51 protein-coding genes (1 of these 51 running past the window's edge) are annotated in these 57671 nt (G+C 53.5%); 16 read left to right on the top strand and 35 right to left on the bottom strand.

Translation table 11 applies throughout. The features are described 5' to 3' along the window. Nucleotides 1-535 precede the first annotated feature (535 nt). Together QA596_04415 and QA596_04420 are read left to right on the top strand one after the other, a co-directional pair. Nucleotides 536-1480, top strand: coding sequence for a flagellin (locus QA596_04415; protein MDG5766701.1), 945 nt, complete (start codon nucleotides 536-538; stop codon nucleotides 1478-1480). A gap of 223 nt (nucleotides 1481-1703) precedes the next feature. After that, the gene (locus QA596_04420) at nucleotides 1704-2957 is read left to right on the top strand and encodes a DUF418 domain-containing protein (protein ID MDG5766702.1); all 1254 of its coding nucleotides are present in this window, start codon (nucleotides 1704-1706) and stop codon (nucleotides 2955-2957) included. Nucleotides 2958-3119: 162 nt separating this feature from the next. Here QA596_04420 and QA596_04425 read toward each other — a convergent pair whose 3' ends face one another. Together QA596_04425 and QA596_04430 are read right to left on the bottom strand one after the other, a co-directional pair. Next, complete coding sequence (locus QA596_04425) at nucleotides 3120-4085, bottom strand: hypothetical protein (GenBank protein ID MDG5766703.1); 966 nt, start codon at nucleotides 4083-4085, stop codon at nucleotides 3120-3122. Nucleotides 4086-4298: 213 nt separating this feature from the next. Beyond that, nucleotides 4299-5825, bottom strand: a complete 1527-nt coding sequence (locus QA596_04430) for a PAS domain-containing protein (GenBank protein MDG5766704.1) — start codon at nucleotides 5823-5825, stop codon at nucleotides 4299-4301. A 265-nt stretch (nucleotides 5826-6090) separates the two neighbouring features. Between QA596_04430 and QA596_04435 the strand changes: the two genes are divergently transcribed. After that, nucleotides 6091-6927 carry a carbon-nitrogen hydrolase family protein gene (locus QA596_04435; GenBank protein MDG5766705.1) on the top strand — a complete coding sequence of 279 codons (837 nt, stop codon included), beginning with the start codon at nucleotides 6091-6093 and terminating at the stop codon, nucleotides 6925-6927. A gap of 116 nt (nucleotides 6928-7043) precedes the next feature. Here QA596_04435 and QA596_04440 read toward each other — a convergent pair whose 3' ends face one another. Further along, nucleotides 7044-9281: a PAS domain S-box protein gene (locus QA596_04440; GenBank protein MDG5766706.1), complete on the bottom strand. Its 2238-nt coding sequence runs from the start codon at nucleotides 9279-9281 to the stop codon at nucleotides 7044-7046. 194 nt (nucleotides 9282-9475) lie between these two features. On the opposite strand from QA596_04440, the gene QA596_04445 reads away from it, so the two are divergent. Further along, entirely contained in the window at nucleotides 9476-10603 is a 1128-nt protein-coding gene (locus tag QA596_04445; GenBank protein MDG5766707.1) for a DegT/DnrJ/EryC1/StrS family aminotransferase, read from the top strand. A gap of 13 nt (nucleotides 10604-10616) precedes the next feature. Here QA596_04445 and QA596_04450 read toward each other — a convergent pair whose 3' ends face one another. The 4 genes from QA596_04450 to QA596_04465 are packed head-to-tail and all read right to left on the bottom strand — an operon-like array spanning nucleotide 10617 to nucleotide 18132. Then, nucleotides 10617-11498: a hypothetical protein gene (locus QA596_04450; GenBank protein MDG5766708.1), complete on the bottom strand. Its 882-nt coding sequence runs from the start codon at nucleotides 11496-11498 to the stop codon at nucleotides 10617-10619. Next, nucleotides 11452-12174, bottom strand: coding sequence for a formyltransferase family protein (locus QA596_04455; protein MDG5766709.1), 723 nt, complete (start codon nucleotides 12172-12174; stop codon nucleotides 11452-11454). Before QA596_04455 ends, QA596_04450 begins: the two co-directional genes overlap by 47 nt. Further along, nucleotides 12174-12989 (bottom strand): WbqC family protein, encoded by an 816-nt coding sequence (locus tag QA596_04460; protein MDG5766710.1) that lies wholly within the window; start codon nucleotides 12987-12989, stop codon nucleotides 12174-12176. The genes QA596_04455 and QA596_04460 overlap by 1 nt, the downstream gene beginning before the upstream one ends. A 7-nt stretch (nucleotides 12990-12996) precedes the next feature. Then, complete coding sequence (locus QA596_04465; protein MDG5766711.1) at nucleotides 12997-18132, bottom strand: FkbM family methyltransferase; 5136 nt, start codon at nucleotides 18130-18132, stop codon at nucleotides 12997-12999. Nucleotides 18133-18476: 344 nt separating this feature from the next. Between QA596_04465 and QA596_04470 the strand changes: the two genes are divergently transcribed. The 5 genes from QA596_04470 (at nucleotide 18477) to QA596_04490 (ending at nucleotide 23051) form a co-directional block, all read left to right on the top strand. Continuing rightward, on the top strand, nucleotides 18477-18803 hold the full coding sequence (locus QA596_04470) for a flagellar protein FliS (protein MDG5766712.1): 327 nt from the start codon (nucleotides 18477-18479) through the stop codon (nucleotides 18801-18803). A gap of 118 nt (nucleotides 18804-18921) precedes the next feature. Beyond that, nucleotides 18922-20355, top strand: coding sequence for a flagellar filament capping protein FliD (gene fliD, locus QA596_04475; protein ID MDG5766713.1), 1434 nt, complete (start codon nucleotides 18922-18924; stop codon nucleotides 20353-20355). Between the two features lie 14 nt (nucleotides 20356-20369). Further along, the gene (locus QA596_04480; GenBank protein ID MDG5766714.1) at nucleotides 20370-20741 is read left to right on the top strand and encodes a hypothetical protein; all 372 of its coding nucleotides are present in this window, start codon (nucleotides 20370-20372) and stop codon (nucleotides 20739-20741) included. A 12-nt stretch (nucleotides 20742-20753) separates the two neighbouring features. Beyond that, nucleotides 20754-21101, top strand: a complete 348-nt coding sequence (locus QA596_04485) for a hypothetical protein (GenBank protein MDG5766715.1) — start codon at nucleotides 20754-20756, stop codon at nucleotides 21099-21101. A gap of 477 nt (nucleotides 21102-21578) precedes the next feature. Further along, nucleotides 21579-23051, top strand: a complete 1473-nt coding sequence (locus QA596_04490) for a sigma-54 dependent transcriptional regulator (protein ID MDG5766716.1) — start codon at nucleotides 21579-21581, stop codon at nucleotides 23049-23051. 21 nt (nucleotides 23052-23072) lie between these two features. Here the strand turns inward: QA596_04490 and QA596_04495 are convergent, their stop codons facing one another. The 10 genes from QA596_04495 to QA596_04540 form a co-directional block, all read right to left on the bottom strand. Beyond that, a complete protein-coding gene (locus QA596_04495) occupies nucleotides 23073-24449 on the bottom strand; it encodes a hypothetical protein (GenBank protein MDG5766717.1) in 1377 nt (458 codons plus the stop codon). Between the two features lie 57 nt (nucleotides 24450-24506). After that, nucleotides 24507-25400, bottom strand: coding sequence for a flagellar hook-associated protein FlgL (flgL, locus tag QA596_04500; protein ID MDG5766718.1), 894 nt, complete (start codon nucleotides 25398-25400; stop codon nucleotides 24507-24509). 3 nt (nucleotides 25401-25403) lie between these two features. Next, nucleotides 25404-26762 carry a flagellar hook-associated protein FlgK gene (flgK, locus tag QA596_04505; protein MDG5766719.1) on the bottom strand — a complete coding sequence of 453 codons (1359 nt, stop codon included), beginning with the start codon at nucleotides 26760-26762 and terminating at the stop codon, nucleotides 25404-25406. A gap of 28 nt (nucleotides 26763-26790) precedes the next feature. Then, nucleotides 26791-27306 (bottom strand): flagellar export chaperone FlgN, encoded by a 516-nt coding sequence (gene flgN, locus QA596_04510; GenBank protein MDG5766720.1) that lies wholly within the window; start codon nucleotides 27304-27306, stop codon nucleotides 26791-26793. Nucleotides 27307-27343: 37 nt separating this feature from the next. Then, the gene (locus QA596_04515; GenBank protein ID MDG5766721.1) at nucleotides 27344-27796 is read right to left on the bottom strand and encodes a hypothetical protein; all 453 of its coding nucleotides are present in this window, start codon (nucleotides 27794-27796) and stop codon (nucleotides 27344-27346) included. A gap of 71 nt (nucleotides 27797-27867) precedes the next feature. Further along, complete coding sequence (locus QA596_04520) at nucleotides 27868-29049, bottom strand: flagellar basal body P-ring protein FlgI (GenBank protein ID MDG5766722.1); 1182 nt, start codon at nucleotides 29047-29049, stop codon at nucleotides 27868-27870. 83 nt (nucleotides 29050-29132) lie between these two features. After that, on the bottom strand, nucleotides 29133-29762 hold the full coding sequence (locus QA596_04525) for a flagellar basal body L-ring protein FlgH (protein MDG5766723.1): 630 nt from the start codon (nucleotides 29760-29762) through the stop codon (nucleotides 29133-29135). Nucleotides 29763-29812: 50 nt separating this feature from the next. Continuing rightward, complete coding sequence (gene flgA, locus QA596_04530) at nucleotides 29813-30658, bottom strand: flagellar basal body P-ring formation chaperone FlgA (protein ID MDG5766724.1); 846 nt, start codon at nucleotides 30656-30658, stop codon at nucleotides 29813-29815. Nucleotides 30659-30757: 99 nt separating this feature from the next. Further along, entirely contained in the window at nucleotides 30758-31552 is a 795-nt protein-coding gene (flgG, locus tag QA596_04535) for a flagellar basal-body rod protein FlgG (protein ID MDG5766725.1), read from the bottom strand. Between the two features lie 22 nt (nucleotides 31553-31574). After that, nucleotides 31575-32315, bottom strand: a complete 741-nt coding sequence (locus QA596_04540) for a flagellar hook-basal body protein (GenBank protein ID MDG5766726.1) — start codon at nucleotides 32313-32315, stop codon at nucleotides 31575-31577. 567 nt (nucleotides 32316-32882) lie between these two features. Between QA596_04540 and flhB the strand changes: the two genes are divergently transcribed. The 7 genes from flhB to QA596_04575 are packed head-to-tail and all read left to right on the top strand — an operon-like array spanning nucleotide 32883 to nucleotide 39992. Then, entirely contained in the window at nucleotides 32883-33956 is a 1074-nt protein-coding gene (gene flhB / locus QA596_04545; protein ID MDG5766727.1) for a flagellar biosynthesis protein FlhB, read from the top strand. Nucleotides 33957-33965: 9 nt separating this feature from the next. Then, nucleotides 33966-36074 (top strand): flagellar biosynthesis protein FlhA, encoded by a 2109-nt coding sequence (gene flhA, locus QA596_04550; GenBank protein MDG5766728.1) that lies wholly within the window; start codon nucleotides 33966-33968, stop codon nucleotides 36072-36074. Next, on the top strand, nucleotides 36071-37855 hold the full coding sequence (locus QA596_04555; protein ID MDG5766729.1) for a hypothetical protein: 1785 nt from the start codon (nucleotides 36071-36073) through the stop codon (nucleotides 37853-37855). The genes flhA and QA596_04555 overlap by 4 nt, the downstream gene beginning before the upstream one ends. Nucleotides 37856-37860: 5 nt before the next feature. Next, nucleotides 37861-38664, top strand: a complete 804-nt coding sequence (locus tag QA596_04560; GenBank protein ID MDG5766730.1) for a P-loop NTPase — start codon at nucleotides 37861-37863, stop codon at nucleotides 38662-38664. Between the two features lie 12 nt (nucleotides 38665-38676). Beyond that, nucleotides 38677-38940, top strand: a complete 264-nt coding sequence (locus QA596_04565; GenBank protein MDG5766731.1) for a hypothetical protein — start codon at nucleotides 38677-38679, stop codon at nucleotides 38938-38940. Nucleotides 38941-38943: 3 nt separating this feature from the next. Continuing rightward, entirely contained in the window at nucleotides 38944-39711 is a 768-nt protein-coding gene (locus QA596_04570) for a FliA/WhiG family RNA polymerase sigma factor (GenBank protein MDG5766732.1), read from the top strand. A 2-nt stretch (nucleotides 39712-39713) separates the two neighbouring features. Then, nucleotides 39714-39992 carry a hypothetical protein gene (locus tag QA596_04575; GenBank protein MDG5766733.1) on the top strand — a complete coding sequence of 93 codons (279 nt, stop codon included), beginning with the start codon at nucleotides 39714-39716 and terminating at the stop codon, nucleotides 39990-39992. 51 nt (nucleotides 39993-40043) lie between these two features. Here the strand turns inward: QA596_04575 and fliR are convergent, their stop codons facing one another. From fliR to fliF, 18 genes are all read right to left on the bottom strand, one after another. Then, nucleotides 40044-40823, bottom strand: a complete 780-nt coding sequence (gene fliR / locus QA596_04580) for a flagellar biosynthetic protein FliR (protein MDG5766734.1) — start codon at nucleotides 40821-40823, stop codon at nucleotides 40044-40046. An 83-nt stretch (nucleotides 40824-40906) separates the two neighbouring features. Then, complete coding sequence (gene fliQ / locus QA596_04585; protein ID MDG5766735.1) at nucleotides 40907-41176, bottom strand: flagellar biosynthesis protein FliQ; 270 nt, start codon at nucleotides 41174-41176, stop codon at nucleotides 40907-40909. Between the two features lie 54 nt (nucleotides 41177-41230). After that, nucleotides 41231-41920 (bottom strand): flagellar type III secretion system pore protein FliP, encoded by a 690-nt coding sequence (gene fliP / locus QA596_04590; protein ID MDG5766736.1) that lies wholly within the window; start codon nucleotides 41918-41920, stop codon nucleotides 41231-41233. After that, entirely contained in the window at nucleotides 41917-42468 is a 552-nt protein-coding gene (locus tag QA596_04595; GenBank protein ID MDG5766737.1) for a flagellar biosynthetic protein FliO, read from the bottom strand. The genes fliP and QA596_04595 overlap by 4 nt, the downstream gene beginning before the upstream one ends. Next, nucleotides 42468-43550, bottom strand: coding sequence for a flagellar motor switch protein FliN (fliN, locus tag QA596_04600; protein ID MDG5766738.1), 1083 nt, complete (start codon nucleotides 43548-43550; stop codon nucleotides 42468-42470). The genes QA596_04595 and fliN overlap by 1 nt, the downstream gene beginning before the upstream one ends. After that, nucleotides 43547-44482, bottom strand: coding sequence for a FliM/FliN family flagellar motor switch protein (locus tag QA596_04605; protein MDG5766739.1), 936 nt, complete (start codon nucleotides 44480-44482; stop codon nucleotides 43547-43549). The genes fliN and QA596_04605 overlap by 4 nt, the downstream gene beginning before the upstream one ends. A gap of 27 nt (nucleotides 44483-44509) precedes the next feature. Then, the gene (locus QA596_04610; protein MDG5766740.1) at nucleotides 44510-45013 is read right to left on the bottom strand and encodes a flagellar basal body-associated FliL family protein; all 504 of its coding nucleotides are present in this window, start codon (nucleotides 45011-45013) and stop codon (nucleotides 44510-44512) included. A gap of 17 nt (nucleotides 45014-45030) precedes the next feature. Continuing rightward, nucleotides 45031-45738 (bottom strand): flagellar motor protein MotB, encoded by a 708-nt coding sequence (locus QA596_04615; protein ID MDG5766741.1) that lies wholly within the window; start codon nucleotides 45736-45738, stop codon nucleotides 45031-45033. Then, on the bottom strand, nucleotides 45738-46616 hold the full coding sequence (locus QA596_04620) for a MotA/TolQ/ExbB proton channel family protein (GenBank protein ID MDG5766742.1): 879 nt from the start codon (nucleotides 46614-46616) through the stop codon (nucleotides 45738-45740). The genes QA596_04615 and QA596_04620 overlap by 1 nt, the downstream gene beginning before the upstream one ends. Before the next feature lie 200 nt (nucleotides 46617-46816). Next, complete coding sequence (locus QA596_04625; protein ID MDG5766743.1) at nucleotides 46817-48091, bottom strand: flagellar hook protein FlgE; 1275 nt, start codon at nucleotides 48089-48091, stop codon at nucleotides 46817-46819. Between the two features lie 84 nt (nucleotides 48092-48175). Beyond that, nucleotides 48176-48853: a flagellar hook capping FlgD N-terminal domain-containing protein gene (locus QA596_04630; GenBank protein MDG5766744.1), complete on the bottom strand. Its 678-nt coding sequence runs from the start codon at nucleotides 48851-48853 to the stop codon at nucleotides 48176-48178. 11 nt (nucleotides 48854-48864) lie between these two features. Beyond that, nucleotides 48865-51747 carry a hypothetical protein gene (locus QA596_04635; protein ID MDG5766745.1) on the bottom strand — a complete coding sequence of 961 codons (2883 nt, stop codon included), beginning with the start codon at nucleotides 51745-51747 and terminating at the stop codon, nucleotides 48865-48867. Continuing rightward, on the bottom strand, nucleotides 51744-52304 hold the full coding sequence (locus QA596_04640) for a hypothetical protein (protein ID MDG5766746.1): 561 nt from the start codon (nucleotides 52302-52304) through the stop codon (nucleotides 51744-51746). The genes QA596_04635 and QA596_04640 overlap by 4 nt, the downstream gene beginning before the upstream one ends. Nucleotides 52305-52407: 103 nt before the next feature. Further along, on the bottom strand, nucleotides 52408-52836 hold the full coding sequence (fliJ, locus tag QA596_04645) for a flagellar export protein FliJ (protein ID MDG5766747.1): 429 nt from the start codon (nucleotides 52834-52836) through the stop codon (nucleotides 52408-52410). A 147-nt stretch (nucleotides 52837-52983) separates the two neighbouring features. Beyond that, nucleotides 52984-54318, bottom strand: a complete 1335-nt coding sequence (locus tag QA596_04650) for a FliI/YscN family ATPase (GenBank protein ID MDG5766748.1) — start codon at nucleotides 54316-54318, stop codon at nucleotides 52984-52986. Further along, nucleotides 54315-54971 carry a FliH/SctL family protein gene (locus tag QA596_04655; GenBank protein ID MDG5766749.1) on the bottom strand — a complete coding sequence of 219 codons (657 nt, stop codon included), beginning with the start codon at nucleotides 54969-54971 and terminating at the stop codon, nucleotides 54315-54317. Before QA596_04655 ends, QA596_04650 begins: the two co-directional genes overlap by 4 nt. Nucleotides 54972-54978: 7 nt before the next feature. Then, nucleotides 54979-56019 carry a flagellar motor switch protein FliG gene (fliG, locus tag QA596_04660; protein MDG5766750.1) on the bottom strand — a complete coding sequence of 347 codons (1041 nt, stop codon included), beginning with the start codon at nucleotides 56017-56019 and terminating at the stop codon, nucleotides 54979-54981. A 5-nt stretch (nucleotides 56020-56024) separates the two neighbouring features. Next, on the bottom strand, nucleotides 56025-57671 hold the 3' portion of the coding sequence (fliF, locus tag QA596_04665) for a flagellar basal-body MS-ring/collar protein FliF (GenBank protein MDG5766751.1). Its footprint extends 12 nt past the window's final position; only the last 1647 of its 1659 coding nucleotides appear in the window; the start codon falls outside the window, past its right edge; it ends in the stop codon at nucleotides 56025-56027.

A 57671-nucleotide genomic window follows, 5' to 3' on the forward strand; every position in this document is an offset into this window, starting at 1 on the left:
TGGCACAAGCCAATATGGGTCCGCAGTCCGTGCTCGGGTTCCTCGGATAATCCGACGGATCCAGGCAGCAACTCTTTCCTGCTGGCACGATTACCTCCTGCCGGCGGCCTTCAAAAGCCGGGTGTCACTGCGACATCCGGCTTTTTTTTTGACATCCCGCCATCACACAACGGTAGCCGAGGCCGTATGTAGCCGGACACACAAAGTGCGGTAACAGGCAACGCAATACAGGAATGTGCCGAAATTCGGCACACCCATCCGATGCTCATCACACCAGGGAGTATCTGAGTATCAATTGATTCGTCGGTTGGCCGGACCTGCCACGACTCCGGAAACTTCCTCCGAAAAACGATTTTATTTGATGATTAAAAAAACCACCCGCTCAGCTTAAAAAATTTTACCGGCAGCCGATAATGGAGATGGGTAGTTCCCTTTACCAGCATCGGTTGCGCTTTCGCCCGGTCCCTTACACATGATTTTAGTGGTAAATCCGGCAGCAGGCGCTGCCTGACCATTATCCACAGAGGAAATCCATATGTCAAGCTTTGGTGACCTTAACCGGGTGAATACCAATATTCAGTCGTTGATCGCCCAGCTTTCGCTGAACCGCATCAACCGCAGTCTGGCGATCAATCAGCTCCAGCTGTCAACCGGCATGCGCATTAACCGGGCGGAAGACAACGCCGCCGGCTACTCCATCGCCACCAAATTGAACAGTCGTGTCGCGGGACTTGGCCAGGCCCTGCAGAACGTCGGCGATGCAAAGTCTGTGCTGGACATTGCCGAATCCAGTTTCGACACGATCATGGACAACCTGATCGAAATGAAAGCCCTGGCAACCCAGGCCTCGAACGATACCCTGGGCAGCACCGAACGGGACTATCTCGGCAAACAGATTGCCGCTCTGGGCCAGGATATCAATGACATCGCCAACCAGACGGTATTTCAGGATTTCGACCTGCTCAACGGACAGGCGGGACTTACCGGTGCCAGTGCGTTTTCGGGATCACTCACATTGACCTTCCAGGTAGGTGAACGGGCTTCCGATACCATCACAACCAACATCAGCGCGGTCAACGTCAATCAGCTGTTTAATACCTCCAGCATCACGTCGGGCAACATTTCGGTGTCCACGGGCGGCGCTCCCGGTCAGCAGGGGTCCCTGGTCTTCGGCAACGGAGCCACCGGGGCAACCTCAGCGGATTTTCGTTCGTTTCTCTCCGTTATTGACGGAGCCATCGACAGCATGGCACGGCGCGTCAACCAGGTGGGCATCACACAATCGTCCCTGAGTATCCGGGAGGTCACCCTGTCGCGCGGCATCAGTGCCAACCGGTCGGCGGTGAGTCGAATCATGGATACCGACTTTGCCAGGGCGCAAAGCGAATCGATCCGACTACAAATTCTGCAACAAACAGCTATCGCCGCCCTTGCACAGGCAAATATGGGTCCGCAGTCCGTGCTCGGTTTTCTCCGATAACCCATCCATCCTATTACAACACACAACTGCCGGCCGCTAGCTCCTGCCGGCAGCCCCCACAAGCCGGGTGTCTTGACGACATTCGGCTTTTTTTTGGGACAGCCTCCTCCAAAATACTGCCGGCCATTCTTTTATTTGAAAATTCTTTTGGGTAGATTTTGACGATTTTGTGGCATTACCATCCGTTTTTCTTCTCCCGCACATCCTGATCCGGTTCCTGACCATGAGCAAGCTTGCCCCCACCACCGCCACTGACCGTATTGTCGAGCTCGACATTCTGCGCGGTTTCGCCCTGTTCGGTATTGTTATGGTTAATGTGCAATTTATGGGACTCCCCTTTTACAAGGTGCTCACAGACCTCCACCCATTTTCCGACCCCGCCAGTATTGCGGGCCGAACCCTGATCACCATCTTTTTCGAGGGGAAGTTTATCACCCTTTTTTCCTTCCTGTTCGGACTCGGATTCTGGATTTTTGCCTCTCGCGCTCGTGACAAAGGATATAAAGCCGGACCGCTGTTCCTCCGACGCATATTCATCCTGGCCATCATCGGTGCTGCCCACGCCGTTCTGTTCTGGGCAGGAGATATCCTGCTGCCATACGCGGTGCTGGGTCTGTTCCTCATGCTGTTCCTCAACCGGAGCACAAAGACAGTCAAAGTGTGGATGATTCTCTTCCCCGTTTTCCAAATCCTGCTGATGCTCCTGCTGGTGCTGTTATTGCAGATTGGGCTCAGCATCCCCGAAGCAAGGGATGCGATTCTGGCCGATTTCGATGAGACCCGGCAACAAATGGAGCAGATGGCTCTTTCGGCGAACCAGATCTACAGCTCATCCAACTGGATTGCCATGATCCCAATCAGACTTCAGGAGCTGGGTTTTGCCTATCAGGGTTTTATCTTCAGCGGCATGGGCATTTTTTACCTGATGGGCCTGTTTCTGGCCGGAATGCTTGCCGGACGTAACGGATGGTTCTCCAATCTGGAACAAAAGCTCCCTAAAATCCGCAAACGCCTCCCCTGGCTGCTGCTTCTCGGCATCGCATGTGCGATTGCCAAATACTGGCTGTTTCAACAGACCGACCTCATGCTTCCCGATTGGAGCTCTGCCGGCTACATGATTTTTGCCATCATCGGCTCGCCTCTGCTGATCGCAGCGTACGCATCCCTGTTGATTCTCGGCTATTACCGATGGAAAGATGCCGCTTTCTGGAATTACATCACAGCTGCGGGCCGCATGTCACTCACCGTTTACCTTACCCAGACCCTGATTTTGACCACCATATTTTACGGATATGGCCTCGGCCTGTACGGCAGCGTTCCGGTACCGGGCATGCTGCTCATGGCGCTGGGCGTTTATGCATTGCAGCTGGTGGCCGCCCGCTGGTGGATGCAGCATTTTTACATGGGACCTTTCGAGTGGCTGTGGCGCGCCGCCACGTATGGATCGGCCAGCCGATTTCGAAAACGGGAAGAATGACAGACAGCCGGATCTACCGGGAACACTGACGGACCGCCGGTATCGTCCATCGCCGGTTGCATAAGCAATCATGCTCCGCTGCGATCGTTCGCTTCGGCCGTATATCCTAAATAGCCAATCTTACCCTTTTGGAGAGGCAGGTTTCCCGTAAACCGTGCCGGATTACGCAGCGGTCTGCTCCTTCAGGGCCTGCTCCCGCTCCGGATCATCGCCGAACCACGACAACGCCGCGAATAATACCAGGTTTACCAGTTTGTTCAACGCGCTGAAGACCAGGAGCATGGCCGCAATCGAGGCAAGGGTCACATCACCCATTCGAGCGAATTCAATCCCTGCCCACATGAAGACCAGGTCTTTGCTGGGCAGGAACGGAATACGGTTCACCACAACGAAAAGCGCCAGAAAAGTAAACCAGAACGACCATGGGGTTCCGGGAATCGCGACGGCCCACATCAGCATCAGGAGTCCGTGGTGGAGAATAAAGCGTGTCACATAGATCGAGAATACGATCCCCGCCTTGCGGCGAGGCAGCGCGAACAGATACCGGCGAAACCGGTAGAGCACAAGTGCCGCCAGTACCAGCAGCAGCGTGCCGGCGATAATATGCATCGGGCCGGCATCCCCCAGGATTTGTGACATTTCGATCCTGCCGGTATAAAGCAGGCCTGCGAGCAAAAAGACGGTCAGCATATTCGATGTCACCGACGAAAGGATGGAATTGTCCCGAATATTCCGGAAAATCTGGCGGTCGCTCGCGTCGAGCCGTTTGCGTCCCCACAAAAACAGATAAAACTCGCCGGAGTAGCCCATCACCTCATGGTTGTAGACTTTTTTGGTGAGGAACGCAAGGAAACTTTTCCGCTTGGGCAGGGGCCACACCTGGCGGTAGATAAACATTTCGGCAACCGGAAGGGTCAGATAGATGCACAGAAACAGCAGATAGAACAGGGGGTTTCTGGGGAGCGATTGCAGTACTTCCCGCCACCCGATATCGATTAGCTGATAGGCGATAAGTCCGATGATCCCGAGAGCGATCACACGCTGCAACCACCGCAATGCGGTCCTGGTGCGGGGATCATTGCGGATGTGCTTCCACCGCTCTTTCAAATCGGGGCGTATTCTCATCAAGGGGGTAACTCTTTCGGGATCCTGGCGACGACACAGGCCTTATGAACACACCACTTCGGCATAGAAGACCTATTAAAGTCGTGCCCTTAAGGCATCTGTGAATACCCGAAGATATCACCAATTCCGGGGAAGTGCATCCTGCAAGTAACCGGCCGGTACTTCAGGGCCCGGAGAGGATAATTTCAGCATGAACAGTTAGGCAGTCCGACACCTTTAAAAATCATCCGGGTCCTCTTCCAGGGCGACCAGCTCTTCCTGATCTGCCGGCGGGGTTTCATTGCCTTCGTGCCCCTCTTCACGGTAACCCGAATCATCGGATTTTACCGGTACTGCACCCTTGCGGTCCGTTTCCTGTTGATCGGTTTCACTGTCCGATTCTTTTGCATACCGATCTGTAAATTCCTTGGCTGCCGACAGCACTCGTTCGCTCTCCAGAAACGTATTGTTCATCTGTTGATTTCTCTCTACATAGCCGGTCAGTTCTTTCAGTTTGTCATCGGCCGTGTTTACCTCCCGAATCAGTTCGGCAAAAGTGTTGGCAAACGATGTGGCGTCCTGCAATCGCGCCACCTCGATTTTTCCTGCACTATGGATAAAGCGCAGCACATACAGAAAACGTTCAATCTCGTAAACCCGCGTTCTCAGGTCCCGTAGTGAAGAGGGGATGCGGCCGACTTCATCCGCAACAAGCAGCAGTCTGGGAGCAAACGCTTTCTGAAGATTCTTCAACACCCCGGAAACGGGGATGTCCGACCGGTAGCTGTCCTCACCGTTTGAGTGCACTTCATTCATGAAGACGGTCGACATTTCCACCTGTAGTTTGGCGGTGATGATATCAAAATTCATCTTGTCCAGCAACTTGCTGAGCGAGGTGATATGTTTCTGCATATCAGCAAGCATGCGCTCACCACCCATCGACTGTTCGCCCATCTGTCCGGCTACCGCCGAAAGGGAAGCTCCGTCGCCATCCATCCGGGACGAGCCCACCTGTGCGTTCAGGGAGAGCAGCCGGATGGTTCTCGAAAGTTTCAGGATGTATTGAGAATGCTCTGTCAGTTTGCCATGCAATTCTTTCAATGACTTGAGCTGCTCAAACAACCCGGTCAAATGAGATTCAAAGAGCAGGATTTTTTCGGGAACGGCATCCTCACGGTTTTTTCTGCTGAAGTTCTGCCGTTTCAGCCCTTCTTCGCGAAAGCGCATTTCATCCTCCAGCGCCTTCCACATGAAAGTTTCGTAATTTTCAAAACCGTCCTGTTTCAGTTGCCTTGAGAAGAGATCGACGGCCGACATCATCCCCCGTTTGTCATCTTTTTGTTCCGCGTATTCCCTCTCCTCGGATAGCATGCGAAGATACAGCTTGCGGATGTATGCAAAGTTCTTGCTGCCCGGTTTCAGCCGTATTGAAAAGTACCCGCCCGAACAGGGAAACACCAGGGCGATGACCCAATAATAGGCCCCATCTTTTGCCATGTTTTTCACATACCCCACAAACGATTTCCCGGCTTTGAGGTATTCCCACATCAGGTAGAAAACCGCCCTCGGCATGTCAGGATGGCGGATTATATTATGCGGACTCCCTACCAACTCATTCTCTTTCCATCCGCTCAGCCTGGTGAACACCTCATTGGCAAAGGTGATCTTCCCTTTCGAGTCGGTAAGTGAGAAAAACAGTTCATCAATTCGAAATTCCCGTTCGTGATCGACCGGTTGTGGACGGTACCTGGCAGCTTGTGACATTCTGTTATCCTTTTTGAATTGAACTGTTATTCGGGATGTTTCGCATTAAAAAACCGAAACAGTCATGGGATTTCGATACCCGAAACATTGCATCCCATCCGGATTCCCGCCATTTTTCTGTTTCGCAATAATACTTAACCGGCGTACATAAATCATGGAAGCCGCTGCTCTCACAATGGCTTCGATACCGGCTGAAAACCTGCGGTTATATTCGTTATTATCGGCACACGCACACAGACCCTTAACCCGTTTACATTCGTTTTTTATGGATTCCTTCCTTATCGCCGCACTCCAGATGAACAGTCAGCCGGATGCCGGCATGAACCTGGCCCGGGCCGAACGGATGGTTGAAGAAGCCGTCGAAAAAAAGGCCCGTTGTGTGCTTTTACCCGAGAATTTCGCTTTTCTGGGAGACGATACGGAGAAACACCGGCAGGCGGAATCGATTGAGCGCCGGGTTATGCAGGAAGTGCCGCAATGGGCGGCGCGCCACCGGATATATGTGATGGCGGGTGGATTTCCGGCACGGGCCGATTCCGGAAAAGTGTACAACCGCTCGGTGATGTTCGGGCCGGATGGCGCCCTGCTGGCCCAATACGACAAAATTCACCTTTTCGACATTTCGTTGTCGGTGGAAGAGAGCTACCGGGAGTCGGAGCTGGTTGAAGCCGGACGGATTGCTCCGGTGGTCTGCCATACCAGCCTTGGTGAAAGGAAATCGTCGCCATACGGTGGAGCGCGCTTCGGCCTGTCCATCTGCTATGATGTCCGGTTTCCCGAGCTATACCGGGAGCTTGCCGGTCAACATGCCGACGTATTATGTGTCCCATCGGCGTTCACGCGGCCAACCGGAGAGGCCCACTGGGAGGTGCTGTTAAGAGCCCGGGCGATTGAGAACACGGCCTATGTGGCGGCTCCTGCGCAGACCGGGCTGCATGGAGAATCCCGCACGACCCATGGCCATTCCATGATCATCGACCCGTGGGGTAATATCCTGGCGGATGCCGGCACCGACACAGGCGTTATCATGGCGGCCATTGACCTGAACCTGATTCGCGAGACCAGAAAAAAGCTGCCTTCCCTGCAGCACCGCAAGCTTTAGCACTCAGATTCCTTCAGGCCTCCGCCCCGGAGGCGGCAGAGGAATTATGCACCCTCAGGCGACGAAACCGGAATCCGGGTCAAACAGGCAGAGGAAGAGCCGGCGACGCTCAAGTGTCATTTCCGGGCACGTGCAGCACGGCCTCTGCTTCCGTCACTAAAACGAACTTCGACCCGGAGTCCGCTGCCGGATGCGTCCACATGGATGGAACCGCCGAGTTGCTTCACCAGGCCGTGGATGATGGTGTATCCAAAAGAAGACGGATTTTCCAGCATCACTGGATTCGACACGCCTTTGCCGTCATCACTGACCACCAACCGGTATTCCTTTTTATTCTTGTGAAGCTCCACCTCGATGGCACCGGCATCACGCCCTTCGAACGCATGTAGAAAAGCATTGGACAGCAGCTCGTTAGCCAGAAGCGTACAGGGCACCGACAGGTTCAGGTCGAGCATGGCATCCTCGGACGTGACCGTTACGGAAATATTCCTGCGCTCATTGTGATATATCTTTTTCAGGCTGGCAACCAGCCGATGCAGCAGATGATCAAAACGAATCTCCGCGAAATTGCTGGTTTCATAAACCAGTTCATGAACCAGCGCCATCGAATGGATCCGGTTCCGGGTGTTTTCAAGAAAGGCTTGCATTGACCCGGGCCGGTTGAAGTCGGCCTGCAGGGTAAGCAGACTGGAGATGACCGCCAGATTGTTCTTCACCCGGTGGTGGATTTCAGATAGCAGTACGTTTTTTTCGTGAAGGTTTTTTCGGATGATCTGTTCGGCCTGCTTTTGCTCGGTGATATCGATCGCACTGGTTATAACACGGGAATAGTCATCCTCGAAACCCGGCGCAACCGCCCAGTAAAGGTGCACATCCAACAAGCGGCCATCCAGTGTTCTATGCTTTTTGGTCAGGGTGAGCTCTTTCCCCTTTCGTGCGATCAGTACCAGTGCCTCGATAAACGCTGTATAGGATTCATCCGTAAAAACTTTGTGTATCCCTTCCAAAAACTCCTCTTTCGAGTTTGCGTTGTACTGCCGGACGGTCGCCTGGTTGACGTTCAGCACGATAACTTCAGCCGCCAGTTCCCGCACCAGTTTTGGCCTGCTCAGAAAATAAGCGCGCAAGTCGGAAACGGGTCTGCGCGTAATCTTGTCCAGACGTTTTTTTACTTTGGAAAAATCCTGTTCCCAGAGGGATATGGGAGAGTCTTCGAACAGTGACCGGTACTTGGTTTCGCTTTCCCTCAGAGCGTATTCCGCCATTTTCCGTTCGGTCACATCCTCCACTATTCCGATACCGCCCGAAACGGTTTGATGATAGGAGTATACGGGTGCGAAAAAGGCCCGCACGGGAGTCACCTTATCTGCGGTGGTTGAGGCGTATTCGCCTACATAGGAGGTCCGTTCGCCATGTAACGCGCCCTGTATCGCCGTTACGAGTTTCCGGTCAGGTAATCTCTGCATATCAAGCCCGGTCAACGCCTCTTGTGACGACCCGATAATCTCAACAAATTTTTCATTGAAATCCGTAATAACGGCATTGCTGTCAAAATGAAACAGTCCAAGCGGGGTATGTCTGAAAATACTCTGAAACTTCTGCTCACTTTCCGTGACGGCTTCCATCGCCCGCTGCTGTTCGGTCACATCCTCGGCGGAGCAGACGACAAACACGACACTCCCCAGCGCATCCAGCTTTGGCTTTTTGCTGATGCGCAACAGGCGTTTTTCTCCACGGCTGTTCGCCGCCCACTCCTCGGTGACAACCGGCTTCCTCGATTCAAAAACCAGTTTGTTGGCGATCAGGCACTGATCCGCTTCATCCCTGCTGAGCAGTTCGTACAGGCTTTTACCTTCAACCTGTTCCTTGGTCAGGCCCAGGAAGTCGGCATGTGCCTGGTTAACCTTCCCGTAATGTTCCTGGTCGACCAGATACCATATTTGTGTGCTGATGTTGTCAAGCAGCAGAGTCTGTTCTTCCTCAACACGCTTGCTATCGGTAATATTCATCCAAAATGCGGATAGATGGCCTTCAACAGGAGCGCTTAACGCGATCCGGAACCACTTGCCGAGCGGCCGGCTGTACACCTCCGAAACCTGCGGCTTTCGATCTGCTGCAGCTCTTCCAAATAAAGCGAACCAGTCTGTTTCTTCATCCAGGATTTTCGTAAAAACCTCGAAGGCGCTCCGGTCAGTGATTTCAGAAGCTTTCAAGCCGGTCAGTTCTTCAAAAGCGGGATTCGCTTCAAGAACCGAGAGATCGGCCGGAGCCCCGTCATCCCCATAACAGATCTTTTGCCATGTGTAACCCACAGGAGATGATTGAGTAGCAAGTTTGTAAGGGTCCTGACCCATGGGCGGATGCGCTGATTAATAACTATGAGGTAATATATAAGGGATAATTGAGATCAAATCAATGCCGGTCTGCGCTGAACTGTTTAGTTATATCCTCCGGACAGGTCTTTTTAGCCCAATAATAGAACTTCGGGATTTAAGCAGGTACACTTTTTGCTGATAACAATAACAATGTTGCAATAAAGCAAAATGTTATGATACCTGTAACCAAGCCGTTTTTACCGCCAAAAGAAGAGTACCAGGCCTATCTCGACGAGATATGGGAACGTACCTGGCTGACCAACAATGGTCCGCTCGTCAAAAAGTTTGAGCAGAAGATGGCATCGTACCTTGGTTTTAATAGCCTAATCTACGTCAGCAGCGGAACAACGGCACTTCAGTTGGCCATAAGAGCTCTTGATTTGAAAGGAGAGATCATAACCACACCATTTTCTTTTGTTGCTACAACAAACAGTATTCTCTGGGAAGGATGTAAGCCGGTTTTCACAGATATCGACCCGAAAACACTGAACATTGATCCTTCACAAATTGAAGAGTCGATAACTGCAGATACCTCGGCAATACTTGCCACCCATGTTTTTGGTAATCCCTGTGATATCGATGCCATATCCAGGATCGCGGAGAAGCATGACCTGAAAGTGATATATGATGCCGCCCACTGTTTCGGCACAAAATACAAGGGGCAATCTGTCCTGAATTACGGGGACATCAGTACCATAAGTTTTCATGCAACCAAAGTATTTCACTCCATTGAGGGAGGGGGTATTGTATGCCAAAATGAAAAGCTGGCAGAAAGAGTCGCATCACTTCGCAATTTTGGGTACAACACCAATGCTGAACATGCAAACCCTGGGATAAACGGGAAAAACTCCGAGTTTCACGCCGCTATGGGTCTTTGCAATCTGAAATACGCTGATCAGTTGCTCTCAGAGCGGGAGCATCAGTACCTGACGTACGTAAAACTGCTGATGGATCTCGATATTCAGTTGCAAGAGCCTGAATCCGGCACAAAAATAAACTACTCCTACTTTCCGATACTATTTGAAAATGAGGAGACCCTTCTGGAAATGATAAAACGTCTGGAAGCAAACGGGTTTTACCCAAGACGCTATTTCCATCCTTCGCTTTCAGAGTTGCCTTACCTGAAAAAGCAGGATACGCCCGTCAGCCAGTCCGTTTCAAAGCGAATTCTCTGCCTGCCCATGTTTAACGGGCTAAATCTTCAGGATCAAAAAAAGATGTGCCGACTGCTATTGCAGAAGAAGGCGCACTCTCTATATTTCAGGTTTTCGAAGGTTTTGATGAAGGCGGCAAGTTTGTAGAAGGAAAAGAGTGTCAGTCACACACAGCTACCGCTGCAAGCTCCCGTAGTACAAATTGATTCCAACTCTTTGTAATCGGTGGTGATTCAGCCTCAAAAACTCTGTCAAAAAATTCCAGGGCCTGTTCTCTGGTATAATTCCCATTACGCACATGGGGCCAAAAATCTACATGCTCTCTGTCAATAACCAGGTTTACTCTTATGGGAATGCTATCATATCCCAACGCTGAGGCCGCGGCTGCCCGATGATTTCCAGCTGTCAGTAACCAGCGCCACTCACCATTACTTTTAACCAGAGCTGTCGCTCTGGCATCACCGTCACTTTCATCCGACCGGCAGTAGCTTTGATCTTTGATACTTTTTAGCACATTGCCAATACGCCTGGCTTCAACATCCATTTTGGCCTCAGATACGGGCCCACAAAACAACCACCCGTCTTGAATGTCTCTGTCCATAATGCCTACTGAGCGATTCTCTTCTATAGCTGCCTTTTCATAAGCTTGCCTGTATGACTCAATCGAGCGTGCACGCCATGGAAATACAGCTGCCCAAGGTGGATTTTGGCGGAAAACATGACTTTCAGCTACCTGCATCCCCAACCATTCAGCTGCATGTTCCGGAACCACCTTTTCATAATAGACCCTAAGTACATCCCGGATCACATCAAATACATCAGGCTTTTCCAAACCGTGCCTGAAACCAGCCAGTGCGGAAAGATAAAACGGTGACGCACCTTTCAGACTAAATCCGGGTTGTGACCTCCCGTGTTGAAGACGACCAGTCAGTACAGCTGCAGAGTAAATCTCGCTGTAAAGAAGTGAGAGGGGATGTCCACCTCGGTTTCTCAGATCAGTAATGGCTTGTGACTTCATTGTACTTTTCTCCAGAGATTTCATTTTTAGATGTACCAGGAGATACAGGATGCGGAATGGTCATTCTTTGAGCCTCAACGTCATCAATACTTGGTGAATAAGTACCACACTCAAATGTTGCACCATCTATATAAACTCCATCCTCCTGACACCTTACACGTCCGGCATCAAACCACCTGACAACCTGAAGCAACATTCGACACTGATCCAAAAAGATTTTGTGACGGTTCACACTCACCGGGAGATTCGGATCAATGGGGCGCGCTGATTGAATAACCGGAAGTCCGGTATCCATTCCTTCATCAACCAAATGAACAGTAGCTCCCATAAACCTGGCTCCACTCTTCAGTGTATCTTCGAAACCACCAAGACCCGGAAAAGCCGGTAATATTGATGGATGAAAGTTGAGAATCCTGCCCTTCATTTGCTGAAGTAACCTTCCCTTCAGGAGCCTGGTATAAAAAGAAATAATCAGATCCTCTCTGGTCAGTGAAAAAGCCTTGCAGATCGCATCTGAAAACGCTTCACCGGTTTTGCTGTACAATGGAACAAGATCAATCCCGTAAAAACGCGCAATATCCTCGGCACCACATGGCCTGTCTGTGACTATCGCAGATATTTTCTTCCGAAGATACAGACTCTGCTCAAGTGTCTTCGATAATACGCTTCCATTGGTGGAACACAGTATGATTGCTTTCATTATGCCTGCTCCAGGTGATAAGCCTCTAGTAAGTCCGCGGAATTTCTTCTACCATTAAACATCAGGACATCAATAATGGATAACCACGGGATATGCTTATCTCCAAACTGATTATATTCAACCGGCTTAGGTTTGATAAACCTTAGATCAATGCCTTGGTCTCTAAAATCACTTTTATTATAAAGCTTTTTACCTCCGGCAGGGTTTATGTAAACTTGCGCCCCAGCTTTACAGCAGATATCAATAATCCGTTCTTGTGCTTTCAGTTGGCTATTGCCGTTCGTAACGGAATTTCTGTAAAACCGGCACTCAATGCCCAGATACCGGGCACACACCTCTACACTTCTCTCGGCCAGATTCTGGATGTACGGTGAATCTGTATCAAGTACTTGCTCAATTAAAGTCATCACTTCAGTAAAAAAGGGGGCTTTGCCATAGGCATGACGGATGGTTAACAGCAGCTTTCTTTTACCTTTTCCATCCAAACGATGTTCAATTTCATTTATCAATCTGTTTTGTGATGGGTTAAAACAGGGAATAGTGAGGTATTTCCCCTCTCCATTGACCAGAATTCTATTTCTGTTGATCCATCCCCTCTTGATAAAGCTTACATCATCGAGAAAAACAAATTGATCGACTGCATTTGCCAACTGAAAATAACCCAGATAAGGAAAAAAATATGGCTGCATGGCAGCTAGTCGGCTTGTTTCGACTGGCAAATTGTGATCTGTCCCGAGCTCCTCCTTCAAATCGGAACTTCCTCCGGCCAATGAAGCTGGATAATCTATATCATTATCTCTCAGGAAATCAGTCATAGCTATTTTATCCCCGAATATGACGATTTATTTTTTCCACAAGCTGACCGGCATAGTTCTCAAGCGTGAACTTCTCAAGAACCACTTCACGCCCCTGGCTTGCGATACTTTGTAATTTTTTGTCGTCCAGACTCAACAGCTCTTTAAGCTCACCGCTCCTCTGCCCGGTCATTAGTATCCCACTGCCATTCCCAAAGACTTTTTCCAGTTCGGAATTGTGATCGGAAAGAACACAGCTCCCGGAGACCAGAGCGTTACGCACTCTTTCGTGTACCTTGTCAGGAAACCCGGGGTCACAGTTGAGCACAACCTTTGTGCTGCGATACAATTCATCCAGCTTTTGCATCGAGACCTCTCCAATCCAGCGGATATTTCCTGCTTTTTTCAGGGTTGGAATCATATCCGCAGCATCCGGATGGGCCGTTACTACTATCTTCCTTGCAGATTCGACATCTGATAGTTCTCCAAGCATTTCAAACCTTCTTTCCATCCTCACATACCAATCCACCAGACTCAAAACACTCATCCACCGGAAATCATCCTCTGTTGACGGAGTCGAAAACTCGTAGCTTGTGTATCCCGACACCCTCATCGACTCACAGAAATGAGTAAACACCGACGAGGAGTAATCATTCTTTGATCTTCGGTAGGTCTCAATACCCACTTTCTTTGCATCCTGACCAAGCTCTTGCAACTGAGCTTTCAAACTCACTTTTTGAGTCAGAAACTTGTGGATCCCCCACGGCACAAGAATATCAACTTCCCGTTCTGAAATCGGTTTAAGATCTTTTTCTGGTATAACAGGGCTCATGGGAGGCGGATTATTCAACACCTCCGTTTGGGCCTTCCCAGGATATAGCGCCTGATACTCGTCTGCAATCGACCGGCAGGAAGTGAAAAACACCGTTTTCTTTGCACTGCGGCTCAAACGATTCCACATGAACCGGGTGTAGGGATGGTCACCGATAAACCCAAAAACCCTGGAATTCAAAAGATCAAACACATTACCGTTTACATTCATATCGGCATGCACCCACAAGTCATAGCCCATTACCCCTGCAAAGAAAGCGTGACCGGGAGTGTTGGACTGTACAACTACTTTTTCAAAGAAATTTGAATCTGAAGCCGATACTACATCGGTATTTATACCCCTTGATTTCACCTCGTTCGCAAGCTGTTTTGCTCTTTTCAGATGGAGCCCATGAGCTCCTCCCTGAACGCCCGGAACTACAAAATGCAAATGAGTTAGGCGGTTACCCGCCAAACCATTGGTTCGGCGGGTATCCTTCGCACTTATTTCAACGACATCCAAGACTTTGGATTCCTTTCTTACCTGACCAGCCCCTGATACTTTTTTATTCATGCTCCAAAACCAGTCATTTCTCCGTGATGTGAAGTCGGCTGAAAAACTTCCGGACGCATCGGCCTCTCCATTCAAGTCCCCTTTTCTGCTCAACAGGGCATAATTTCTGGCAGTGTTCTCATGGTTGGATTTATCATCTCCCAGAACATCAAGTATCTTTTTATCCTGTTGCCCAATGTGATAACCTGAAACCATCTTGAGCTGCAGCCAAGAGTCAATCAGCTTGATTCTCAGCCAGGTCAAATGGTCGTCACTGCCCCTATCAGCGGAAACATCATGCACAGGAAACAGTAATGGGAGGTCTACCGTGATATTCTCGCCCATCTTACTGGTCTGCATCAGCTTCTTCATGACCTCGACCGCTTGCTGCCTCCTTCCAAGAATGTTTAAGACCCTGGCAAGAGTAAGGGAAAGTTCCGCACCCGTATACCCCTTGTTGTAACGCTCGATTAATATTCCGGCAGCATCAAGCAAAAGCGCTGCACGTTCCGACCCTGAAACCCCAACTGTCTCGGCCGCACAGATATAGCCAATTGCCCGATAATACTCTTTATTTCCCGTTCGTAACGAATTCTCCTTCCACTTTTCCATCAATGGCGAGGTCCACGGATAACGGCTGAAATGTTCTTTCCACAAACCCTCATCCGGAGTATTCGGCTTGACCTGCTCATCATGAATCCACCCTTCCGCCTGCAATACTTCCACCTTGTTTTGCGTCAATGCCACCAAATTTTGCAGATAACCATTCGCCGGCGCCTTAAGATCGTGTGGAATCATCAGTTTCAAATGATTCAGATACTCATAAATCGCATATCCCGAATTCTGCAATGACTCTAAAACCTTATAACGACTCGGAGCATCGCCGTTCAATGCGAGGATAATCACAGGCGAGGCACTCCGTAGTAAACTTTCCGCCCCGGCCAGAACTCCTGCTTCCAATCCATTGATATCCAGTTTGATCACATCCACCTCCGGACGCCCCTCAAACTCCCACCAGGCATCCAGTGTCACAAGACTCACCTCGTCACCCTGCCCATCAGCGACAATCGTGCTCTCCTCCGGAGTCTTGCCCGTTTGCAAAACAGCTTTGCCCGATGTTTCCGAAACCGCCCGGCCGATCACCTCGACCTGATCCAACCCATTCTCCAGCTTGCTCATCTCCAAATGCCTGCGCGCCATTACCCCCGGCTCAAACGCATACACCTTCCCATCCGGACCCACTTTCTTCGCCATCGGCAACGCGTACACCCCGAACCCGGCGCCCACATCCACCACATTCATGCCCGGCTTGAGGTACTCCCGCACAAACTGGAGCTCCGGCTCATACCACTGCTCCTGCTCCAACAGCACATACGGGGTCAGCATATTCAGATCCGCCGGCGTGCAAATGGTCACCTCGTCTTTCGTCTCAATTTTCCAGACCTCCTTCGCGGATTCCTTCACAAAGCCGTTTACACCGCTATCCGGCCCAACACCTTCGCCTTCATGTTCATCAATGCGATCGTGACCGTTCCTGTTTTCAAGCCCATGGCTCGCGTCCGCTTCCGCCACGCTTCCATTTTTTTTCTGTGGATGGGTCTCGTGCCCGTTTGACAGTGCGTCGGCACTCTTCGCCACTTTCGCCGTCTTCGCCACTTTCGCCGTCTCCGTCACTGCCGCTTCTTCCAGCGCCTCTATCGTGATGTGATCCCGCCAGTCATCGCGACCGGACTCCCATCCTGCCACACGCTGCTTCCACATCTCGCGAAACGCCGCCGTCAGGTGCGCACCAAACCGCCCACCATCACACAGCGCCGACAACCGCACACGCTCCCGCAGTCCCGCCCTCAGCTCCGCAAGGGCCTCCTTATCCGAAGCCAGCGCCACCGCCTTCTCCACATAGTCCTCCCAACTGCCCGTAACCATCTCCGGCAAGCCCGCATTAACCAGATGTGTCGCCGAATGGCGGCCCGCAAAAGTCGGTCCCGGCAGCGTCACCACCGGCACACCCATCCACAGAGCCTCGCAGGTACTCAATCCACCCGAATACGGCCAGGGATCCAGCGCGATGTCCACCTCATGGTATTTCCCCAGCAGCTCGTCATGCGGCGACTGACCCTCAAACAGCAGGCGATCCTTCTCGATCCCGAGCGATTCCATCTGCCCGACAATCCGCCGCGTGAAAATTTCCGTATCGTACTGCTTGCTCTTGAGCAGCAGCCGGCTGCCCGGAACACGCTTCATGATTTCCGCCCATTGCTCCAGCAGCACCGAATTTACTTTCGTCGGATTGTTAAAGCAGCCGAACGTTACGGCACCATCCCCCGCGGACGGCAGTTCATTGACTTCAGGGGCATATTCCGGTGGCAAAAAGCAGATGTAGTCGTCCGGCATGCGCACCAGCTTCTCGGTATAAAGTTCCTCTACCCCTTCCGGTGTCTCATGGTGGTCGGTGATCAGATAGTCCATGGCCCGCAGTCCGGTGGTATTGAACAATCCGCCCACCCATTTCACGATGACCGGTGCCGGCTCAAGGGCCACTGTCCTCAGGCGGTTATCTGCCGAATGACCGGAGAGCTCCACCAGTATGTCGATTCCGTCGTCGCGGATCATGTCGGCGATCACCTCATCCCGATACCCCAACACCGACTTCCAGCTGTCCGTCACCGCGTGGATTCTCCGGGTGATGGCATCAGACAGGTTGTTGGTTGTATAGCAATAGATTTCAAACTGCTCCTTCGGCAGGTTCTCCAGGGCCGAGGTAATCATCCAGCCGACCGGGTGCCGCCAAAAACCACCCGACAAAAAGCCGATCCGCAACTTTCTGTCGGGGTTTTGATCAGACGGCACCGGTCTGGCCGGACGCACTTTCGGTGAAAACTGCTCATCCCATCGCAAATGCTGCTCAAAAATTTCTTGCCGGCTCCGCTCGGGGTTGTAGTGCAGCCCCATCAGGTAGTTGGAAAACGACTCTACCGACTCCGGCTGATCTGCAAGCGCCCGGAGGTAATTCCGCTCGGATTCGTTGAAGCGGCCGATCTCCTGCAAAGCCAGCGCATAGTTTACCCGTACTGCCGCAAAGGTCGGGTACTCGGACAAAATCTCCTCATAGCGGGAAATTGCTTCCGCATAGGCACCTTCCACCCGGTCGATTTCGGCCAGGGTGATGCGCGCATCCAGGTCGCCCGACTTTTTCCCGATTAGTCCCTTGAGAACCTCCCGCGCTTCGTCAAACCGCTGCAGTTTCTGAAGCAGCCGCGCCTTCTCGCTGATCGCCTCGAAATACTCCTCGTCAATCCTGGCCGCAATATCGTACAGCTCCAGCGCCTTGGTTATATCGCCCTGATCACGGTAGATCGACGCGATTCTGAAAGCCACCCCCGCACTGCGCGGATCCAGCTGATTGGCTCGCTGAAAGCACCTGAGCGCCTCATCCAGCCGGGCCTGAGCCTGGTAAACCGATCCCAGATTAAGCCACGCCTTGAAGAAATCCGGCCGCCGCTTCAGCGCCTCGCGGCCGCAACGGACCGCCTCGTCCAGGTTGCCCAGTTCCAGATACGCCAGAGAGAGCAAATGCCAGGTTTCCGGTTCATCGGAGCCACGATTCAGTGCCTCCTGCAAATAAGGCACTGCTTTTCCGTATTCCCGCTTGCTGATAAGCGCTACACCCATGTAGTGCCAGACCGGCCAGGGAGACTTCTTCTTTTTCTTCAACAAGGGCCTGAGAGCCTGGATGGCCTTGTCCGTATTCGGTTTTTTGCTGTTTAACAGGGCTATTGCGCGTTCGAGCTGTAATTTCATCGGATCGTTTTTTGATAGCGGGAAAGGGACACAGGATCGCAATCCGGCCCGCCATCATCCCTAATTAACTGTGTGGTATCGCCGGGCAAATCAACTGCCCGCTACCACGGATGAACCATTGTCCGGGGCAGCGGCCTTCGATACCGCGGCCTTCCGCCCCCCCTCTCTCTTTACAAATAATGTGCCACCCTTTATGGCACAAGTTTTGCTCTGATGATCCTGTCCGTGCCGTGAATCGTGCGGGTGTCGTTTTGTTTAAAAGATCCTAACGTTCTGGGCGTTAAGTTTTTTTTCAAAAAATCCGATAAACCGGGTAACCAACCGTTATCCAGATTTTACAACCCATGAGAAATCCACAACTTGAATATCAAAGACAGTCGGTACTCAATGCCTCACCAATCAAACTCATTGTGAAGTTATATGATCTGGCGATACAGGCATCGTACCGGGAGGATCAACAGAAGCTGAGGGACATCCTCTCTACCCTGATCAAGGGACTGAATTTTGAACATGAGCCTGCAGATCAGCTTTTCAACCTGTACCGATACTGTCAGGATCTGGCCCGGCAGCATAAATATGACGAAGTGCGCGAAGTCCTGGAACCCTTGCGGGAAGCCTGGGAAGAAACCGCCACCCAAACCACCATGCAAAGCGCCAACGGCACCTTTTGATGTATAACACCGGCCCTGAAACCGGATCGTCCCCCCATGTCCGCTCCGACAGGTGCGACACCGGGACAACGAGTCAGGGCCATCAGGTTTCATTACACCATAGAAGGTTTTCACTGTTATGAGCTCCGTAGGAAATATTTTCCAGTCAACCAATCCTTACGAAAAATTTGTCCAGCAGCTGGTCGAACTTGAAAGCCAGACCAAGTACAAATTGCAGGCTCAGCAGGGTGTGCACCGTGAGCGGAAAGATGCCCTGGGAGCCGTCAGCTCTTCCATCTCCAAATTCAACAGCAAACTGGAGGAACTGCAGGATAAAGACAACAACGCCTTCCATCCGCTGAAAACCTCTTCCTCCAACGAAAAAGCCATACGGGTGAATTCGGCCAGTGGTATTGACCGGCCATCGGTCTATAATATCGATGTGGAACGCCTGGCAACAAGGGATGTGGCCCTGGCCCAGGTTATGTCCGCCGAAGGAACCGACCTGGCATCCTACGGCAGCGGATCGGTAACCCTCACCATTGGCGACCAGACCGAGACCATCACCCTCGAAACTCAGAAGGACGACGGCGACGGTAATATGGTCGATATGACCAACCACGAAATTCTGGACGCCTTCGCCTCCCAAATTACCGAGCATTTCGGTGATCACGCCCAGGCGAACGTATTCCAGGTAAACAATGACGAAGTTCAGTTTTCCATCCAGAGTCTGAACACCGGCCACGAGAACCGGATTCAGTTCAGTGATGCCGACGGCGTCCTGGATACCATCATCAACGGCAGCGGAGACGACCAGGTACTTGCCATGCATCATCTGGTCGATCAAATGGAGCTGGATGCACGGTTTACGATCGACGGAGTGACGTTTGAACGGGCCGACAACCTGGTGGACGACGCCGTTACCGGTCTTAATTTCGAACTGCTGCGTACCACCACCGAAACCGAACAGATGTCCGTGCAGCGCGACACGGAGAAAGCACGCTCCAACGTCAACAGCTTTGTTTCCGCGTTTAATGAAATGAACAAAACCATCCGCGACCGGACCTTTATCGACGCGGAAGGTGACCGCAGGGGTGCTCTGCAGAATATGCGGGGTATCAGAAACCTGACTCTGAATCTCCGCCAGATCGGACTCCAGTCCATGGATGGCATGGAGCCCGGCCAGGTTGGCAGGCTTGCCGACATGGGGATCAGTTTTGACAAGGACGGCACCATGCGGGTAGACGACTCGGAAAAACTCGATGAGGTTCTTGCGGAGCGCCCCGGAGAAGTTCAGGCATTTTTTACCAGCGAGGAATCTCCCATCAACCTGATGCTGGAGCAAGCCGAATCCTTTACAAAAGCCCGTACCGGCATCATCGCCTCCATGGAAGACGGCATCGACCAGCAGCTCAGCCGGCTCGATAATCGTATCGCCGCACAGGACCGACACCTCGAGCAGTATGAGCAGCGGCAGCGGGCCGAGTTTGCCAAACTTCAGCAGATCATCACCCAGGGTGAAGATCAGTTCAACCAGGTAATGATGTTCCAGCAGCGTCTGGGCATGTTCTGATTCAAAAGTATCCTATGAGCCCCATAATGAACATACTGGATGAACTGAACGCCACCAGCGGCAAACTGCTGGAGCTGGTGGAAGACGAACACTCCTCCATCGATGCGATCGAAGAACTGATGCAGCAGCGAGGCAGCATGATTGCGGAACTCGACCCTCTCACCGACAATGTGGAGCCCTCGGCTTTCACTCCGGAAGAGCAGGATACACTGGTTGAAAAGTTTCGTGTCTACCGCAAACTGCATGAAACCATCCAGCCGGCATTGGAAAAGCTCATGAACGGCAAGGAAGAAGTTATGGGTGATGCCTACAAGCGGCGCAGAGCCGATGACCGATACCACCTTTTGGGAACACCCGATATTTCGTATTATCAGACAAGTAAATAATAGCAGAAGGCTATGGATATAAACAAACTCTCAACCCACCTTAACGGAACACAGGCCGCCGGACAAAAAGCGCAAGCCACCGGTGTGTCCTCAGCCGCAGACGCCAAAGGCAATGCCGCCGATAAGGTTACACTCGATGGTTACAACTTCAAGAAGAATGAGGTGTTGTTTGCCAGATCCGAGTACGACAAACAGGCACAGGCTGCCTTCGAGCGGGTGAAAACCATGAAGGCACAGCTGAACGAATTCGATCAGGCCAAAACGGAGTCTGCTGAAAAAGCGGCATCCACCCCGATCGGAGAAACCCTCAACAGCCCGGATGTCTGGGAGAATATCGCACGGAAAATCCTGGACAGCTGATCTCCCGCTTTTTCCCGAATCCCCCCGGCGCTGCCTGCTTTCAGCACCCCCCCTTCACCACCGTGTCCGGTGTAAAAACGACATTATGAATATGTTGCTCCCGTAACGTATTCACGGGCCCGCGACCAGGCCCCTGACTCTCTTCAATGCGATGAAACCGTTGGAATACGACTGTTTCACTCCTGGCGAATACAACCGCCATGCCGTTCCCCGAAACTGCCCCACTGAGTTTGCCGAAGCCTCTTTCGCAAATGGTATGGAACGACCCCCGGAACTATGACCTGCTCTGGCAGGCGGAACAAATTGCCACCTGCGCATATGGGATGGAATGATCCCCCCCCTTTTGTGGTTGCTCAGCGAACAGAGTGGCGCAAATCGCATAAAAGTCCGTTATATTTGTGTAGTTACTTTGACTTTAATTTTTTTTAATATATAATCCCTCGGTTATATTAACCCTGTTCACAATCATTTCTGCCAATGCAAGGACGTATTTTAGTTGTCGATGACGACAAGCTTCTGCTGGGTTTCATGGAAGAGCATCTATCCATGAACAACTACGATGTCGTCGCGTTCAATTCTCCTGTGGAAGCACTCTCTTACCTGGAAAAGAACCGGGTCGATCTGGTCGTCAGCGATGTCAAAATGAATGAAATGACCGGAGATGAGGTAATGAATCACATCAACCGGAATTACCCGGACACCGGCGTGATTCTCATAACCGGCTTCGGCAGCATCAACCACTCTGTGAATGCCATCCGTAAAGGCGCTTTCGATTACGTGACCAAGCCGTTTACGTCACGCGAGATTCTGTACCGCGTAAACCGGTTTTTTGAAACCGCTCCGGAAGAGCGACGGGCGGAAGCGTCCACGCCGGCACCTTCTACCGGTACCACTACCGGGGAACCGGAATCTGGCGCAGCCCAGTCTTCGAAATCAACCTCCGGCGGACAGAAAAAAGCGGGAGGCGGAAGAGGCGGCCGCAAAGCCGAGATCAAAATGGTAGGGCAGCACCCGCACATCCGGAGGCTGCTCAGCATGTTGCCGCAAATTGCCCGGAACAACGCTCCCATCCTCATCCAGGGCGAAAGCGGAACCGGGAAAGAGGTCTACGCACACCTGATCCACCATGAAAGCGATCGCGCATCCGGCCCTTACCTGAAAATCAACTGCGCCAACCTGCCCTCCGAGCTGGTGGAAAGCACCCTGTTCGGGCATATGAAGGGCTCTTTTACCGGTGCGACCAGCGACCGCAAGGGAGCCTTTGACGAAGCCGACGGTGGCACGCTGCTGCTGGATGAGATCACCGAGATCGACATCAACATTCAGGCAAAGCTGTTGCGGGTTCTGCAGGAAAAAGAGTTCCAGCGCGTCGGCAGCCAGAAGCCGGTGAAGGTGGATGTCCGGGTTATCGCTACCACCAACCGTCAGATGACCGAGGCTATCGCCGAAAACCAGTTCCGCGAAGATCTCTACTACCGCCTGAACGTATTTCCCATCACCATCCCCCCGTTGCGCGAGCGGCGCGATGACATCCCCATGCTGGCCCAGTTCTTCATAGACCGCTATACCTCACAATACGATATGGGGGAAAAGACGCTTTCGAAACAACTGGCCGATTACCTGATGGAACAAGAGTGGAAAGGCAATGTGCGGGAACTTGACAATAAAATCCACCGGGGCGTAATCCTCTCCCAAAAAGAACCCGAAATCTCCATTGAACATGTGGAGGACCACCTCTTTTCGAATGTCGATGAGGAGATCAAAAGCGAGGTTCTGGCCGACATCCCGCTCATCCCCATTGAGGAGATGGAGCTTCAGATGATCAAAAAGGCGCTGGAGAAAACGCGCGGCAATCAGAAGAAGGCGGGGCAGCTGCTGGGTATTTCCGATCGTACCATCCGCAATAAACTGAAGAATAGCGGCTGGACCGAAGAGATGGACTCCGATTAGCCATCAGGACCCCGGCTTCCGTTATCCGGTCTTCTTCCGCAGCTTCATCCCTGCGATTACCCGCTGGGCTTTTTTAAGGTCCTTGCTTTTGGAAAGCGCGACCAGCCAGCGCCGAACATACGTTTCGTTGGATGGCTCCAGTTCCATCATTTTCTGGTACCGTGCTCCCGCGAATTCGTACCAGCCCCGCTCCATGAACAGGGTCAGATAATCAAATACCTGCTCTTCGGTCGCGCTGTCCATCTTCTCGGCAAATGAAGCGCCAAACAGTTTTTTGAACAGCCCTTCCGACTGCTCGAAATCCTCCTGCTCGATGGCGAACAGGAGCAGCCGGTGCAGCAGCCCCTGATCCACATTCCCGCCCCGCAGCATATACAATTTGCTGTAGTGTTCGTACGATGCCTTGCGCATCCCGGCACGAAACGCCATGTCGGCCAGTTGAGCCAGAGTCTCATCTTCCGGCAGCACTTTGTCAAAATTGGCCGCCGAAAGTTCGTCCCTCAGGGAGTAGTAGGTAAGCAGAATGTCGTGCGCCTCTCCCCACCGTTTACCCAGCTGATGAATCCGGTAGAGAATCAGGTAGGGAAGGCGTTGTTTCGGCTCCAGGCGGATCGACTTGACCGCCGTATCCAGCGCCTGGTTCCATTTGTACTGTTCGGCCATGCAGCTGGCCAGCCCGTTGATGGCAGCCAGACGGTCATACGGAAGTACATCGCCCGAGTGCATCACTTTTCGGTACTGCGCGGCGGCGTGCACATATTTTCTCTGGTCGAAGTACCGTGCGCCCATTGTCAGGTAAACCTGGGGGGAGGGACGGGCAACCGACAGCTCATCTTCCGGATCCAGCTCCTCAAACAGCCTGCTCTCCCTGTGTATGTACAGGGGCTCCCCGGTTATGTTGATTCCGTTTCGGGTGATGTGGGAGGTACAGTCGGGCAGGTTCTTTCCGTCAAATAACGGCTCTTTGGAAGCGGCCACAAGCCGTATCTGATAACACTGCCGCAGCATATTGCCGTCGCGCCACTGGATCATCACCGGCGGCCAGTTCTTCAGGCTGTCGGTGTCGAGGGCGCCGAACCCGGAGAGATTCACAATCTCGTCATCCTCCAGAAAAAGAGCCCAACGAGTACTGACTTCGGCAAGCATCCGGTTCCACACCGCCGACCGGTACTCTTTCGGTTCGTAACGCATCCAGCGTACGGTGTCGGGCACATACTCCGGACGGTCGCCCGGCGCCGCTACCTGTACGGCCGGAAACCACGCGAGCCATTGCCTCACAGCATCTGCCTGCAGCATCGTTTCATCCGTCAGAAACAGGACCGGAGTAATGTCGGCCATATTTTCTGTTTCTCCAAAAAGGGTGCTTTCAGAGACCGAAGCGGTTTGTTCTTTTTCCATAATATCTTGTATTGTGAGGATGGTAGCTTAATGTCATTAGTGCCGGATATTCCCTGTTCAGAGATAGTCGAGCAGGGTGTTGTGGATCATTTGGGTATGGACGGCCATGGCCGCCTCAAAGGAGATCTGGGTGCGCTGCATATCGGAAAACGCCTTGGCAAAATCGGTGTCCACCAAATTGCTCACATCCGATTTCATTACAATGTTGGTCGATTCATACTGTTCGAACATGAATTCCAGGCGGTTGATGTTGTTCCCCAGGCGTGACGTGACGATGGAGCTGTGGTCAATCATCTGATCGACATCGCTCATCATGCCGTTCAGCGCCGCAGTATCGTTATCCAGCAGTGCCTGGTGGATATTGTCGATGATTTCAAACATATCGCCCGCGCCACTTTCCCGCAGGTCGGTGCCGGTCACGCTGAACTCGATGAACAGCTCATCGCCGGCCTGCACTTTCAGCGGCGAGCTGTTGCTGTGGTCCGCAACGCCGCCGGGCTCGAGCTCGTCAAACTGAAATGGCCGGACGCCGGAATTGGTACCAGCAAACAGGTAGCGGTCGCCATATGACGTATTGAGCGTCGCCACCATCGAATCGCGAATACCGGCAATCTCCTGCGCCATGCTCTCCCGAACCGTCGCACTGGAGGTATCGGTGGCAGCCTGCGTCAGAATCCGCTTGATGTCGATCATGTTGTCGATGGTTTCATCAAGCGCCTCCTGGGCGAGCCGTCCCTGGCGCAATCCACTGCTGATATTCTTCTGGTACTGCTCCTGCTTCCGGATGTCCTCCTCGATAATGCGGCTGCGCTGAAACGAGGTGGGGTCCTGCGAAGGCAGCCTTACCCGCTTTCCGCTGGAGAGATCCGACTGGATCCCGGCCATTTGGCTGCGGTTCTTGTTGATATCCCGTATGAAGTCATCAAAAATGATTTTCTGTGTGATACGCATGACTTACCTCACCAGGCTGATTAACGTGTCCATCATTTGCTGGGCACTGGCCATTACCCTGGCCGCGCCCTGATAAGCGTTTTGATACTGAATCATCAGACTGAGTTCTTCGTCGATGTTGACACCGGCCTCACGCTCCTGCTGCACCTCGAGCATGCGGATTTCCGACTCGCGTGTCTCCATCGTATTTCGCAGCCGCGAAAGGTCGCTGCCCGCACTGCTGATGGTATCCACGGCATAATCGATCATCTTTCGGCCTTCGATCAGCTGCCGGTTGCGCAGCTCGGCCATGTCGGCGGCAATCTGACCGTTACCGGCCTCGAATTCCACCGAAGAGGCGGCAATATGCTTGTGATTATGTACGATTTCCTCGTTCAAACGCATGGTCGCGGCCGTCACCCCGGCGGGGTCAAAGAAATCCCGATGAACGTTGTCTTCAAGTCCGTATCCCGAAGCGTGCAGGGCATTTACCTCATTGACCATGGTCTCCGCGATCTGGTCCAGGCGACCCTTCATGCCAGGAACCTCCGACTCGTACATCTCGATACCCGCGGCCAGCCCGCCGCCGGACGGTTTGATCTCCGTGCCGTTTTCCAGATGCACGCCATAGGTTTTCAGAACATCGTCGTTGTCCGGCACCAGCTTGCGGTAGGTATCCTCATGCAGTACCTGCACTCCGCCAATATGTATCTGAAGGCTTCCGTTCTCGACCACGCTGGTATCGATATTCACAAGGTTGGAAAGGTCTTCCAGCTTTTTCACCTGCAAATCCAGGCTCGTATGATCGGGCTGCCCCATCGCCTGGGCCGTGGTGATGGATTTGTTCAGCGAGGCGAGATCCTGCAGCAAATCATTGATCTGGCGGATATTGGAGGTGATTGAGTCGCGGGTGATATCGCTTACACGGTCCAGGTTGCGGCTCAGGTCACCCAGTTTTTCGGTAAGCTGCCGCGCCTCTCCGACCAGATTGTTACGGACACTGAGATCCTGCGGATCGTTGGAAAGCTCGGAAAAAGTGTCGAACAACCGTCCCAGCTGGACATCCAGATCACCGCCGGAATCGGTTGCCAGCGACGACTCCAGCTGCTCCAGAATCTTCTCCTTTTCCTGCATGTAGCCCATCTGCTGGCGTTTGTCATTGAGCTGGATATCGGCAAGCTCATTGCGCAGCCGCGTGATACCGGCGACATTGACCCCCAGCCCTGCATGGTAGCCATGCATGTGCTGGCCGACAGGCGCTGTCTCCAGCCGCTGCCTGCTGTACCCCGGTGTATCCGCATTGATCACGTTGTTAGCCGTAACCGACAGTGCCCGCTCCGCGCTGTACAATCCGCTTTTTGATACTTCGAAAATGGTTTTCATATCTGCCTGCTGTTTCTGGTTGCCAAATTCACCCTTTCTGGTTCACGGCGATGCCCGACTGCACATCGGAAGTCCGGCCGTTGTGATGATAGTGGACATTCTTGCCGTTCCGCGCATGGTAAACCGAACGCATCAGATCGGAATTCTGCTGCTGGGCGAACTCGATAAGCTGAACAAGCTGCTCCTGTTGCTTCTGCAGTTTATCCAGGTTTGCGGTGATCTGTTTTTTCCAGTCGTCAATAAACCCGCCGTATCCGGGGTACATCTGCTTGAGCCGCTCCAATGTCACCGGACCCTCATCTTTTGCCGGGCGAAACGCCAGATTCTGCATTTCGTTGATGAAAGCCTGCTCGGCCTCCTGAAAATCCAGCTGTACCTCCGCATTTCTCTCCGTCAGCTGCATGACCCTCTCGGCATCGGAGGTGACTACAGCCTTGAGCTGCTCGGTCATCACCGACGACAGTTCCCGGCAGACTTTATCGAGGGCACGGACTCGGTCCGACATGGTGTGAATGGGGAACCGACCTGATTGCTCTTGTGTCATATTTTATCTGATTATCGTGATTGCTTCTGCTTCTGTGCTAATTGTCGCCTGACTCTTCCTGCTGCTTTTCCCGGGCAGGTTCCGGGTTTCCGGCGCCAGTGACACCCGTATTGAATTCCAGCGGCCGCTGTTCTTCTTCAAGCTTCAGCATGCCGGCGTTTCCGGTTTCATCCGTTTCCCCCTTGCCTGCGGGATGATTCGCTTCCAGCCGCTCCCAATATTTCTCTACCATCTCGGCCATGCCCAGCTTTCGCTGCGCCGCCAGCTCACCGGCAAGGGCATCGGTTATAAATTCGCGGTATAGCGCACTGGATTGCCCGACCCCGGATGCGCCCCCTTCCATGTCGAACGCGCCTTTGGTCATCTGCTGTACCAGATGGCGGGCAAACAGTTCCTCGAATTCTGTTGCGGTTTTTTCACGATGGATCTCATCCCGCCGCTCATCGCCGGGTGTATGCCTGTTTACCGCAATAAAACTCTGTATGTTCATGGTGATTTCTTTTCACTGCAGAGCAGTTTGCCCGATCTGGGGCTACCCGCCTCTGCCGGTATCTTTCAGGATTACATTACAATCAGCTTGCCCCGCAGCGACCCCGCCCGATCCAGTGCCTGGAAGATGGCGATAATGTCCCGCGGACTGAGTCCCAGCGCATTGAGAGAACCGGAAAGCTGTTCGACGGTGGTTTCCGGCTCAAGCAGCATCGTCTGCGCCGCCTGTTCGCTGATCCCCACCTCGTGAATCTCTTCGACAATGGCCTCACCCTGGGTGAAAGGCGGTGGCTGTACAATAAACGGCCTCACCTGCGTGCGGATCTGGATGTTGCCGTGGGCGATCATCACTTCATCGATGATCACATTGCCTCCGGCCACAATGGTGCCGGTTCGCTCATTGATCACCACCCGCGCCGGGGTATCCACCGCAATCTCCTGCTCCATCACAATGCTGGTGAACAGGTTCATGTTGCCGGGATCGCGAAACGCTTCGGGCCACTGCACATAAACCAGCCCGGGATGCTGCATTTCGGCCAGGTCTTCATCAAACACCGAGTTGATCTCCTCTGCAATCCGGCGAGCGTTGGTATGGTTGGGATTCCGGAGTACGAGTCCGAGCGGCGCCTCAACGTTGTGCGAAAACCTGGTGTTTCGCTCCACAATCCCGCCGCCCGGCACTGTCGCGGTGAGGGTCTGGTTTCTTGTAATTCTTGCGCCGGGGGTCTCCGCGGTGATGCCACCCACGATCAGCGGACCCTGGGCCTTGGCAAAGACCTCCTCATTATCGGGATCGAAAAGCGGTGTCTGCAGAAGCACTCCGCCCTGCAGGCTGCTGGCATCGCCCAGGGAGGATACGGTCACATCAATTTCACTGCCGGGGGCGTGATAGGGTCCGATGGAAGCGGTAACCATCACTGCGGCTACGTTGCGGGTGCGGAGCCGGTCGGCATCCACCGTAATACCGAAATTCTCCAGCATGTTGGCAATGGACTGAACCGTGAAAACCGCGCCCCGGCTGCTGAGGGTGCGGTCGCCGGTACGATCCAGGCCTGTAACCAGGCCGTAGCCGATCAGCTCTTTCCGGTTGGCGTGCTGGACTTCAACCAAATCGCTCAGGCGGGTTTGCGCCTGCAGGCCGCCCGGCGTCCATACGGAAAAGGCCACCATCACGACCGCCATCAGAAGGGTGCCGTTGCGGGTCACCCGACCCGACTTGTTCTGTGAAACCGATAAATATGAATTGCGATTCATGGGATTCCTTTCAATGTGTTTATTCGGGCCTGCACCGAATCCGCCCGGCATTATATCTGCTCTGCTGTTGTTGCCGTCGCTCATCAGTTCAGTTCCCGGGCAATGATAGCCGCGCTCATGGCAACTCCTACACCGATGAAGGCAACCCGGCGAATAAAACCGGGCTTGCGGGTCATTTGCTTGAGCCCCTCCTTCTTCTGATAATTGATCTCGGCGTTGGCCACCCGGTACGACAACACCCGGTTGGCGCTGTCCACATCGTTCGGCCTCACCGTACCCCTCAGTGTTATTTCATGCAGCTCCCCGTTGATCTCGGTGACCCGGTTACCACTTACGATCATGTCCCCCCGATCGGTGATTTCGGTGATTTGCACACTCATGTGCCCCTGAAGCAGCTGACGCTGATTGGCCAGGTTGCGGTCATCGGAGTTATAGCCCACCGAAGCGTCGGTTCCGAAATAGGGTTCAAACGGGAGGAAGTTGCTGGAAGTGGACCCTGAAGCCTGACCGGAAGTGCTGGATGTCTGACGTGAGTCTGATGTGGAGCTGCCGGATATGTTCTCCATCAGAACCACCGTGATGATATCACCGATCTGATTGGCCTTCACATCACGGTACAGCGAATGCTGCGCAGACGACGGCAAAGCCGATGCCAGCAAAAGACCCATACTCAGGAGCAGGATGTGCCCGGAAATACTGTTTCTGTTTTTCATTCTATTTATCTGTTAGGATCTGAGGACTGTAGATGGTTTTTCCGGATATTTCAGAGGGTCCGGACCCACTGCACGTACCCCGGGCCTGTCACTCGTCCCAGGTACGTTCTTCTCGTTTCATCACTGTAGAGGCGGATGCTTTCGTCCCGGGAGCCGTTCTGGCGCGCGACGGCCGAAATATCCACCCGGACACCGTCTCTTTGCAGAATCAGCGTGACCGTCTCGCCGGTTTCAACGATATATTCCGTAGAAATATCCGCCTGGCGCACGGGCTCTCCCTGCGTGAGGGTGCGGCGAACCGTCATCCCTTCAATGGCCGCCGGATCGGCTACCAACTGCCCGCGATCGCGCGGCACCGGCACCCATCGCATCGTCATGTTCTCGCTGCCGATCACATCCCCTGCCGATACCCGCTCGCTCATCACCGGAAGCCACCGTTCGATGTCGACCTGAAGCTGCACCTGGGCCCGGCGACGCCGCCCGTCTGTTTCGTAGGTTACTTCAAAACCGGTATAGCGCTCCACGGCTCCGTCCGGCACCACGGCCATAATACTCTCTGCCGGTAATTGAGCCAGGCTTCCGGGAATCCAGCGGGCCGTCACATCAAACCGGTAATTTTGCGGATCATGTGCGGCTTCCAGCGAAGCCCCGGCCAGCTCCAGAATCTTCTCTCTGGCAGGATAACGCCCGGCGGTACTATTTTCAGAATTTCGGGCCACTTGCGCTCCAGAGCGCGAGTCAACGGATCGATCCATGGCGTCAGCCGTTTCGGCCGTGCCTGCCGTTCCACTCATTTCAGCCGCGCTTGCCATGTTTCCGTCACCTTCAGCCCATACCATGCCTTCAGGCCCTGCGGCCATAAATACGAGTACCGATATAAGCGCAATTACTTTCATCTGCCGGTTGAGTTCACATTTTGTGATTATCTGTTCGTTACATCAGAGCGGCGTGCACGACGGTTTCAGCTGCCGGTGCCACCGGGGGTGCCATCAGCGTTAGCGTTTGATGCTGTTGGTGACCTGCATCATGTCTTCGGCAGTCTGGACCACCTTCGAATTTGTTTCGTAGGCCCGCTGTGCTTCGATCAGCTTGACCATCTCGTTCACAATATCCACGTTCGACTGCTCCAGGTATCCCTGGCGCAACAAACCAAAGCCTTCCGATCCTGGGTTGCCGTAAAACGGCATGCCGGACGACTCCGTTTCACCGAACAGGTTGTCGCCCATGGCGTTGAGCCCGGAGGGATTGACAAACTTGGCAAGCTCGATCTGTCCCAGGTCAATCTGGCCGCCGCTTCCTGCCAGCTGGGCGGTAACCACACCACTCTGGGAGATGTCGATACCGACCGCTTCCATGGGGATTTCGATCATATCGGCCAGCGGGAGTCCGGAGTTGTTGACCATCAGTCCGGTCGAATCCCGGCTGAAGTTTCCGTCACGGGTATAGGCAATGCTTCCGTCGGGCATCTCCACCTGGAAAAAGCCGCTGCCGTTAATCGCGATATCCAGGGCACTTCCGCTCTCCTCAACCGGGCCCTGCATGAAATTCCGTATGGTAGCTACCGGCCGGGAACCGTGTCCGATCTGCAGGGATGGTCCGTCGTTGGACGGACGGCTGCCCGAGGCCCCGTGCCTTGAAGAGGCCACATTCTCGTAGAACATGTCCTGGAACGCGATGCTGGTTCGTTTATAGCCGGTTGTATTGACGTTGGCCAGGTTGTTGGCCACATTGTCGACCGATCGTTGCTGGGCACTCATCCCGAGTGCGCCTGTGCTGAGAGCTCTGAACATAGGTTTATTCTGTTATTTCAGGTTAAAATCTTCCCAGTTGGTTGGTTGTCTGCGAAAGCATTTCATCGGTGGTTCGCATGGCGCGCTGCTGTGCCTCGAACATCTGCATGTTGCGCATCAGGTCGGTCATTTCGTGCAGCGTTTGCACATTTCCTTTCTCAAAATGGCCTTGCATCACCGAACTGGACGAGTCCCCGGGAAGCAGCGTAATCCCTTCCGCCGAAAAGCGGGCATTTCCACGGCGTTCCAGCGTAGACGGGTCTTCAACTCGAACGACCCGTATCTGGTCGTACACCTCGTCATTAATGCGAATTGTGCCATCCTTTGCCACCTCGAGTTGCGCCTCCATCTGGCCGTTGTTCATTCCGTGAAAAAACTCCGGTATGTGGATATGTCCGGCGGTTCCCATCACATTGGCTCCGTTCTTCGTGCGCAGGTATCCGTCGGAGTCCAGCTGAAAACGCCCATTTCGGGTGAGTTGCGCTTCGCCGCCGTCATCCACCATAAAAAAACCGGGGCCGTTGATGGCAAAATCAAAGTCGTTGCCCGTGGGTTCGAGCTCGCCCTGGGCAAGAGAGATGTGCTGCATGGGCACTGTTCGGGTAACCGTTTGGCCGTCTACCTGCTCGGTAAGCAGCTTGTGAAACAGTTTGTCACTTTTGAACCCGGGAGTATTGATATTGGCCAGGTTGTTCGCGGTCACCTCCTGGGCTCGCGAAAACATCTGCATGGCCTGCATATGGGCTTGTAGTCGATCCATCATGGGACTGTACCGTGCTTGAAATTTTTTTTACTTCGGGTTTAAGAAACTGACTTACACGGCCGATAACTTCAAAATGCGTGCCATTGTGCTCTTTTGAAAATGGCCACCATGACATATCAGGCTTTCAAGAGCCCTGTGGCGTGTTTTTTGGAGGCGACCTGAAGCCGGGACATCCTCATGTTCTGTACGATGCCTCGGGATTCGGCTCCTGCAGAATATTCCTTTGCCGCTGTCCCGACGGGAAATGTTTTCCGTTGCCGGGCTGCGTGCGTGTCACCGGCCGGGGCTGCCGGTCCGCCCGGATAATACATTATATATACCGTTTGCAAACTATCGGTCACGGCCGCTTCCCGCGACTGCCGCCTGCCGGTAAAAACCGCGCCTGAACTCCGCTTATCGGCACGCATTGCAGGGCCATCTCCTCCCGGATCCCGTTTAACAAGCCGTGCCTCCCGCTCCGGAACGGCCCGGAAGTTCCGCCCACCCGTCATCGCAACCCCTACCCGGTTTCCTCATCACAGAGCCGCAACCCGCCGGGTTTGGTACTGTATTTGAAAGATCCCGGTCATGTCCGACAAAAAAAGTGACCAGGAAAAAACCGAGGAACCATCGGCGCGGAAGCTTGAAAAAGCCCGTGAAGAAGGCAATGTTAGCATCAGCAAGGAAGTTTCTTCCGTGTTGCTGATGTTTGCCGCCATCTTGATGCTGCTCTCCAGCGGCGGGTTCATGTACCGTCGCATTGAAGGCATGTTCGAGACCTTTTTCATGAACGCGGCGATGCCGGTGGACAACGAGGAGCAGGCGCTCGACCATCTTGAGACCGCCCTCAATTTTGGTTTCGAGATGATCATCCCCATACTGATCATGCTGCTGGTGACCGCGCTTCTGGTGAACATGGCTCAGACGGGCGGTGTGTTCTCCACCAAGAAAATCAAACCCAAAGGAAGCAACCTCAACCCGGTCAACGGCATCAAGAAGATCTTCTCAATGAAGGGGTTCGTGGAGCTGGTGAAAGGGTTCGCCAAGCTCTTTATTGTCGGTATCGTCATCTATTTCACCGTGCGCAACGATGTCGAGCATTTTCTGACCTTCAGCGTACTGCCCATGGGGGAAACCCTCTCGGAGGCCGGTTCCTATATACTGATGTTTGTCGGCCGTATCCTGGCGGCACTGTTTCTCCTCTCTATTGTGGATGCGATCTATCAGCGGTTTCAGCACCACAAAGATCTTCGCATGACCAAGCAGGAGGTCAAGGACGAGCACAAGCAAATGGACGGTGATCCTCACATCAAGGCTCAGCGCCGGAAGCGCGCCATGTCCATGCGCCACCGCAAGCGGATGGACCATTCGGTACTCAGTTCGGATGTCGTGGTCACCAACCCCACGCACTATGCCGTCGCCCTTCGGTATGACCCCGAGCGCAACGAGGCGCCGATCGTGGAGGTCAAGGGCCAGCGCAAAAGGGCCCTCCGCATAAAAGAACTTGCAAAGCATTATGGCATACCAATTGTAGAAAACAAACCGGTGGCCCAGGCCCTGTTCGCCTCCGCCAACGAGGATGAGTACATCCCGGCAGACCTCTACCGGGCTGTCGCCGAAATCCTCGCCTACGTCTACAAACTCAAAAACAAAACAGCGTAACACCTTCGCATGGCCGGACTCAACATCACAGGCAGTCAGTTAAAAAACATGTTCTTCCGGACCGATGTGCTGATCTCGTCCAGCATCATCGTGATCCTGATGATCATGATCCTTCCGATTCCGGCGGCGATGATGGATTTCTTCCTGGCCATCAGCGTGTCGCTCTCCCTGGTTGTCCTGCTCGTCGCTTTCTACACCCTCAAGCCGCTCGAATTCGCCGTTTTCCCGGGAATGCTGCTCATTCTCACCCTGTTCCGGCTGTCGCTGAACGTGGCTACCACCCGCCTGATCCTCAACGACGCCTACGCCGGCGAACTAATTCAGTCGTTCGGCGGGTTCATGGTGCGCGGCAATTTCGTGATCGGTATCATCATCTTCTCGGTGCTCATCATCATCAACTTTGTGGTAATCACCAAGGGCGCCACCCGTATTGCCGAGGTGGCCGCGCGGTTTACCCTCGACGCCATGCCGGGCAAGCAGATGGCCATCGACGCCGACCTGCAGGCCGGACTGTTAACCGACCAGGAGGCCAAAAAGCGGCGCGAAGAGATCGCCAATGAAGCCGATTTTTATGGTGCCATGGATGGTGCCAGCAAGTTTGTGCGGGGGGATGTGGTCGCCGCCCTGCTCATCACATTTATTAACGTTATCGGCGGACTCATTATCGGCACCATGCAGCAGGGCATGTCGCTGGCACAAGCCGCCGAAATTTATACGCTGCTTACAATCGGCGACGGACTGGTTTCACAGATTCCCGCCCTGCTTGTGTCGACCGGCGCCGGTATCATCGTCTCGCGTGCCGCCTCTGAAGGCAACCTCAGTGAGGAGATGACCTCCCAGCTTATGGGAAATCCCAAGACTGTGGTCATCGGTGCGGTGTTTGTCTTCTTCCTGGGCATCCTGCCCGGCCTGCCCATCCTTCCCTTCTGGTTTCTCGGCGGCCTGTTTCTGTTTATCGCCTACAAGAAGCACAACAGCAACGAACAGGAGAAGGAAGAGGCCCAAACGGCAAAGAAAACGGGTTCGCAGAGCGGCAGCAAAGAAGACCGCGTCGAAGACTACCTGTTGCTGGACACCCTTGAGCTGGAAATCGGCTACAGCCTGATTCCAATGGTCGAAACCGAGCAGGGCGGCGACCTGCTGGAGCGGATGTCATCGCTCCGTAAGCAGCTGGCCACCGAACTCGGCATCATCATCCCGCCGATTCGGATTCGCGACAACGTGCAGCTTGACGCCAATCAGTATACAATAAAGATGCGGGGTATCATCCAGGGTGATGGCGAACTGCTGCCGGGATATCATCTGGCGCTGCTGCCCACCGATTTCAAGCCGGATATCCAGGGAATCAAGACCAAAGACCCCACCTTCGGAATGGACGCGATCTGGATAAGCGGAAAAAACAAGTCGCAGGCGGAAAAATATGGCCTGTCGGTGATCGAAGCCGGAGCCGTCATCACCACCCACCTCATGGAAGTGCTCAAGAAGAACGCGCACAAGCTGGTGGATCGCCAGATGACCAAGCGGCTGGTAGACAACCTCAAGGAACAATCTCCGGCGCTGGTCGAGGAAATGGTACCCGATGTGCTCAAATACGGCGATGTTCAGAAAGTGATCAAACGGCTGCTGCGTGAGCGGGTGCCGGTACGTGACCTCACCACCATCCTCGAAACCCTTGCCGACAACAGCAGCCAGACCAAGAACACCGATGTACTGACCGAATACGCACGGGCCGCACTGGCGGAAACCATTACCGGTCAGTTCAAATCGAACGACAACGAAATCCAGGTGACCGTCCTGGCATCGCAGCTGGAGTCGCACCTGATCGGACAGGCACAGCAGGGCATGCTCAATTCCAACACCCTCGGGTTTACCCCGAAAACGGTGGAAGAGCTGTACCTGAGCGCCTCAAAGGTGCTGGAAAAAATGATCCGGCAAGGCCTGGAACCCGTTCTGCTCACCTCCCCCGTATTGCGGCCGACGATTTATGATTTTTTGGTACCAATTTTGCCTGAGATCAATGTACTGTCTTACAATGATATCAGTCAGGATGTGCAGATAAAGACCTTTGACCGCATCGGGCTGGAACAGAAAGAACTTGAAGAACCCAATCCGGCATGATTCTAAAGAAATTTTTCGGGAAATCGATTGAAATGGCGAAGAAGAGCGCCCGTCAGATGTACGGGGATGATATCGTCATTCTGGAGTCCTTTAGTGGAGATGGAAAGAACGATGCCGGTGTCACCGTACTTGTGGACTCCCAGGCCGATCCGAAAACATCCCAAAAGGCCTCTGCGAAGCCCGCCGGCGATGAATCCCGTTTCAGGAATGTTTTCTACAAGCGCAGCGATATCGCGGCCGCGGCAAATCGCGACACCGAAATGGAAAAAATGACCGCCGCCAACCGCAACAGTAACGCGGATGCACCGGCAGGTGTTTCGTTTGAGCCATCCACCGGCGTCACTAACGGTAACGATGCGCATGGCGAAAGCCGGCCGGACCCGGAAAGGCCTCAAAAGAAAATCAGTAACAACCTGAAGACATTGCGCGAACTGGCCCGCAAGCAGATGGAGGAGATTGACAATAGTCGCGCACCCCGAAAGGCGAGCGATAACCGCAATGCTTCCGGCGACAGTAACTCCGGTGGAGCAACCGGCCCCGAAAAGAAAACACGGTTCCGGCCCGGCGCAGGTGCTTCAAAGCTTAAAGGGTTTGGCAGGCATAACCCGGCAAATAGTGGTGCCGATACGGAAGCCACGTCCAGCAACGGTACATCCGACAAGAAACCGGTTTTCCCGAATCCGGGAAACACGATGGGAACCGCCGAGGAGCGAAAAAAAGACCGTTTCCAGAAAGACAGTACCGATGAGTTTCTACCGGACAACGTATTCTCCGGCAGCCCGGCGACGATGAACGGCTCGTCAGGCAGCGTGGTGGCAGGCAATACCGGTGCAACCCGCAAAAGCCGGTTTCAACCCGATGATGTGGCAGAAACCGTTGGCCGGGACACGGCCTCGCTTGTGGCTAACCATCAGCGTGAGATCTCCGCGCTGCACAAACGCTTTGACAAGCTGGAGTCGCTGCTCGACTCCGCGCTGATCTCATCCAATCTCGATTACGCGTCGCACCCGGCGTTCCAGCAGCTGGTACAGACCGGCATCAAGCCGACGGTCATCGCCCGATGGTTCCGGGAAATCATTGAAACAGGAATCGACCCCGACGATGAGCCGGAGCAGTTCATGTCCGGGCTCTCATCGATCATCCGTAACGCTCTGAAAAGCGATACCTCCGGCGAACCGGAAAAATACATGCTCTTCACAGGCCCGTCAGGTTCCGGCAAGACCCATTTGATCATGAAGCTGGTCCTGCACCCCGAATTTCTTTCAGGCAAGAGCATCGCCGTGGTTACTCTGCAGCCGCCGGAAAACGCCGGCCAACCCTATTACACCATACTGGAACCGTTCTGCGCCGATCACGGAATTACGCATTACACGGTTGCCGACAGCGCGGATGTGCGGAGGCTCCAGGAGGAGTGGGAAGAATACGATCATGTGCTGTTTGATTCGCCGGCCATTCCCGTGGAACAGGAGAGCTCTTTCCGCCAGTACTGGAAAATGAGGCAGGTTCTTGCCTCCATCACCAAGCTGGAGGTTCACTACGTTGTGAACGCTTCGCTGAACCGCTACTACTTCCGTAATTCCGGCAAGGTGCACCATCCGCTGCAGCCCGACTATGTGGCCATCACCCATCTCGATGAGGTATCGGAGTGGGGCCCCATCATACCTTTTCTTGAAGATATGGGTTGCGGTGCCCGATACCTGAGTATGGGAGCATCCGTACCCGGCAGTCTGGCGGATTTTAGTCCGGCCTGGTTTGCTCAACAAGTTTTGCAAGACAACTGAAGAACATGACACACAACACAGTATCACATCATCCCTTTATTATCGCGACGGTAAGCGGCAAAGGCGGCGTCGGCAAAAGCATGGCGAGCGTAAACATCGCCGGCACGCTGATTGACATGGGCTACACGGTCGCACTTCTGGATGCCGATATCGGCATGTCCAACTGCGCCACACTGTTGAACGAGCCAACCGATGCTACCGTCATGCACTGGGTTCAGGGCAAATGCGGGCTGGAAGACCTCCCGCACGTTTGCGACGGACTGACTCTGGTCACCGGTTCCGACGAACCCGGCGTGCACGATCAGGATCCGGAGCTTCTGATGGAGGCCATTGACCAGGTTCTGCTTGCGATGGCCGAAGATCACGATATCATCATCATTGATACCCCGGCGGGCTCCGGCGAGTTGAGCCTTTGGGCCCTTGATCGTGCTCAGCTCGGCATGGTACTGCTGGTGGATGAACCCACAGCCATCTCCGATGTCTACCGTTTCTGCAAGTACATTTTGAATATTGACCCGACCTATCCCTTCGCGAGTGTTGTAAATTTTGCCGGGGATGAGAACGCTGCAAACAGCATCCATCAGCGATTCAACACCATTTTACACTATTTCATGCAGCAGGAGGTCGCCTATCTGGGATTTATCCCCGACAGTGACCTGATTCGCCAGTCGGTACAGAAGCAGACCCCGGTCACGCGCCTTCACCCCGACTCGCCGGAAAAGCGGGAATTCGAGTTTATCGCACACAACATCATCAGTGCCATGCCGGAGAAACAACGGCCCAGGCAACGCACCATGAGTCACGATTAAGCTTACCGTCTTATGTTACTACGATTGATTACCGCCATATCACTGCTGGTTTTTGCCCTGCTGCTCATGTCGGGGACACAAATCGACATGGCGCTGTATCGCAGCCTGGTCGTGTTCCTCATTCTTTTTGCCGGCGCCTATCTGACTATTTTCTTTTTGAACGTCATGCAGGAGTCCAATCATACGAAGGCCTCCCCGCCCGCAACCGCATCCGGCAACAATAAAGGCGGAAGCGAGAAGAACAGCGGCGAGGCCTCATCACAAAAATCTTCATAAGCCATGGGTGACAAAACGTTACAAGAATTGGTGGACACTTACTGCGAAGAGCCCGTCGACGGGTTACGCAATGCCATCATAAGCAAATCCATGCCGCTGGTCCGCAGCATCATCGGAAAAATCAAGCGTCCCGACCATCCGCTAACGCACCGCGAAGATCTTGAAAGCGCAGGTATCAGCGGACTCTTACAGGCACTTGACAGCTATGACTCGGAAAAAAATATTCAATTCAACACCTTCGCCTACTATCGGATCCGCGGCAGTGTCATTGATTACCTGAGGAAAGTGGACCAGATTCCGCGCGTGCAACGCAGCAACTACGGGCGGGCGCAGGAAATCAGCGATCAGCTCACTCAGCAGCTTGGTCGTCAGCCGGAGGATCACGAAGTGGCCGATGAGCTCGGCATGTCTGTGGATGAATACCAGACGCTGTTGTCCAATGTCCAGCAGCGCAACGCACTTTCTCTCGACTCCCGATTTGACAGCGACGGCGGCTCTCTTTACGACACCATGGCCGATCCCGAAAGCGAACAGCCGGACGAAAAGCTTCAGAAAGACACCATGGTCAGTAAACTTCAAAAGCGGATCGGAGAACTGAATGACCGTGACCGGCTGATTCTTACCCTCTACTATTTTGAGGACATGACACTGAACGAAATCGCCCTGCTTCTGGATCGCTCGGAAGCGCGCATTTCCCAAATTATCGGAAAACTGCTGCTTCAACTCAAAAACGAGTTACAGGTGAACAAGGCTCGTGAACCCGAGTACTGACCATGACCTCTCTATCCCGAATTGCACGCCTGGCGCGGATTCCGGAGATTCGAAGAAAAAACAGGGAAACGGACCCACGCAAAAAGAAACGCGACGAAGAGCGCGATGAAGACCGGCCTGTCTTTACGTTGAGTGAAGAGCAGCCCCCGGTGCCGGACATCCGAAGAGAGATTCCTTCCGCCCCGAGGCCCAAAATCAGAACCCGGAGCCTCCCCGCAAAAAAACCGGCAAAAAGCGCCTCTGATGATGGAGTCGGAGAACGGCTCGACCTGAAAGTCTGACCGAAGCGCTGTACAAAATCTGACCGGCAGCAGCCCGGGAACTGACTGCGATCAGGGAGTCAACAGTTCGATCATCATGGAGAGGTACTCGAACAGGCGCTGGAACATGATATCGAAGGCAATCGGCAGATAGGGGACGACCAGTACCAGCAAGATCATGCCCACCCCGAGTTTGACGGGCAGCGCGATGAAAAAGATGTTGGCCTGGGGCATGATGCGGGCGAAAATGGCGAAAGAGAGGTTCAGCATAAAGAGCACGACCAGAAATGGAGAGGCGATCTGTACTCCGGTAATGAACAGGTAGGTGGCCATTTCGAGAAACAGCGGCGAGGCCGAGGCCAGTTGCGCGGTGCTCACGGGAATGTGTTCAAAACTGTGCGCCAGGGCGAGAATATAAATTTTGTCTCCTCCGATGGAGAGAAAAATAAGTATGGCCAGCAGATTGAACATGTTGCTCACCACCGAACTTTGCTGCTGGGTCATGCTGTCGACCACATTGGCAAAACTGAGCGCCACCTGAATACTGATCAATCGTCCGGCCAGGTCCAGTCCGGCAAACACAAGCTGCCCGACAAGCCCCAGCGCCACTCCGGTAAGCACCTCCTGAATGATCGCCATGAGCATGAAAATGATTCCGGATTCCGGATCCACCATAACGCTTTGGGCGGGGATGGCGGGAAAAAGCAGAAAACTGGTCATGAGCGCGAAAAACAGCTTGACCCGCACTGGAAAAACCGCCGCGCTGAAAAACGGGGCAACCATGATCATGCTGCCGACGCGCACGAAGATGAGAAAAGCGGACAGGATATATTCAGGGGAAAGCAACGCCATGGCGCATGGTATTCACATTAGTTGGCAAAACCGGGTGCCCGCTGCAAGGCAAGCCATTGACCGGCTGCTGCCGCAACCGCGCATCACTGGGCAATATTGGGGATGAAATCAAAAATCCGCTCCATGAATCCGATGGCGTATTGTAGCATAAATCCGAACAGAAAAAAAAGAATGATCACTACGACAACCATTTTGGGGACATAACTGAGGGTCATCTCCTGAATCGAAGTAGCGGCCTGGAAAATGGCGATGGTCAGACCGATGACAAGCGCACCGATCAGTACCGGTCCGGCCAGCACAACGGCGGCGGTCAGAGTTTCCTGAACCCAGTAGATTCCTGTTTCTGTATTCATTCGTTTAACCTGTGATATTCAAAATTTCGGGTACGTTCCGTGTCGTTTGGCGGATTAGTCGAAGCTGCGGACCATGGACTGTACCAGCAGGTACCATCCGTCGGTAAGCACAAAAACCAGAATCTTGAACGGCAGCGAAACCAGTACCGGCGGCAGAAAGATGATTCCCATCGAGAGCAGGATCGATGCCACCACCAGGTCAATAACCATAAAGGGGAGATAGATCATGAACCCGATCTGAAAGGCGATCCGCAGCTCACTCATCACATAGGAGGGTACCACGACATACAGCGGGATATCGGCAATGCTTTCGGCGGCTTCCATCTCCAGCATATCCATAAAGAACAGCAGATCCTGCTCCCTGGTTTGACGCACCATGAACTCCTTGAGCGGAACGGCCGCTTCAACGAGCGCTTCGGCCTGGGTCATCTCCTCGTTTACATAGGGCTGAATCGCCTGTTCGTTGACCGCATCGAAGGTCGGCATCATGATAAAAATGGTCAGAAACAGCGCCAGTCCGATCAACACCTGGTTGGGAGGCGACTGCTGAGTGCCAAGGCCCATCCGAAGAAAAAAGAAAACCACGATAATGCGGGTGAAGCTGGTCATCATGGTGATAAAGGCGGGGCCGAACGACAGAATGGTGATCAGAATGAGCGCCTGAATGGCCAGCGAAAAATCCTCGGCCTCGCCTCCGATACTCAGATCTATTTGTGGCAGCGCCTGTGCGATAATTGATATCATGACTTTCCGCTAAACAAATTGTAAAAGCTGCTGCTGTCCTGTTCCGACTCGTCCGGAATGGGATCAACCCACTTCTCCTTTGGATACCGGTGGAGCAGTGTCACCGATTCGGCGCTAACTCCCAGTACCCATATTTCGTTGTTAATTTCTATAACTTTTATTTGATGGCCTGCCCCAACCGTATGTTCTCCAATATCTTTCAAGAACCCGGAGGTTTTGGTATCTCCTGTTTTTCGGCGTGACCAGAACCAGACGCCGGCCAGAAGTACCATCAACACGATGAAGGTGGTAAAGGCATTGAAAAACAGGCCTGTGGAGCGGTCTTCGTCCACGAAAGCGGTATCGGACTTGCCCATCATCACGCGCACGCTGTCGCGGCGCTCCTGGGTGGATGGGTCGGCAGCGGGGTCGGGCCGCCCGGACGAAGAGTAATCCATTCTCGAAACCACAATGAGCCACAATACCAGGAGCACAACCGAGATGGATATGACGATTCCCAGAATATTTCTGGGATTTTTTCCGGATGCAAACTGACGAATATCGACCATCACAATTTCGCTATCCGGTCTTTGGTGGTGATCAGGTTGGAGATGCGCACCCCGAAATGTTCGTCAATCACGACCACTTCACCCTGTGCGATTTTGGATCCGTTCACCAGGATATCCACCGGTTCACCGGCCAGCTTGTCGAGTTCAATGATGGAGCCCTTGGCGAGTTTCAGCACTTTACCGAGGGGCATTTCGATCTGGCCAAGTTGCACCGAGACATCCATTTCGACATCCTTGAGCAGTGCCATGCTGCGAGAATGGCCGTTGGTGCCTTCCAGGACGGGCTCATCAAAACTGTCGAATTCCACTTTGCGGCCGGAGACCACCTGATCCTCATCGACCAGTGAGTCGCTCTCCTCGCCCATTTGCTCGGTGTCGATGCTGGTGAATTCCTTTCCGGGGGCGTTCTGTTCTCCGGCGGGTTGTCCTTGTTGTCCGGTTTTGGAGGCCCCCGGTTGTTTTTTTCCGGTCTGGTCGGGCTGCGGGGCCTCTGCGGCTTCTGCCGCCGATTCCTTGTTGGAAACCTGCCCGTCCGATGGAACCGATTCTTCCTGGCCACCTTCGACGGAATCCTCATCGGCGCTTTGGATGCCCAGCAGGAGTCCGGAGCGAACCATATCGTCCGCGAGGCCTTCCACATCCATTTTCGCGTAAAAGAATGTTCCTTTCTTGATTTTCTTTTCCAGCTGTCGAAGCGTGAGCACTTCAATATCACCCAGAGCGATTTTGAGCCCTTCCTTCCGCAGGCTCTTCATGAGCGTTACCGAAAGTTCGGTGGAAAACTTCTTCAGGAGATCTCTTGTAATTTCGTTGTTCTCCTTTTCCTCCACCCCCATCATGATGCTGGACAGCAGACCGAACCACTCCTTTTCAAGAACAAGTACTACGGAGTTTTTACTGGTCTCATCCTGTGCGAAAACATAGATATCGCTTTTTTCAAGAGTTTTGGCGAGCCCCTCCTTGTCGAAGCTTTCCGCTTCGACAACATGGACCTTCGCATCTTCCTGCAGTACGGAAGTAAGAAACTTTTCCACTTCCGGCAGACTTTTTTCCAGTTCGGTTTTCCAGTTTTCCACGTTCATAGCAATTCTTCTTCGTTAATTTCTTCGAGCATTTCAAAAATTTTCACAGCTCTCCGGCCGCCCAATGTACCGGGATAGGCTGTCATTTTGGTAACCCCGTTCACTCTCACTTCCAGGGGCTGATCTGTTTTCTGATTGAGGGTAATGGCATCACCTTCTTCCAGTTTGAGCAGTTCGTCCAGAGTCAGCCTGGTGGTTCCCAGTAGTGGCTGCACCCGCGTTTTTACTTTGGTCAGTGTTCTTTCATACGCCTGAAGCTGCTCCTCGCTTAACCGGAAGCGTCGACTGTGGTTGTCAATTTTCAGGATGGAGTCGTTCAGTGACTCCTTCAGCAGGCTGTAGGGGTAGGAAATTTTCACATCCACCGCCTCATCAAACACCTCGATGCGGAATACCGCGACAATAGCCGGGTCGGCGCTGATCATGTGCAGGTTTTCCGGCTTGCTTTCATAGGTCATGGACTTCACGTTGAAGTTCATGAGCGGTTCCCAGGCGGAGACGATCTCTCTGGTCACATTCCGCATGATACGCTCCATGATTCGCTCTTCGATGGTCGTAAGCATTCGTTTGGGAGGAAGTTCTGTTCCGCGTCCGCCGCTTTGCCGCTCCACCATCTGAATACAGAACCCGGTAGGCATCACCATCACAACATCACCGCCAAGGTCCTCCACATTGAGCACGTAGAGAGCGCTCGGACTTTCGATGTGCCGGATGAACTCGCTGGAAGCCAGCTGGTCGATCTGGGAGAGCTTTACATCAACTTTCTGGCGAAGTCCGGTACTGAAAACCCTGTTGAGATTGCGCGCAAACACTTCGTGAATGGTGCGCAGGGTTCGCATGATCTCCTTGCTGAACAGCTTGGGATGCTTGAAATCATACGCCTCAACATACTTTTTACGCCGTTGCGGCGCTTTTGCTGTGCTTGAAGTCATAAGTGGTACATACTCGGTTATCGCAAATCATTGTATTATGTATCTGGTGAAATACAAATTGCGTACCGAACGCACACCGATTGCCTCATTTACTTCCACTGCCAGGTCTCTGCGGAGTTTTTCTCTCTCTTCAAAATCCATAAGATCTCTGACCGTCCGGGAAGTCAGCACATCATTGAAGCGGTCCGTGATCTTCATCATGTTTTTGTCGATCAGCTCCACATGGTCGTGATGGGCCAATTCCATCCCTATTTGCACCACAAGGAAACGCTGGGCGTTGTTTCCGGAGGGGTTTACGATGAGTTCTTCCATCATGTAGGTGGTGGTGAAGTCGGGCAGAGATCCGAAAATCCGGACATAAATATCTTCGTAGTGCTCGTCGATCAAAACGTAGGCACCTACAGCCTGACCAAGAATTAATATTACCAGCAGGAAATATTTTCCCTTGGGCAGAAATTTTGAGTCCTGGACACCCTGGAGTTCTTCCTCGGTTCCGGACACATCCATATTGTTGTCGTTAAAGGCTGGCATACCGCTATTATCGGATGTTATTCTGCTTCGCTCAAGCCCCTTTGATATATTGGAATACTTTCCTGAAGATCGATGAACTGATCGTCGTACCGGACATATATTTCGACTCGTCTGTTGGCACGCCGGCCCTCGGGAGTCGTATTCGTATCCACCGGACGATATTCGCCATAACTGCTTGCTTTGAAATGATCTGGTGGCAAGCCGCTCGTTTCCTTGATAAATCGTACCACCGAAATTGACCGAGATGCCCCCAGATCCCAGTTTGACCGGTAGTAGGCCGATTGCCGGAGCGGCACATTGTCGGTATGGCCCTGTACTTCTATTTCGTAAATGTCCTCGCTGAACAGTACGGCAATTTCCGACAGGATATTCCTCGCCTCCGGCAGCAAGTCGGAGGAGCCGCTGTTGAACGTCACCGATTCACTAAGCGTAATGCGAATGCCCTCCGGGATGAGGTCAATTTCAAAATGATCTTCCAGCTGCCGCTCTTCAATATAATCAAGAAGAGCCTGCCAGCGCTCAAGGCGTTGCTCACGCAACCTCCTGTTATCTTCGATCTGGATGGATGACTGATTCATAACCGACTCCTGCTGCTTCATCACACCCTTCCCTCCCTGAAAGCGCTGCAGAAAATCCTGCAGGGTATCCAGGTCGACGCCGGGCGTCAGCATGTACAAAACCACGAAGAAAACCAGCAGCAACGTAACCATGTCGCTGTAGGTCATCAACCAGTTTCCAGTGTCTTTCTTAGATCTTCCCATCCGCTGCTCTGTTGTTCAACCCAGTACTTGTAGAGTTTTTCTTCCCGCTCCTTGGTGATGCGGGTATTGTCATGGAACTGCAGGTATTCGGCTCTGCTTTTCGGTTCCACGTAGTTCAGCATTTTTTTCTCCATCAAGCGCGGGTTTTCGCCTTCCACTATCGACATGATCGCAACCCGGAACATGCGCTTGCGGTTCAGATCCAGCTCACTCAGGAATTCCAGTTTACCGGCAAGCGGATTAAACACCATATTGGCAAAAATTGTCCCGTAAAGCGTGGTGAGAAGTGCAACGGAGAGGCCTGCGCCAAGTGTTTCGGGGTCGGAGATGTTCTGAAGCATCAGAATCATGCCGATAACGGTTCCGATCATTCCGAAGGCCGGAGCGTAGGAGGCCATGGAATAGAGCACATTGATGGAGATCTCCATCCTGCGCTCGATACTCTTGATCTGGTCGCCGAGGATGACTTCGAGGTTGTCTTTGCTGATTCCGTCGATGGCGAGCTGCATTCCGTTCTGCAGAAACTGGTCTTCGATGTACTGGACATCGTTGTCGAGAGGAATCAGTCCGCCACGGCGCGCCCTCCGGGCAAACAGGTTCATCAGCTCCACATCGGTGCGAAGGTCCACCGCTTTTGCCCGCATCATGTTGGTGATAACCTGGAAGCTGTCGCTGATATTCTCCCAGCTGTAGTTCACCATGGTCGCCGCGATAACACCTCCAAGTACGATTAATACCGAGGAGAGACTCGCAAAGGCTACCAGACTGCCCTGAGTCGTAATGGCCAACCCCACCAGTGTGAAGCCACCGATAAATCCTATGAGTGTTGAGCGGTCTAACATGCTTGAGTTATCGGCCGGAAGCCGAAAAACTCAAGGGGTGGAAACCCAGTGATTACAGAGTTCACACCCCTCTGTCAGCATGTCGCCACCACGCCACTTGCTAACCGAAGCCGCAACTATCGATTTCTGCGTGCGGGAATCCGGTCAGGCCCGGGCCACTACCCGGTCCGACCGTACCCTGATATTATTTATTTTACGGATTATCGTTTCAGGTTGACCGCCTCCATCAGCATTTCATCTGCGGTGGAGATCACTCTGGCGTTGGACTGATACGCTCTTTGCGAGGTGATCATTTCGGTAAACTCCTTGGCCAGATCCACATTCGACCCCTCAAGAGAGCCGGCATTGATAGTGGTGTCGGACATGGCGTCAGCCGAGTTGATAAATACTTCACCGGCTGCCGAGGTAGCGCGGAACAATCCGCTGCCGACCATTTCCAGTCCGTGGTCGTTCTGTACCTGTGCCATTGCTATTTGCGCAAGCGTTGCATTCTTTCCATTGTCGTAGATCCCTGAAATTCTTCCGTCACCATCGATTGCCACATCCAGGAGCTGGCCCTGGGCGTAGCCGTCCTGGGAAAGCACCTTGGCGGTATTGGTTCCGGAAAACTGGGTAAGCACCGCGCCCTTGCTGCGGTCATTCAGTTCCACATTGATTTCAAAATCACTGGCCCCACCGCCGGGAGATACCTCGATAGCAGGGATCGAGCTCACATCCAGCTCTCCGCTCTCTGTGAAAGTCACTTCGGCGTCCGTCACCGGGTTACCGGCGGCATCCACAAAAATGGCATCGGCATCATCGGGCGATGAAACCGCAACATCCCACTCGTTATCGATGATATTGCCGTCGACATCCTGCTTGCGAGTGAAAGTAAGCAGCAGGGAATAGGCACTGCCCAGCCCGTCATAGACTGTAGTGCTCATACGTACCGGCTCATCTCCCGAGAGGTTTCCGGTAAGGGTGATCTCTTCGGTAGCTTTGGGTGACAGAGCCTGCTCAAAATCGATAGAAATTTTCGATGTGCTTCCACCGGGTGTGATGGTACCGTCGTTATTGGCGTTATATCCCTGCACATGCCGTCCTCCCTGATCTACCAGGAAACCGTCTTTGTTAAAGACAAAATTGCCGGCGCGGGTCATGTAGGTTTCTCCCTGGTCAGCTACCAGAAAATAGCCACGGCCTTCAATGGCAAGATCGGTGCCGCGACCGGTATTCTGCATGACTCCCTGTGTGAAATCACGGTCGATGGATCCGATGCGCACCCCCAGGCCTACCTGATTGCTCATCTGGGGGGATGACTCCCCGCCGGCATCGGCTCTGCCCAGACGCTGACTCATCAGCTCGGCAAAGGTAACCCGGGACGATTTGAACCCGGTCGTCTCCACATTGGCAATATTATTACCGATCACATCCATTTTGGTTTGAAATGATCGCAAACCACTCACACCTGAATTTAATGCTCTGATTAATGCCATAACTTTTCTCCTTGTTTTGTAATCGGCAGCATAGAGCCGCTGCCTTACCCACTACGGGCGCTGTTATTTGTTTTTAATTAAAAATCATAACGGGAGGCCGATCTCCTCGACATCACCAATGGGTATATCAATACCGTTTACGGTAAGTTTAACCCCGTCGCCGGTATACCGCACTTTGGAGGCGACTCCTTCCACATAGGTCAGTGCCGCGACACCGGATTCCTCATTCGATGCTTCAATCGAAACCCGGTAGTTGCCGTCCGGCACCCGGTTTCCATACTCGTTGCGTCCGTCCCACTCCCAGGAGTGGTCTCCGCCCGCCATATTACTCACACTTTCGCGTCGGATTTCACGCCCGCTCTCATTGCGGATGACAATGTCAACCTGCGATGCGGAGTTGTTCAGCTTGTAGTTGATTTTTGACGATTCTCCGGAGTTGAGCATTACAACATCCGACAGCGCTTTTACATTCTTGCCGGTAAGCGATGCGGCCAGGGAATTTGTCAGTCCGGTGCTCATCATATCCTGGCTCTCCTGGAGCTTGTTGATGCCCTGGTTGACATTGATCAGCTGCTCCACCGAGTTGAACTGTGCCAGCTGTGCCGCAAAATCGGCGCCGTCCAGCGGGTTAAGCGGATCCTGATGGCGCATCTGCGATACCAGGAGCTGCAGAAACTGCTGCTGTCCCATCTCGTTGCGCTTGGCCGGGTCCTGCCTGTTGAACATGGCCGATGTCTGAGAATTGATATTGTGTATATCCATTGTTTAGTCCGTTATGCCGTCCATTCCATCTGGTTATATCCGAAATTCCTTATGCTTTGCGGGGCCACTTTTTCCACCTGCATGGGTTTGGCATCGCTGCCGGAAGCGGGGTTATGCTCTTGCCTGCCTTCGTCGGATTGCGAATCCCCGAAGAATCCGGCGAACTCATCCATTCCCCTGTTATCCAGCTGCAATTCGATTTCAATATCACACTCTTTCTGCAGGTGATCACGCAGTTCCTGGTAATGGTGCTGGAGCATGCGTCCGAGCTCCGAAGCGCTGGAACCCAGCTTCAGCTGGAGCACTCCGTCCACTTCCCGAACCGATATCCGGATGTTGCTTCCGTCGTCCATCGTAAACCGGTGATTCTGCCAGCTGCCGGAGTTGGACGAACCCGATTCACGGGCTGTCTGGACAAAGCGTGTCAGGGCGGGTATCACCTCACGGCGAATTTCCGCGTTCATGATCGGTATCTGTCCCATTCTGGATGCGGATGCTGCCGAATCGCGTTTTTCCTCTTCCGCGCTGTCCGAAGTGTCGACGTCCATTACATATTTTTTCCACTCAAAGTCTTCTTCATCGGTGGATGACATCTCACCGAATACAACGCTTGATACCGGTTGCAGGGCGGACACCGACTGTGTTTGCGTCACCTCTCCACTGCTTCCGGAAATGACCGGAACACGGATGGTTTCAGACGATGTAACCCGCTCGGTAAAAGCGTTTATGTGAGCTTCATACCTGGCCGACCGGATTCCGGTTACATGGGCATCCTCCCTGCCCGCGGTCTTGCCTGACCGCAGATCCGCTGCATCCACAGCTGCTGCCGGTGCTTCGGAAGTTCTGTTCGTTTCCAGAGCCGCGCGCTCTCCTTTCGGGGGCTGCTCCTGTACGTTTCCGGTCGACTCCGCCCGAGCCGCCTGCTCCAGCCGCCGGGCAATTTCCCGGGTCATGGACGCGAATCTCAGCGACTCCTGAACTCCTTTGCTGTTACGATCGGCGTTATCAGCAGACGCCGCAATGCGGTCGCCCATCGAATCTGTGCTGCCGGATGAACCCGATCCCGAAACCGAATCCGGCTTCATGGCCCGTTCACCCAAAAACGTCGCTTGCGCACGCTCACCGGTTCTGTTTTCCTGCTGGGTTCCGGTGCCGACCGGTGTCGTCTGCCGGTCTGCGGCCTGCCCATCGCTGCGGCCGATGCCATTCGCGTTGGTGCGAGACGTGTCGGTCTCCCGGCGTTCGGATTCCGGCTTATGATTTTCTGTTGCCCGGCCGGATTCTTTCTTCACGGAGTCTTTATCACGGGATGACACGTCCGATCCTGTTTTGGAATCCTTGTCTGAGTCTGTTGAGGAGTCCTTTTCGGATTCGCCTGTCACACCCTTTCCGGATTCCTTGCTGGCATCCGCACCATAGTTTCTTCCGGAGTCTGCAGCAAAACCGGTTTTTGAGCTCGTGCCGTAGCCGGGGTTATGTCCGTTTTTACCCTCCGGTTCGTTTGATGTTCCCGAACCCTTTCCGGACCCGGAGTTCTTGTCGCCGGTAAGACCGCCAGAATGGTTCCGGTTTGAGCCACTTTCGGGTTCGGAGTGCTTATCATTACCCGAGAGATGACCGGTGCCGGGATTGTTGCCCGCCCCCGGAGCCAAACCGGCCGAATGCCCTTCATTGTCTTCGCCGGATCCATACGGTATTTCAGTCTCTGCGGCAGCATTTTCCTCATCGTATCCCGGTTGGGGCACGCCATCTGTCTCGGAGCTTTGTTCATCCGTATCACCGGCATCGGCCGCATCGGAATCACTTGCCCCCAGACTGTTTTCATCATCCTTTACGGCTGTTCCGGCATCCCCGGAATCCTTTGCGGGTTCGTCCGCTTTGCCTGATTCCGGCACTCTTTCTGCGCCGCCGCCAACTGCTTCAGTAGTACCGTGTTCCGGTGATGCCGGTTCAACTCCCGTGTATTCGGTTTCCGAATCCACATGCAGACCGTATCCGGATCCGCTCTTTGCCTTTTCCGACGCATCGCCGTCACCGGCAGATAATTCCGCCCCCGCGGAGAAGCCGGTATCACCGGACTCATGCTCTGGTCCATCCACCTGAATTCCGGCGGATGAACCCAAAAAATCTTTTTTGGAAACATCGTTGCCAAAATCCAAACCGGTGGTGGCGCCCGGCCAGCTAACTGCTTTTTCCCCCTCTGTTTCCTGTTGCGAAACAGAACGGTTCGTCACAGCTTCGTTCGCGGATCCGGCCCAATGATTTGCTTCATCTTCATCGGATCCGTCCATGCTTCCTGCCCCGAAAGCATGTTGCGCTGTGGAACCCTGGCCGGGCGCACCTCCACCGGTTTGCCCCTTTGTCAAGAACACTTCTTCTTCTATAATATCTTCGCCATCGGCAGATGGAATGACAACCCGCTCAAGTACGGATGTGTCGCCTTCGTCCGTCTGCGGTGCCACGGAAAGCGTCACGTACGGCTTCTCACCTTCGGCGGCCTGCAAATGTCGACTGCCCAGGTTGTTATCGCCATCCGCCGGCACTTTCTGTGAGTGCTCCGGACGGACACCCAGACCACCCCCGGCAGCAGTCTGCATTAATCGGCTTCCCAAACCGACATGGGATAATCTTCGGGAACTACTGTCGCCGCTTTCGGAACGACTATCCGCCTTCTCTCCCGAACCATTCTTCGATCCTGAATCATCGGCGATTCCGCTTGACTTGTTCCCGGAATCGGAATCTCTGTTTAAGGATTGCCAGACACTGGAGAACGGCCGGGATTCCCCCTGATTTGTTTGCAAGGAGGCCAGCGAAGGCGTAGACGCTGAACCGACACGGCCATCTGTTCCGGCACCGGGAAAACTTTTCTGACTCACAAAGGGAAAACTGCTCATAGCATCACCTCGCTCATCAGTTTGGCTGCGCGCTGCGGAGAGAGTGAGCGCAACAGCTTTTCACGCTGAATGGTACCGCCGGACTGATACAACCGCACCAGCTGCCCGTCATCCATCTCCCTGATAATCGGTGCCAGCTCTTCTTCATCCAGGTTCAGCAGGCTTTTCACCCGCTCCCCAAACTCTTCATCACTCATGTAAAACGTGCTGCCGCGCTGAACCGGCTCTGTCGCAGATTCCGCTACCGGCATAAAATCTTCCAGTTTTTCCCACTCCTTTAACTCAAGCTCCAGATCCTCATTCAGCAGCTGCAGGGAATCGACCGTACTGCGCAGACTGCGATTATCCGCTCGAAGACGTTCCATCTCCGCTTTCCACTCCTCGACTTCCTCATCGGTCAGCGGTCCCGCGCCCGGAAACCCATCTCCGTCCTGTTCATCCCACTGGGTCAGCTGTTCGTACTGTTCCGGATTAATCTGGGGATACAGGAAGAATATCAGCGCAAACACGCCCACAAAAGAGCCAACAATAATGCCGGGGATTTTGAGATATTTCATCTTGTCAGTTTGTTGTCATTGGGTACTTTGCGGATCATTTCCACACCGGGCATCAATTGATGCTCCCCAGTGCTGCCGGATCCTTGCCGCACCTGGCGGACCGTTACCTGCCGAAGTATTGGGCCGCAATTTCATCCATGTGCTTCTGTTCCATCCGATCTGCCTCTTCCCGGAACGCGCTGTGCTCGCGGTCCTTGATCTTTTCGAGGATATGCGTTTCGCGGTGAGCTTTCAGCAGCTTGTCACGTTCGCGATTGACCTCATCCTGCGCCTTACCCGCATCACGATCGATTTTTCCCATCATCTGGTGCGTGTGCTCCATGTGCGCATAGGCATTTCTGAGTTTCCGGATATCATAAACCGACGCCTTTTCCTTCTCCCCCAGAAACTGCTTGAGTTCATCGGCTATTTCGGATTTCCGCTCGTCGAGGATCTGCTTGATCCGCTGCTTTTCAGCAAGCTTCTGCTGTTGAATCTTTTCCTTGTGCTCACGGACGCGAAGGACCGGTTCGAGTGAGAATCTGAATTTCATATGCGGTTCGGTTACTGATTTCAAAAGGTGCCTGTACTGCTCACGATCCATGGGCGCTTAGACCATCCATGGATTGCCGTGGATTTGGCTTCAATGATATCACCATCCAAAACCGTGCCGGAATGATGAAAAAAAGTTGAGAATACGTCAGTCAACGATTTTTTTCAGGGACCCCCACAAGTCCTCATTGAAATCCGACTCGTCCATGCCCTGTCTCAGAAAAGATTCCAGGCCCGGATTCTTCTTGATGGCTTCGTCAATTTTGGGATTGGAGCCCTTGACGTAGGCACCGATGTTGATGAGATCTTCGGCCTCGCGATAGGTGGCCAGGATCTCACGCGCTTTCATGGCGATGTTGCGGTCTTCCCGGGAAATAATATTGGGCATGACCCGCGAGACGCTTTCAAGCACATCTATCGCGGGATAATGGTTTCTGTGGGCCAGGCGCCGGGAAAGTACCAGGTGACCATCCAGGATGGATCGCACGGCATCAGCGATGGGCTCATTCATATCGTCGTTGTCCACCAGCACGGTATACAACCCGGTAATGCTGCCGGATTTGGTTTTTCCGGCCCGTTCCAGCAGTTTCGGCAGTGTGGTAAACACGCTCGGGGTATATCCCTTGGTGGTGGGAGGTTCTCCGGAGGCCAGACCGATTTCACGCTGGGCCATGGCCACCCTGGTCACCGAGTCCATCATGAGAAGGACATTTTTTCCTTTATCGCGAAAATATTCCGCAATCGCCGTAGCTGTGGAAGCGCCCTTGATGCGGCTCATTGCCGCCATATCGGAGGTGACGGCCACAACGACGGATCGTTTCAGTCCCTCTTCCCCCAGGGCATCGGTGATAAACTCGCTCACTTCGCGTCCCCGCTCCCCGATCAGTGCGATTACGTTCACATCGGCGGAGGAGTTCCGGGCGATCATGCCCATCAAAACACTTTTACCGACACCCGAGCCGGCGAAAATACCCAGCCTCTGTCCTTTTCCGAGGGTGTTGATCGTGTCGATGGCGCGCACACCGGTAAGCATGGGGGTGTCGATGCGTCCCCGGCTGAGCGGGCCCGGAGGTTCGTTGTACACCGTTTGGTGCTCCCCGTTCATAATCGGCCCCTTGCCGTCGATCGGCAGTCCGTCGGCATCCACAACCCGCCCCAGCATGTCCTTGCCGATGGCCAGCGTAAGCGGACGGCTGCTCAGTTCCACCAGGCATCCGGCCTTCAGACCTTCGATCCGGTCGTAGGGCATCAGCAGAGTATCCTTGTCGCGTATTCCAACAACCTCCGACTGGATCCGCTTTCCGCTTTGACTGTGGATACTGTAAATCTCACCGACACACGCCTGCAAACCCGTACACTCCACGATGGTACCGATTACCGTCGATACTTTGCCGAATCGTTTCGGTTCTGCGGGTATCAGCCGGGCCTTTTCCCGGATATTGTGGATGTGCCCGGTCAGGGTCTGTTGACTGATGGTACTCATTTCGGCAAAATCAGGGATTCCTTAAAATCATGGAGCATCTGGCGGAAGTCGCGCACCACTTTTTCCCTGTTGGTTTCAAGCTGAAATTCCCCGGGATTGCAATGGCTGCTCACGCGAACAACGACACCGGTCGCCTCGGCATACTCGTTCTGAAGTGATTCGACCAGGTCAAAATCTTCGGAAGAGACCCACAATACCGGGCGGGCTTTCCGGTCCAGTTCCTGCAGCAGCAGCCGCAGATCTTCTTCCAGTTTGTTGCGCATGGTACCGTTGGTAATGGGAACCCCCAGAATCGCTTCCGAAATATCGAACACCAGGTTGAGCAAACCCGGCTTCAGTGCCTCCTGATGCTCTTTCCAGGCTGCACGTGCCGCCTCAAACTCACGGCGCATAGGCTCAAGCCTTGCCTCCAGCTCGCCGGCGGCCTTGTCATATCCTTCACGCCGGCCTTGCTCACGTCCTTTTTCGAATGCCTCCGTACGGATCTTTTCGCGCTCAAGCAGCCATTTCTCATGCTGCTCCCGAAGCAGGGAGTCCACATCCGGTGGTGCCGCCTCCGGCTTCTGCTCATCAAAAACCATCCGGTAATTCAGGCGAAAACTGCCGTCATCTTTCCAGGAAAACTTTTTCTTGTCAATGATCTTACGGGACATACAACCGTTACTCCACAATCTCGTCTTCGGCCATCTTTCGGGTCGAAATCTGCCCTTCTTCCTCGAGCTTCTTTATTTTCTTTATTATACGCTGCTGCGCTTCTTCGACATCCTTGACGTGCACAGGTCCGAGCGCTTCCATATCCTCCTTGAGCATATCCACGGCACGGGTGGACATATTCTTGATAAACTTGTTGGTAAGCTCCTCGCTGACCCCTTTGAGGCCCAGAACCAGATCGGCTTTGTCCATTTCGTTGATAATGAGCTGGACGGTCCGATCGTCGAAATGAGCGATATCCTCGAAGAGGAACATCTGCTTCTTGATCTCTTCGGCAAGCTGCGGGTCGCGTTCCTCGATTTCCCGGATCACATTGCGTTCCACAGACATGTTCGCTTCGTTCAGAATGCTGGCCACCATCGAAGCGCCGCCTTTGACCCGGTCACCCACCGAATCCACACCGCCCATCTGCTCCTTGATCACCTCTTCGACCTCATCGATCACTTCGGCGGATATTTTGTCGAGTGACGCCAGTCGGAAGATAATTTCACCCTGCAGTTCTTCACTGAGGTGGGAAAGGATTTCCGCCGACCGTTCCTGTTTAATCTGCGACATGATCAGCGCCGCCACCTGCGGGTGCTCGTTCTGGATAAAATGGACAATCTGGGTGATTTCATTGGACTGGAACACCCCGAAAGCGCTGGTACCGGTCTCCGCCTCCAGCTTGCGGAACATGTTGTTGGCGTCATCGGCACCTTTGGCCTGGGTCAGAATCCCCTTGGCGTAGTCAATCCCCCCTTCGAGAATGTACTGCTTGGCCGTCATCATGTCGTAATATTCCCGCATTACCTCATCGACAACCTCGGGACTCACATTCTTGATTTTGGCAATTTCAAGCGAGATCGCCTCTACTTCGTCATCACGCAGCGTTTTCAATACCGTGGATGCCGCTTCAACCCCGAGCGAGATCAGCAGGATCGCCGCCTTCTGGTTGCCGCTCAGTTTCGATGCATCATCAATAGTTACTCCGCCGAAATCTTTCTTTGCCATATCCGTCAACTCACTTTTTTACTGAATGTCATCATTGCCCGCACCACACTGGCGGCCTCGTCAGGCTGCATTTCGATGAAGTCGCGGATCTCCTCGACCACGAATGATTTCTCGTCCAGTTGTTTTCTGGCAGCAGGACTCAGCTTGCGGTTGTAGAAATTTTCCTCTTCTTCAGACATATTCACACTATCTCCCTCACTCTGGTCAGTTGCACCCTGTTCCGATACCGCGACATCCTGGCCGTTGGTGTACCCCTGGAACAGTACCGGTGACGTTTCATCACGGAATCGTTTCGACATATTGTAGATCAGCAAGGCAAATGCAAGCAGGGCGGCGAGGATCAGTGACCATCGAATCACCTGATTCCAGGGAACCGGCTGCTCACCGTGCGGGTACAATTCATCCATGGCGGGATCAAAGAACCGGATCTGTGTGATCGTCAGCTCATCGCCGCGATTCATCTGAATGCCAAGTGCGGTCCGCACCACTTCCTGCAGCTCCTGCAGCTCGTCCTGGGTATAGGGCTCATCAACCAGAACGGTTTCCCCCTCCTCGCTGACTTCCCTGGTCTGCTTGTAATTCAGCAGGAGCGAGGCGCTGATTCTCCGGATATCACCTTCCGGCTTTTCAAACAGTTCGCGGACTTTGTTGACTTCGTAATTCCGGGTCTGAACAACATTTTCGTTGTTTCGGCTGGAGAGAAGTACGCTTTCACCGCGGAGGTTAATGGGGGTGAACTCATCGATGGGTACCTGCTGGAAGTCCTCATGGTTCTGGGAGTCCGTTCGGCGTTCCTCGGAGATAATGGTACGGCTGTCGGGATCGATCAGGTCGGATTCCCTGGTCAGCCGATCGAAATCGTGTTCGGCGGCAACTCGCAGGATGCTGTTGCCGGGACCAAGCACCCGGTCGAGCATGGTTTGGCCGCGCTCGGTCAGGTACGCCTCGGTTTTTTGTCTCAGCTCCATCTGACTGGATCCGGAGGCAAAACCGCCGGTTCCCGATGCGGAATCGGTCAGTCTATTGCCGTTCTGGTCCAGTACCGTAATGGCGTCGGCACCCAGCCCTTCCACACTACCGGCAACCAGAGCGGTCATTCCGGAGATTTGATCCTTGGAGAGGCCCTGGCCACGTTTAAGTGTCAAAATTATTGAAGCTGATGCCTCCACCGTGGTTCGCTGAAAGGGTGTGCGTTCCGGAAGCACGAGGTGGACGCGGGAATTTTCGACCTGCTCAAGGCTGGCGATGGTCCGCGAGAGCTCCCCTTCCAGCGCCCGTTTCTTGTTGATCCGCTGCATGAAATCCGTCATACCGAGCGTGTTCTCATCAAAAAGTTCGTACCCCTGCACGTCGGAATGCGCGGCGAGGCCGACCGATGCCAGCCTCATGCGGAGTTCATGCACCTGATTGCTTCTCACATAGATGGAGCGTCCGCTGTCCTCAACACGGAAGCTGACCCCCTGCTCCTCAAGCTCGGCGGCAACTTCACGGGCCGCCTCATTATTCATGGAGCCAAACAAAATGGTGTATTCGGGTTTGAGCGTCCAGTAAAACACGCCCCCCAGGATGATGACGAGCAGGGTGATCATCAAAACGAACATGGTTCGCTGCGCCATGGTCAGCGGTTCGAAAAATGCTTGAATACTCTCGGT

The sequence above is a fragment of the Balneolales bacterium ANBcel1 genome (genome assembly GCA_029688905.1).
Taxonomy (GTDB): domain Bacteria; phylum Bacteroidota; class Rhodothermia; order Balneolales; family Natronogracilivirgulaceae; genus SLLW01.

Coding starts and splice junctions, on each gene's coding strand:
- fliQ (MDG5766735.1), bottom strand. CDS start 41,176: ATGAATACAGAAACAGGAATCTACTGGGTTCAGGAAACTCTGACCGCC.
- QA596_04650 (MDG5766748.1), bottom strand. CDS start 54,318: ATGAGTACCATCAGTCAACAGACCCTGACCGGGCACATCCACAATATC.
- fliG (MDG5766750.1), bottom strand. CDS start 56,019: ATGGCAAAGAAAGATTTCGGCGGAGTAACTATTGATGATGCATCGAAA.
- QA596_04455 (MDG5766709.1), bottom strand. CDS start 12,174: ATGAAAGCAATCATACTGTGTTCCACCAATGGAAGCGTATTATCGAAG.
- flgK (MDG5766719.1), bottom strand. CDS start 26,762: ATGAAAACCATTTTCGAAGTATCAAAAAGCGGATTGTACAGCGCGGAG.
- QA596_04520 (MDG5766722.1), bottom strand. CDS start 29,049: ATGAATCGCAATTCATATTTATCGGTTTCACAGAACAAGTCGGGTCGG.
- fliP (MDG5766736.1), bottom strand. CDS start 41,920: ATGATATCAATTATCGCACAGGCGCTGCCACAAATAGATCTGAGTATC.
- QA596_04605 (MDG5766739.1), bottom strand. CDS start 44,482: ATGACTTCAAGCACAGCAAAAGCGCCGCAACGGCGTAAAAAGTATGTT.
- fliJ (MDG5766747.1), bottom strand. CDS start 52,836: ATGAAATTCAGATTCTCACTCGAACCGGTCCTTCGCGTCCGTGAGCAC.
- QA596_04460 (MDG5766710.1), bottom strand. CDS start 12,989: ATGACTGATTTCCTGAGAGATAATGATATAGATTATCCAGCTTCATTG.
- QA596_04470 (MDG5766712.1), top strand. CDS start 18,477: ATGAGAAATCCACAACTTGAATATCAAAGACAGTCGGTACTCAATGCC.
- QA596_04465 (MDG5766711.1), bottom strand. CDS start 18,132: ATGAAATTACAGCTCGAACGCGCAATAGCCCTGTTAAACAGCAAAAAA.
- QA596_04570 (MDG5766732.1), top strand. CDS start 38,944: ATGGGTGACAAAACGTTACAAGAATTGGTGGACACTTACTGCGAAGAG.
- QA596_04525 (MDG5766723.1), bottom strand. CDS start 29,762: ATGAAAAACAGAAACAGTATTTCCGGGCACATCCTGCTCCTGAGTATG.
- fliD (MDG5766713.1), top strand. CDS start 18,922: ATGAGCTCCGTAGGAAATATTTTCCAGTCAACCAATCCTTACGAAAAA.
- fliN (MDG5766738.1), bottom strand. CDS start 43,550: ATGAACGTGGAAAACTGGAAAACCGAACTGGAAAAAAGTCTGCCGGAA.
- QA596_04640 (MDG5766746.1), bottom strand. CDS start 52,304: ATGAAATATCTCAAAATCCCCGGCATTATTGTTGGCTCTTTTGTGGGC.
- QA596_04420 (MDG5766702.1), top strand. CDS start 1,704: ATGAGCAAGCTTGCCCCCACCACCGCCACTGACCGTATTGTCGAGCTC.
- QA596_04490 (MDG5766716.1), top strand. CDS start 21,579: ATGCAAGGACGTATTTTAGTTGTCGATGACGACAAGCTTCTGCTGGGT.
- QA596_04445 (MDG5766707.1), top strand. CDS start 9,476: ATGATACCTGTAACCAAGCCGTTTTTACCGCCAAAAGAAGAGTACCAG.
- QA596_04480 (MDG5766714.1), top strand. CDS start 20,370: ATGAGCCCCATAATGAACATACTGGATGAACTGAACGCCACCAGCGGC.
- flgL (MDG5766718.1), bottom strand. CDS start 25,400: ATGCGTATCACACAGAAAATCATTTTTGATGACTTCATACGGGATATC.
- fliR (MDG5766734.1), bottom strand. CDS start 40,823: ATGGCGTTGCTTTCCCCTGAATATATCCTGTCCGCTTTTCTCATCTTC.
- flgN (MDG5766720.1), bottom strand. CDS start 27,306: ATGACACAAGAGCAATCAGGTCGGTTCCCCATTCACACCATGTCGGAC.
- flhA (MDG5766728.1), top strand. CDS start 33,966: ATGGCCGGACTCAACATCACAGGCAGTCAGTTAAAAAACATGTTCTTC.
- QA596_04610 (MDG5766740.1), bottom strand. CDS start 45,013: ATGCCAGCCTTTAACGACAACAATATGGATGTGTCCGGAACCGAGGAA.
- QA596_04440 (MDG5766706.1), bottom strand. CDS start 9,281: ATGGGTCAGGACCCTTACAAACTTGCTACTCAATCATCTCCTGTGGGT.
- QA596_04435 (MDG5766705.1), top strand. CDS start 6,091: ATGGATTCCTTCCTTATCGCCGCACTCCAGATGAACAGTCAGCCGGAT.
- flgG (MDG5766725.1), bottom strand. CDS start 31,552: ATGTTCAGAGCTCTCAGCACAGGCGCACTCGGGATGAGTGCCCAGCAA.
- QA596_04615 (MDG5766741.1), bottom strand. CDS start 45,738: ATGACCTACAGCGACATGGTTACGTTGCTGCTGGTTTTCTTCGTGGTT.
- QA596_04595 (MDG5766737.1), bottom strand. CDS start 42,468: ATGGTCGATATTCGTCAGTTTGCATCCGGAAAAAATCCCAGAAATATT.
- QA596_04625 (MDG5766743.1), bottom strand. CDS start 48,091: ATGGCATTAATCAGAGCATTAAATTCAGGTGTGAGTGGTTTGCGATCA.
- QA596_04450 (MDG5766708.1), bottom strand. CDS start 11,498: ATGAAATCTCTGGAGAAAAGTACAATGAAGTCACAAGCCATTACTGAT.
- QA596_04560 (MDG5766730.1), top strand. CDS start 37,861: ATGACACACAACACAGTATCACATCATCCCTTTATTATCGCGACGGTA.
- QA596_04540 (MDG5766726.1), bottom strand. CDS start 32,315: ATGATGGATCGACTACAAGCCCATATGCAGGCCATGCAGATGTTTTCG.
- QA596_04575 (MDG5766733.1), top strand. CDS start 39,714: ATGACCTCTCTATCCCGAATTGCACGCCTGGCGCGGATTCCGGAGATT.
- QA596_04620 (MDG5766742.1), bottom strand. CDS start 46,616: ATGTTAGACCGCTCAACACTCATAGGATTTATCGGTGGCTTCACACTG.
- QA596_04555 (MDG5766729.1), top strand. CDS start 36,071: ATGATTCTAAAGAAATTTTTCGGGAAATCGATTGAAATGGCGAAGAAG.
- QA596_04515 (MDG5766721.1), bottom strand. CDS start 27,796: ATGAACATACAGAGTTTTATTGCGGTAAACAGGCATACACCCGGCGAT.
- flhB (MDG5766727.1), top strand. CDS start 32,883: ATGTCCGACAAAAAAAGTGACCAGGAAAAAACCGAGGAACCATCGGCG.
- flgA (MDG5766724.1), bottom strand. CDS start 30,658: ATGAAAGTAATTGCGCTTATATCGGTACTCGTATTTATGGCCGCAGGG.
- QA596_04630 (MDG5766744.1), bottom strand. CDS start 48,853: ATGGATATACACAATATCAATTCTCAGACATCGGCCATGTTCAACAGG.
- QA596_04485 (MDG5766715.1), top strand. CDS start 20,754: ATGGATATAAACAAACTCTCAACCCACCTTAACGGAACACAGGCCGCC.
- QA596_04415 (MDG5766701.1), top strand. CDS start 536: ATGTCAAGCTTTGGTGACCTTAACCGGGTGAATACCAATATTCAGTCG.
- QA596_04430 (MDG5766704.1), bottom strand. CDS start 5,825: ATGTCACAAGCTGCCAGGTACCGTCCACAACCGGTCGATCACGAACGG.
- QA596_04565 (MDG5766731.1), top strand. CDS start 38,677: ATGTTACTACGATTGATTACCGCCATATCACTGCTGGTTTTTGCCCTG.
- QA596_04655 (MDG5766749.1), bottom strand. CDS start 54,971: ATGTCCCGTAAGATCATTGACAAGAAAAAGTTTTCCTGGAAAGATGAC.
- QA596_04495 (MDG5766717.1), bottom strand. CDS start 24,449: ATGGAAAAAGAACAAACCGCTTCGGTCTCTGAAAGCACCCTTTTTGGA.
- QA596_04635 (MDG5766745.1), bottom strand. CDS start 51,747: ATGAGCAGTTTTCCCTTTGTGAGTCAGAAAAGTTTTCCCGGTGCCGGA.